This window comes from Acinetobacter sp. ME22 (genome assembly GCF_022012315.1).
Classification (GTDB): Bacteria; Pseudomonadota; Gammaproteobacteria; order Pseudomonadales; family Moraxellaceae; genus Acinetobacter; species Acinetobacter brisouii_A.
In genome coordinates this window covers 1-57,671 of the sequence record NZ_JAKLTL010000002.1, presented here as the reverse complement: position 1 = coordinate 57,671, position 57,671 = coordinate 1, and the positions used below count along the sequence as shown (strand labels likewise).

Here is a 57,671-nt window from a genome sequence, read left to right as displayed (position 1 = left end):
ACTTGAACGCGCTGGTGATTTAGCTGCATTGCTCACCAATCTTGAAGAAGGTGATGTGCTATTTATCGATGAAATCCATCGACTTTCTCCAGTGATTGAGGAAATCCTCTACCCTGCGATGGAAGATTATCAGCTCGACATCATGATTGGTGAAGGCCCTGCTGCCCGCTCAATTAAACTGGATTTACCTCCATTTACATTAGTTGCTGCCACCACTCGTGCAGGTTTATTGACCTCACCACTACGTGACCGCTTCGGCATTGTACAACGCCTTGAGTTTTACTCTGTCGAAGACTTGACCTCGATTGTCAGTCGTTCGGCGCTGTTAATGGATGTTTCAATGACCAGTGAAGGGGCATCTGAAATTGCGCGCCGCTCACGAGGTACACCACGTATTGCCAACCGCTTATTACGCCGTGTTCGCGACTATGCTCAAGTCAAAGGCACTGGTGAAGTGACTCAAGACATGGCTCAACGTGCCCTCGATATGCTTAATGTCGATAAAGCTGGCTTAGACACTTTAGACCGCCGTTACTTAAGCATGTTACTTGAACGCTTTGATGGTGGGCCTGCAGGAATTGAAGCCCTTGCAGCAGCCATGGCAGAAGACAGTGGCACACTTGAAGATGTCATCGAACCCTATTTAATTCAACAAGGTTTTGTCATGCGTACTGCGCGTGGCCGAATTGCGACTAATCAATCCTATATACAATTTGGATTGGTTCCTCCTGAAACCTAATTATGGAAAACATTTATGGCTAATCGTTTTGAGTTCAAAATACGTGTTTACATTGAAGACACCGATGCGGGTGGCATTGTTTATCATGCTAACCACATTCGTTTTATGGAACGCACCCGTACTGAGTGGCTACGTGCTTCTGGTATCGATCATTATTGGCACCAAACCGATTACAACTTTGTTGTCCATAAAATTGATATCAAATACCATCGCCCAATTCTGATGGATAACCTCATTACAGTAACTGCACGTGTTATTTCTTGTAAAACTGCGTCATTTGTATTGCAACAAGAAATTTATCGTGATGAAATCTTGCTAGCTTCTGGTGAAGTTGAGCTGGCATGCTTAAGCAAAGACATGCGCCCACGCCGACTTCCCGATTATCTCCGTCAGTTGATCCTAGAACAGTTGGATCAAGAAAAAGCATAAGTGACCTGTTGTATTATGGCAAATCAAGTAACCGCTACCCTGCATATTTCCGATTTAGTTTTGCAAGCAAGCCCCGTTGTTCAAGCAGTGATGCTGCTGCTGTTTTTGGCTTCGCTATATAGTTGGTACTTGATTGCCAGATTACATTTAGGCTTCAAAAAAGCACAACAACAAGACGAGCACTTTCAAAAGATTTTTTGGTCAGGTGCTGAACTAAGCACGCTCTATAACAATGCCCAGCTCAACTCAAAACGTTATGGTTTAGAAGATATTTTTTACCAAGGTTTTGGAGAGTTTTTAAAACTCAAAAAACGCCATGTTCCTTTGGTTCAAAATCTTGAAGGGACTGAACGTATCTTGCGTGTTGGTCTGAGTCGTGATCAAAGTTATTTAGAATCTGGTTTAAGTGCATTGGCCAGTATTGGTTCAGTTGCACCGTATATTGGTTTATTCGGCACTGTTTGGGGCATCATGAATGCCTTTATTGGACTTGCTGCTGTCGAACAAGTCACGCTTGCAACTGTTGCTCCCGGTATTGCTGAAGCGCTAGTTGCAACTGCAATTGGTCTATTTGCTGCAATTCCCGCAGTCTTGTCATTTAACCATTTTACTGCGAAAAGTGAAGCCGTTTACTCAGATCGTGCACTCTTTGCAGAAGAAATGGTGGCATTACTACAGCGCCAGTCTTTTAGCACCACACAGGATGCTGAATAATGGCCATTCAGCGTTCAGGACGCTTCGAGCGTATTAAAAAACCGCTAAAAAGTGACATGAATGTTGTCCCTTATATTGATGTCATGTTGGTGCTTCTAGTGATTTTCATGGTCACTGCCCCGATGATCACTAGCAGTATCAAGGTTGACTTACCTCAAGCAAATAGCACACCATTTGAGTCAAAAGATACACCTGCGATTGTTTCTTTAAAGGCAGATGGGCAATATTATTTAAATTATGAAGACCAAAAGAATGATAAGGCATTATCACTTGATCAACTTAAAGAAATTTTAAGCCAAGCGCAACAACAGGCTACACAAAACCATACCAAGTTGAATGTATTAGTAAATGGTGATAAATCTCGACCTTATGGCGATGTTGTAACACTCATGGCAAACTTGCAACAAGCTGGGTTAGAACAAGTTGGCTTACTCACTGAGCCTGTGAAATAATTTATGAAACAGATTCAAAAACCTCCTTTCAAGCAAAAAGCCATCGCGATTGGATTTACCATTGGCGTACATGCAATTGCGATTGTGGGATTATTGTATTTGGGTTTAAGTAAACCACCTGAACCACCCAAAAAGCTCAAAACCTATTTGGTTGATCCGAAAACTCTCCCGCAAACAGAACAAACTGAAACAGCAACTGCACCAGAGCAAGATACTGCACAAACGGCTGAACCCACAGAGCAACCCAAACAAACAACACCAGATACACAGCAGCTTGCTGCTTTAGCTGCTGCTACCGCAGCAAAACATCAAGCAGCATTACAAGCTCAAAAACAAGCCGAGGCTGATGCCAAGAAACAAGCCGCTTTAGAAGCTCAAAAGCAAGCTGAGGCTGAGGCACGTACTAAAGCAAATGCAGAAGCAAAACATCAAGCAGCGCTACAAGCCAAAAAGCAAGCCGAGGCTGATGCCAAGAAACAAGCCGCTTTAGAAGCTCAAAAGCAGGCTGCGGCTGAGGCACGTGCTAAAGCAAATGCTGAAGCAAAACATAAAGCAGCACTACAAGCCAAAAAGCAAGCCGAGGCTGATGCCAAGAAACAAGCGACTTTAGAAGCTCAAAAGCAGGCTGCGGCTGAGGCACGTGCCGAAGCAAAACGTCAAGCAGCGCTACAAGCCAAAAAGCAAGCCGAGGCTGATGCTAAGAAACAAGCCGCTTTAGAAGCTCAAAAGCAGGCTGCGGCTGAGGCACGTGCCAAAGCAAATGCTGAAGCAAAACATCAGGCAGCGTTACAAGCCAAAAAGCAAGCCGAGGCTGATGCCAAGAAACAAGCGACTTTAGAAGCTCAAAAGCAGGCTGCGGCTGAGGCACGTGCCAAAGCAAATGCGGAAGCAAAAAAACAGGCAGCGTTACAAGCCAAAAAGCAAGCCGAGGCTGATGCCAAGAAACAAGCGACTTTAGAAGCTCAAAAGCAGGCTGCGGCTGAGGCACGTGCCAAAGCAAATGCGGAAGCAAAAAAACAGGCGGCTGCAGATGCTAAACGTAAAGCCGATGCAGAAGCGAAAAAGGCAGCAGATAAAGCAGCAGCAGATGCCAAGCATAAAGCAGACCTAGAAGCAAAAAAACAGGCAGATGCAAAAGCTGCGGCGGATGCAAAAGCCAAAGCAGAGTCTGATGCAAAAGCACAAGCAGCCAAAGATGCTGCCAATAAAAAAGCAGAAGCCAAACGGATTGCCTCAACGGCAAAACGTGACTTCCAGAATAAAATTAAAAGTGTGTGGGATGTTCCATCTGGCTCTACAGGTAAAACTGCTAGCGTACGTGTAACCCTGACTGCTTCAGGAGGTGTTGCTTCGGTATTGGTCAGCTCAAATGATCCCGATGTTAAGGCAAGTGTTGAAGCTGCTGTTCGCCGTGCTGCACCTTATCCAATGCCAACTGATCCTGATGCACGTCGTGAAGCACAAAGTTTTAGTGCATCATTCACTGCAAAATAATTCAAGATTAAGTATGATTTTTCACAAGAAAATCATACTTAATCTAAAACCATGTTTCATTTTAAATCAGCTCATCACTATCTTTTAATTGGTTTCATTACTTGCTTAAGTCTAAGCGCCTGTTATTCTGTATCCGCACAACAGATAGCATCTATACCGAATCAACTTAAACCAACCAAAATAAAAGCAACACCAGAAGCAAAAAAACAAGCAAATATTGATGCAACATGTCGTCACACACTCCATCTTACAAATAAGCTCGAAACAGATGAGGAATTATCTACCTCTCAGCTCGCTCAACTGTATACATGTAAAATTCATGCAGCTTGGGATGTTCCAAACAATACTGTAGGGCAAACTGCAAAAGCAAAAATCCAACTGGATTTAGACGGAAATGTTTTAAGTATAGACATTCAAAGCAACTCACAAGAAATGCAAGACAGTATTCGTCAAGCCATTTTAAAATCTGCGCCTTACCTAACTCCAAGTGAACTCAAAATTATTTATATAACTTTTACAGCAAAGTAATAGTTTATTTGACCTGCATAGTTTAGATTGTGTAAAACCTTGTCATCCTAAGAACTGCACATAATGATGGAAATGAAACGTCAACATCTCCTTGCATTCGCATTTGTTGCGGCATTTGGCTCAAGCCTATCCACAACCACCTCAGCTCAATTACATCTTGAAATTGCAAAGGCACCCGATCAAGCACCAAAGATTGCAATCGTTCCTTTTAGCAATGATCAGAGTATTTACCCAATTGTTGAAACGGATTTAAACCGTTCTGGGCGTTTTAGTAGCGCATCGCAAAACTTACCAACCAGTGCAGCAATTGATCAAGTCAGTGCAGACAACTGGAAAGCAGCGGGTATTCCATATGTTGTGGTGGGTAAAATCACAGCCATCGATGCCAATAGCGCCCAAGTTCACTATCAGCTTTACGATGTAGACAAACAAAAATACCTGCTGAATGAAGTTTTGACTGTGCCAAATTCACGTATACGCCAAGCAGCGCATATGATGAGTGATGCGATTTATCAAGCCCTCACAGGCATTCAAGGCGATTTTAGCGGTCGGATTGCCTACGTGCTTCGTGACCCGACAAATTCAGATAAACGCTACACGCTACAAATTGCAGATACCGATGGTGAACGACCATTTACTGTATTGTCTTCTCATTATCCAATTCTTTCGCCTGCTTGGACGCCTGATGGCAAACAGATTGCCTATGTTTCTTTTGAAACCAAGCGCCCTGCTATTTATTTGCAAGACTTATCAACAGGACAACGTCAAGTTTTAACCAACTTTAAAGGTCTAAATGGCGCTCCAAGTTTCTCTCCAGATGGCAAGTCGATGTTATTTACATCATCAATGGATGGAAATCCTGATATTTATCGGATGGATATAGCAACACGCCAATACGAACGTATCACCAATGACTCAGCGATTGATACAGAAGCACGCTATGCCCCAGATGGAAAGTCATTTATTTTTACTTCTGACCGTGGCGGTTCACCACAAATTTATCGCTATACCTTTGCTGATGGTTCAACCAAACGCATTACCTTCCGTGGCACATTTAATGCACGCGGTACATTAAATGCAGACGGTCAAAAACTTGCAATGGTACATCGCCCTGTTGGCAGTAGCTTTAAAGTTGCAATTCAAGATCTCAACTCAGGTGTATTAAATGTACTAACACCAACCAATCTTGATGAGTCACCAAGTTTTTCTCCAAACGGGCAAATGGTGGTATATGCCACACATGAAGGCAACAGAGGCTTGTTATCCATTATTTCAACCAATGGACAATTCCGTATGAACTTGCCAAGTGAGCAAGGTGAAGTACGTGAACCTGCATGGGCACCTAAATAATTTTGAGTATTACACGATTGTAATTATGGAGTAATGATTATGAACACCTTAAAACTTTTGATTCTGCCTGTACTGGCATCTACAGTTATTTTTACAGGCTGTGCGAGTCGTAAACCTGCACAAGTTGCACCTGTGACAACCAATCCATCGGGAACAACCAGTGTAGATACCAGTGGTTTAAGTGATGATGCTGCAATCGATGCACGCAACTTAACAGGCGCATCTGCAAAAGGCGTGACAGATGCAAACCGTTCATTCCTTGCACAACGTGTTGTCCATTTTGGTTATGATAGCAGTGACCTATCGCCAACTGATTATCAGACATTACAAGCTCATGCCGACTTCTTAAAAGCCAACTTAAATTCTAAAATCGCATTGACAGGTCATACCGATGAACGCGGTACACGTGAATATAATATGGCATTGGGTGAACGTCGTGCGAAATCTGTATTTAACTATCTCGTTTCGTATGGCGTTAACCCAACTCAGCTTGAAACTGTAAGCTATGGTAAAGAAATGCCAATTAATCCAGGACATGATGAAAGTGCATGGAAAGAAAACCGTCGCGTTGAACTCAACTATGAAGCAGTGCCTCCACTATTAAAATAAGTTCACCAACAAAAAAGCGCTCAAATTTGGAGCGCTTTTTTAATGATCAAGAGATGACTTCATGGTTTCATCAATCGTGACAGATTGCATCGACTCAATCATGTCATGTTTATTAAATTCTTTATATTCAGGTTTTGCTGAATAATCTGCCCAAGCCGACTTCACATTTTCGTCAGTAATTTCAGCAAAATCAATTGCTTCATTTGGTGTTGGCATAGCATCAAACATTTTCGTTGTCATGGCAATATCCTCTTTTCATTTTGTTATGGCTTAAACATAGCATGTTCTGTAAGACTTGCAATATGAAAAATACGGTCAATTGTGTCAAGAAAATTTTTATTTTCTGTGGTTCTCATCTAAAATATGCACAGCCGTTCTAGCCAAGAACACTTTGCGCAAAATTTGGAGCAACTTCATTATGTCAACAGCCACATTATCCCAATATTTAAAACAACAAACGGGAAATCTTACACCAGAATTAGCCAATGTTATTGAAGCGATTATTGATAGCTGCAAAACCATTGACCAAGCATTACAAAAAGGTGCAATTGCAGGTATTTTAGGCAGTGCAGAACATGAAAATGTTCAGGGAGAAACTCAGAAAAAACTGGACGTTATTTCAAATCAAATTTTGATTGATGCATTACAATCTCATCCAAACGTCGGCGGTTTAGCGTCAGAAGAACTTGATACGTTTACTTCTGCTCAAGAAAATGGTCAGTTTTTGGTTTTATTTGATCCACTTGATGGCTCTAGTAACATTGATATCAATATGTGTGTAGGAACAATTTTCTCAATTCTTCCTGCAAAAAATGCCGTAACTCAAGCAGAAGACTTTATGCAAGCAGGTACTGAACAAGTTGCTGCGGGCTATGTCATGTATGGTCCATCAACCATGCTTGCCTTAACTGTCGGTGCTGGCACAGTTTTCTTTACTTACGACATCGACACTCAAGAATTTATCCTCACTAAAACTGATATTAGCATTAACCCAGCAACTCAAGAATACGCCATTAATGCATCTAATCAACGTCACTGGGAAGCGCCTGTACAACGCTATATCAATGAGTTACTTGAAGGTAAAACAGGCGTTCGAGGCAAAGACTTCAATATGCGTTGGGTTGCCTGTATGGTCGGTGATGTCCACCGTATTTTATGTCGTAGCGGTATTTTCATGTATCCGTATGACTTGAAAGACCCGAAAAAAGCAGGTCGTTTACGTCTCATGTACGAAGCAAATCCTATGAGTATGCTGATCGAACAAGCTGGTGGTGCAGCAACAACAGGTCGTGTCCGTATCCTAGATATTCAACCTACTGAGCTTCACCAACGTGTTCCTGTGATTTTGGGTAGTAAGGATGAAGTTGAACTTGTAACCAGCTATCACTAATTCATCTTTTATTGTTTTAAACTTAGATGTAAGCTAAGCCTTACATCTAAGCGGTTATTCCCATGTCCATGACTTTCCTTGCTTCAAAAGATAATGCAAAAATCAAACATTTGCGTTCACTCATTGAGCAAAATCAATATCGTAAAAAACATCAGCAAACAGTTCTTGAAGGGACACATTTATGCCTCGCATGGTTGCAAGCGCATAAAAATCTTGTTTCTCTATTTACAACAGAGTCTGCATTAGAACATCCCGATCTGGAAAAAATCCAAGCGCAATACCAAGGACAAATTTTTATTATCAGTGAAAGCTTATATAAAGATTTAAGTACACTGGGTACATCACTAGCTTGTCTTGCTATTATCGACATCCCAAAGCATTCGCAAACTGTAGATTTTAAAGCAGATACTTTAATTTTGGATGATGTTCAAGATCCAGGTAATGTTGGAACACTATTACGCTCAGCAGCAGCAGCCAATGTAAAACAAGTGATTTGTACCAAAGGCGTTGCAGCATTATGGTCGCCTCGCGTTTTGCGTGCAGGTATGGGCGCACAATTTTCATTAGTCTGCTTTGAAAATGCCGATCTTCGCCTTTTATTATCTGAATTCCAAATCCCTGTCTATGTCACCAGTTCACATCGTCCTGAAAGCCTTTATACACAAGACTTGACCAAAGCAAGTGTTTGGATTTTAGGCAATGAAGGACAAGGTGCTTCTGAATATGCACTGTCGCATGCTAAAGCAGTCACGATTCCTCAACCAGGTGGACAAGAATCACTTAATGTTGCAATTGCAGGTTCAATTTGTTTATTTGAAATGGTTCGTCAACGCCAGTAAATCGTTTAATTTATTTTAATTATCGCCCTTTTGAGTGAAAATTATTTTAAACTGAAAAAAATTACGTAATATTGTCAACCTTCCATAGTGTTTTAACGTTATAGAAATAAATTGTTGAAGCATTATGGTGGGTATCCCATGACAGGATTTTCCATCTCTATGGATCTAACACCAAAAGAGACCAAGTCTGAGCTGAGTCAAGCCCAAACGGCTGAACAACGTCTGAAGATCTTTATGCAGGACGTGACAGGTCGTGCCTTGGTGATGATGGAAAATGCAACTCAAGGTCAACATGGAATTGCAATGGACTTAGTACAAGAAGCATTTATTGCACTGCACAAGTCTTATGCGGACAAGCCAATAAATGAATGGTACCCACTGTTTTACACGATCCTAAATCACAAACTGCAAGACTGGCGTCGCAAAGAAGCCCGAAAAGCACAGCCTTTCTCTTTCTTCAAAAAAGTTAATCTTGATGATGACAATGAAGAAGTTCTTGAGATTGCCGATGAACAACAGCTAAACCCTTTCGATGTTCTTGATCAAGAAGTCACGATTGATGAAATTCAAGCCGCGATCCGCCAACTTCCTGTTCGCCAGCAACAAGCTTTTATGTTACGCGCATGGGAAGGCTTTGATACCCAAACCACTGCTCAGATTATGAATTGTAGCGAAGGAAGTGTAAAAACCCACTATCACCGCGCTATACAAGGTTTAAGAACAGCATTAGCACACCTTAATCCACATGTTGGAGGATCATCACATGAAGAATGATGATTTTGCAAAAAAAATTACAGACCAACTTAATCACCGTGCAAAAAATCATGAAGATAAACATGTTGTTATGTACCAAGTGATTGAAAAGATCCATGCTGAAAAATCCCGTCGTCATTCTGTCTGGAAAATGACTGGCTTTGCACTTGCTGCAACGCTAACAGGCTTTATTGTGCTGCCAAATGCACTCAATATGCCCAATAAAAGTCAACCTCAGCATGCAATTGTCAATAACAATGCCAATAAACTCTCTCCACAAATGGTAGAGGATTTAGAAATGGTCATGGTATTTGGAGAGGATCAAAATACCCATGGCAGTTAAAAAAGTGACACTGGCATTTTGTGCGTTGGCATTTTTACAAACCAGTTTTGCTGGCTTTGAACGCTTTTGGCCTTTTTCAACCAAAAGCACAACAACTGCTCAGGTCGATGACAATTGGAATGACCTAAGTCCTGAACAGCAAAAACAACTGATTCAGCGTTATCAAAATCTTAAAGATATTTCGGCACAACAAAGTAGTACGATTCAGCAACGTATGGATTGGTTTACGCAACTGCCTGAGCAAGAGCAGCAGCGCATGCGCGATGTTTGGCAACAAATGAGTTCACAGCAACGTCAAGAAATGCGTTTACGTATGCAAAAAGCAAAAACAGCACAAGAACGTAACGCGATTCGCCAGCAATATATGCAGAAATATCCTCAAAACAACCACAGCGCGTCAGCACCATCGACTTAATGAGCCGATGGTGTTTGCTGATACTCATCAATCAGGGCATAAATTTGGCGCAGAGTCGCATTTGATAACTTCGTTTTTTCACCTTTAAGTAGTTTTTCTAGACGTTCAACTGCTTGCAGCAATAAAGAAGCCTGATGCGGACCATTTAGTAATAGATAATCAATAATTTGCTGATCAAGGTGCACACCTCGCCGTGCCAACACTGAAAGTACCAATGCCTGCCGATCTGCGAATAAACTACCATTGGGCAACTTGACACTGACTGCTTGAGTCAAACGTGATTGGAGATCAGGCAGTTCAAGCTTTAATTCAATTGGTGCATAGCGTGAAGAAAACACCAATTGTCGCCCCTCCTGATCACTATTATTAATTAAATGAAAGACCGCTTTTTGCCAGTGTTTCACACCACTAATTGCTTCAATATCATCTAAAGCAACGAGATCATATTGTTCTAACGATGTAATTGCCTCAATAGGCGCATCAAGCAGTTGTAATAATGATACCTGTATAGCAGTTTTTCCTGTTTCACAGTACGAATCACAAATCGCTGACAAAAGATGACTTTTACCAGACCCTGCTCCACCATACACATAAAAACGGTTGACTAAGCCCGCATGTAACTGGCGAATTGCATCAATGACATGCCCCCAACTCGGCCCTGAAAAGTCACTAATTCGGGCATCAAGTTGAGGTTCTATGTCGAGTTGTAATTGACGCATAAATGCACATGTACCTAGAGTTTATTCTGGATCAATCTTACTTGATTTTTGGCTATCTTGCTGATTTTTTATTGTTATATCAAGATTAATATTTTCAGCTTCAACATGCATACAATCTGAATCCTCAGGATTAAGTCGTACTTGGGGCGGCTGACCATACCATGTCGTACTTTCATAAAATTCACGCGCATGTTTGAGCAATACCACAATCACTGCAGCAACAGGCAACGCAATCAGCATGCCTAAAATACCACCTAAATGTGCCCCCGCCAAGACAGCAAAAACCACGGCTACAGGCGATAAGCCAATTTTATCTCCCAATAAAAATGGTTGTAACACATAGCCCTCAATCACTTGCCCAACCATAAACACGATTCCGACCAAGAATAATTGCATCCAATCAATTCCAAACTGAAATAAAGTTGCAACTACCGCAGAAATGATACCAACCGCAAAACCTAAATACGGAATAATACTGGCTAGTCCCGCAACCATTCCAATGATTAAACCCACTTCTAAACCAATCAGTTGCAGCCCAACAGCATACACGACTCCCAGTAAAAACATCACAAGGAACTGACCTTTCACAAATGCCCCTAATACCACATGACATTCTCGAACAATACGCATGGTATTCTTTTCATAAGGGCGTGGAATGAGACGATGCATCTGCGTCAGCATACGTTCCCAATCCAATAAAAAATAAAATGCAATAATTGGAACAAGGACAACCGTTCCACCAATCTGGATAAAATTTAAGCCAGATTGAGCAAGTCGTAGTATTAAAGTCTGAATACTATCAACACTATAATTGGTCTGAATATATTGCATGATGGCATTTGACATCTGATCTGTATCAACACGCATCGGCTCTAAATTAAATGTATGTTCTGCCCACGGTAATAAACGATGATTCACCCAATGCACACCTGCAGGGATACTGTCTCGTGCATAAATCACCTGTTTCCAGACCAGAGGAACCACATACCAAAGTGCAAAACTGACCGCAATACTGATGCCAAAAAATACAATACAGGTAGATAACCAACGTGGTAGACCAATACGGGACAAGCGGGCAACCAGTGGACTAAACAAATAAGCGATAAAAAATGCGCCAACAAAAGGAATAACTACTGGTTTAAGTAAATAAATCAGCCACAACAACAGCCCAATACTTACCAAAATGAAGATCCGACGTAGGGGACGATCAGTCATGTGTTTGCCTACTTCAACTTATAAGATTATTTATTAAGGATAATTTAAGCAAAGATAACATTTTCATGCATAAATAACGTAAGAATTTCGTATATTAGGTTATAATCTGCGGCCAAAGCGGAGACTTCTTCATATGAGCAACTCGACTTCTAATCCAAATACTGGCTTAAGCTACAAAGATGCAGGCGTAGACATCGAAGCAGGTGATGCACTTGTTGATCGCATCAAATCTGTCGCAAAACGCACCACTCGTCCTGAAGTAATGGGCGGACTAGGCGGCTTTGGCGCATTATGCAAAATTCCAAAAGGCTATGAAGAGCCTGTTTTGGTTTCAGGCACTGACGGTGTAGGTACAAAATTGCGCCTAGCACTTAACTTAAATCGTCATGACACCATTGGTCAAGATCTTGTTGCAATGTGCGTCAACGATCTTCTCGTGTGTGGTGCTGAACCTCTATTTTTCCTTGACTATTATGCAACTGGTCATTTGAATGTCGATGTTGCTGCCAATGTCGTAACAGGTATTGGTCAAGGGTGTGAACTTGCTGGCTGTGCATTGGTTGGTGGTGAAACTGCTGAAATGCCGGGCATGTATGAAGGTGAAGATTACGACTTGGCTGGTTTCGCTGTGGGCGTGGTTGAGCAAAGTAAAATCATTGATGGCACTAAAGTTAAAGCTGGCGATGTACTCATCGGCGTGGCTTCTAGTGGCGCACACTCAAATGGTTACTCATTACTACGTAAAATTTTAGACGTTAAAAATGTTGACCTGACTCAAATCGTAGATGGTCGTCCTCTTGCTGACACAGCAATGGAACCAACACGCATTTATGTAAAACCAGTGCTTGAACTTTGCAAACAAGTAGATGTTCATGCCATGGCTCATATTACTGGCGGCGGTTTACCTGGTAACCTTCCACGTGTATTGCCTAACGGCGCTCAAGCAGTGATCAATGAAAGCTCTTGGGAATGGTCAGAGTTGTTCCAACTATTACAACGTGAAGGTAATGTTGAACGCTTTGAAATGTACCGTACATTTAACTGTGGCGTCGGTATGGTAATTGCTGTTGATCCAAGCGAAGCAGACAAAACAGTTGAAATCTTGAATGCCCAAGGCGAGAAAGCATGGAAAATTGGTCATATCCAAGAAAATGCTGAATCTGTTGAAGGCGCAGACGAAAAAATTCGCGTGTTATTTGCGTAAGAAACTCGCATGACCAAAATTGCGGTTCTCGTTTCTGGTAGCGGAAGCAACTTACAAGCACTGATTGATGCAAATTTATCAGGAAAAATCGTAGGCGTTTTGTCAAACCGACCCAATGCCTACGCGCTGCAACGTGCTCAACAAGCCAATATTGCAACCTGTGTGATTGAACACAAAACTTTCCCAAGCCGTGAAGCTTTCGATGCAGCCATGCATCAGCAACTTCAAGATTGGGATGTTGATTTAGTCATTCTTGCAGGTTTCATGCGTATTTTGACACCCGCATTTGTAGAGGCATGGGAAGGAAAAATGCTTAACATTCACCCTTCATTATTACCTGCTTACAAAGGAATGCATACGCATCAACGCGTACTGAATACGGGTGATCGTTTGCATGGTTGCACAGTGCATTTTGTTACGGCTGAGCTTGATGCAGGTCAATCTCTTGCTCAAGGCGTATTGACTGTTCCACGACATGACAATGCCGAGCAGCTTGCTGATCGTGTCCATGTCTTAGAGCATCTCATTTACCCTCAAGTTGTAGAGTGGATTTGTTCAGGTCAATTAAATTATGTCTCTTCACAACAAGTGGATTTTCGAGGCAAACCTTTATTAAAGCCGATACAATTTTGCCAGCTCTAAACATAAAAAAGCGCATCATTATGATGCGCTTTTTTTTATCAATTGCTGAACCAACTGAATGGTTTCCACAGGATGCTCAAGTGGAAACATATGCCCACCATGAGTGACTGTAAATGGAATTCCTAATCGCTTCTGTGCCATTTCAGTGAATTTATTCTGATAAAAGGCGCTTGCCTCACCAACGATCATACGCGTCGTAACAGGAGGTTTTTCAGGCCATACACGCCACCAGTTTGATGGATTGGTTCGAAAAATTGCCAACTCATCGACTTTGGGAATCGTTAAAGTATAGCCTCCTGTGATCACATCCTCAGTTAAAGCATACTGAATATAGTCACGGAAGCACTCAGGATCAAAATCATGATAAAACGGTTTTGGTCGGAAAATCTGCGCTGCTTGCTCACGAGAATCCCACTGATCACGGCGGCGCTTTGATAAACCTGCTGGACTAAGTTGATCCACCATCTTTGGATAAAACATCTTTGCCATATCGAAAGCAAAAGAAGCTTTCCCCATAATCAGAGGAGGATCAAGCATGACCACTTGCTGAAATAGTTCAGGACGTTTACGACTTGCCATATAAGTGAGCAATGCACCTAAAGAGTGCCCCAAACCGATGACTGCCTGCCCTTTTGCCTGCTGCACGACACTATCAATGACTTGATTAACTAAGCTATCCCAATGATTATCAATAGGATATCGCTTATCAGGGCCTAATAGCGGTACAAAAATGACTTGATAATGCTCTGAAAGCAAATCAAAAAGTTTTTTATATACCAATGATGGAACACCATTGGCATGCGCAAAATGAATAATCGGTTTAGTTGTCATAATATCCTGTCTATTTTTTTATTCACATTTATTGCAAACTCACCTGTTTTTGACTCTGCAATTGTTGTGTTACAGTTTCGCTAAAACCCTGTCCAAACTCAGCACCCATTTTGCCAAGAACTGACTCAAAAGGACTATGTTGAACGGTATAGTTTACTGTTTTATCAAGTTTTAGCTCTCGTTGTAAGCTCTCCATGCTACCTGTGCGGTCAGCAATACCAATTTTCACAGCCTGTGCACCACTCCAGAATAACCCAGAAAAAATTGCAGGATCATTACTTTTCAAACGATTACCACGTCCTTCTTTAACTGCATCAATAAAATGCTGATGGACGTCATCCAATACTGACTGTACATGTGCACGCTGTACTGGATTGATAGGTTTCGTCATACTCAAAATATCCTTATTCTCACCAGAAGTCATAGTACGATCTTCTACACCCAATTTTTGTGCCAACCCTGCCACACCATAGTTCGGCATAATCACACCAATTGAACCCACAAGACTTGATGGATTCACCCAGATTTCATTCGCAGCAGAAGCAATATAATAAGCCCCTGAAGCTCCCATATCACCAATGACTGCATAAACCTTTTTATCTGGATGTTGCTTCTCTAAGTAACGGATTTCTTGCCATATTTCATCTGATTGAACAGGTGATCCGCCCGGTGAGTTAATATTTAAAGCAATTGCTTTACTGCCACTTGATGCAAATGCCTGACGCAATGCTTTAATGGTATCTTCACTATTCACCGATTTTGAGCCGCCTGACTCAATCGTACCCACAATATCGACAACAGCAAGATGACTGCGACTTGATGATGCACTTGCACCATCATTGTCACTGCCATTGCATGCACGTAACATCATAAAAATAACGATAAATAAATATAAGAAGGTTAAAGCCTTAAAAAAAATGCCCCAACGACGAGCACGGCGCTGTTCATTTACCGATGCCATCACCACTTTTTCAAGAAGTTGCCATTCTTGACCTGAAGGGGGCTGTGTTGAGTTTTGTGGATTTGTATTTTGATTGAATGGTTTTGGTGGCCAATCGGACATAAATCACATCCTAGCGATAAAAAATTGTCCCATTATATACACCTAAAGCCGAGTCACTGTCTAAAAGAGATGTTTTCACTTATAATATTTTTGTGAATGACGATAAATTGTGTGTACGAATCTTCTCTAATGCCGAATTCTAGTTCAAATTCTTTTACCTACCGCGCTTTAAAGTTTGTAAGTAAACTGCCTTTACACTTCTCGCGTGCTTTTGCTCGCGTGTTGGCATCTATTGCAAATGCAATCAAGATTGCTAAAACTGCCAAAGCTGCGGATTTAAATATTCAGATTGCATTGCCTGAGTTAAATACTCAAACACGTCAATATATTGTCAAAGAAGCCATCAAAAATGAAATGACCTCTTATTTTGAATTTTTTAATGTTTGGGGTGCAAGCAATGCCAAAAATATTTCAAGAATTCAACATATTCAAGGCGAGCATTATTTTCATGAAGCTTTAGCACAACAAAAAGGCATTGTATTGATTGTGCCCCATTTTGGCACTTGGGAAGTTATGAACGCATGGTTTGCTCAGCATACTGCCATGACCATTATGTATAAGCCGATAAAAAATGCCGATGCTGACCGTTTTGTACGTGAAGCACGTAGCCGAGAAAATGCGAACTTAGTTCCAACCGATGAATCTGGGGTACGCCAGATTTTTAAAGATTTAAAACGCGGTGGGACAACCGTAATTTTACCAGATCATACCCCTCATATAGGGGGAGCGATGGTTGATTACTTTGGAATTCCACTTGCATCAAGCAACTTATCTGCAAAATTGATTCAAAAAACCAAAGCCCGTGCTTTATTTTTGTATGCTATTCGTAATGATAATGCAGGCTATGACATGTTTATTGAACCTGTATCTGAACAAATTTATACAGGTTCCGATGATGAAGGAACCAAACTGATTCACGAGATGATTGAGAACCTGATTCGTAAATATCCTCAGCACTATCATTGGAGCTATAAGCGCTTTAAAGCTAATCCTGCACTGCATAACGTTTACAACTTGCCTGAAGATGAGGCGCTCACTCAAGTTGCAAGGGTGCGTGCTGAGCGCCAATTGACTAAGGATGCCACCAACGCCGTTCTTGCCGAGCCGCAACATAGTGAAGTTGCTCATTCTTCACCGTAAAATATAAAGCGCCTTGTTCAGCAGTATTCAATAATGGAATATTCAGCGTTTGTAAACGCTGTTTGACTTCATGACTCGGGTGTCCATACCTGTTATGGAAACCTGCCGAAGCGACTGCCAACTTAGGCTTAAATTGAGCTAAAAATGCCGAAGATGAACTGAATCTGCTTCCATGATGACCCAGCACCAGCACATCTACTGCTAAATCAGGGTATTGCTGCATCATCATTTGCTCAGCTTGAGCACCAGCATCCCCCATCACCAAAAAATTCACATGACGTCCAGACGCTGTGAAATAACGAATATAAACCACACAAGAAAGTTCATTTTGCTGTTCAGGTGCATGCACCAAATCTTCTGCCTTAGGAGACAAAACACGCATTTCTATATGCTGCCCTTGCCAGTGCTGTCCAACATGACAATAATCAAAATTTGGAATCACACCTTGAGGTCGTTCATTACTCAATACTTGTTGTATTGTCATTTTTTCAGCCAATCGTGGAAAAGCACCACTATGGTCTTGATCAAGATGGCTCAAAATCACCTGATCGAGTTTGCTTATTCCTTGCCTTGAAAAATAAGGCAATAAAACTCGATCAGCTAAACTAAATTTTTGTTCGTCATATGATCCACCCGTATCTATCAAAATTTGTTTTTTTCCATCACGAATATGAATCGCCTGACCCTGCCCAACATCTAGCACAGTAAATGCAAAAGGCTCTGCATCGTAAACAGGTAAAATTGCAGGACAGCATGCCAAAACGACCCATGCTTTGGGCATTACACCACGAGGTAAAAACAGTAAAAAAATCGCGATGCTCACAGCAATAATTTGCAAAAAGGTGAAATGTAAAATCTGTAAACTGACTGGAATTGCATTTTCCAAAGTGCCTAATCCCGCCAATAAGATCGTAGTCATGAAATCAGCAATATGAAAAAACAGTAAAGCAAAACTTGGTAAACACAACCAAATGCAGGTTGCAATAATATTTAGCGGAACAATGATTGCCCCAATCAATGGAATGGCGATTAAATTTGCCAAAGGTGCCAACCACGACAGTTGTTGGAAAAAAAGCATGACGAATGGCAAGAGTGCTAGAAAAATCTTCCACTGAGATTCAATCAATAATTTCAAATACCAACGTACGTATTGCCAACGATAGCTAAAAACTTGTTGCGGATGCTGCTGTATCGTCTGATATATTCTGAGCAAAATAAAACATGCGCCATAAGACAGCCAAAAACTGACTGAAAGGACACTCAATGGATCAAACAACAATAATAATGCAGCACTTGCCAATAAAAGACGCAATGCAGAAAAACGTTGCCGAGTCCATAAACTAAGAACAATCAGGCTACTCATCAACAAGGTACGCAGCGCAGGAATTTCAAATCCAACAAATGCACAATACAGTAAAATACCGCTCAAAAAAGGGACACTTAAAACATATTGTTTTGGCAACTTTAAATAAAAGCTAGGACAGAAGCGTGCGATGATTCGATGAATGAGCAAACACAATAAACTCGCAAAAACCAATACATGTGGTCCAGAAATTGCCAAGAGATGTTGTATTCCAAGATTTTGAAACTGTTGCTGTGTTTGCTCACCCAATAAACTTTCATCGCCAGTCAGCAAGGCAAGCAATAAACCACGATGTTGTAAAGGTGCATGCATGAACCACGTTCGGATTGCTAGACGCTGTTTTTCAATGGTATTTCGAAATTTCAGCAGCAGCCCTTGCTGTGCATTTACAAATTTTGTAGAGCTTGCAACTAAGGCTTCAGATTGACTCAATGGCTGAACGTTTTTCACCTGTACTGTTGCCATTAGATTTTGCTGCAAAAACCATTTTTCTTGATCAAATGCACCCTCTATAGCATAGCCATGTACTGGACGAACCTGCCCGCTCAAACGGTAGTAATGACCTATCTCTAGCTCAGGCTGTTTACTCGACAATCGTGCTAACCAATTCACAGTGTGCTGATGCGAGGTATCCCACACCTGAATGACTTGTTGGCGTTTCTCAGCCTTCAATTCGCCCATCTTACGCACATAAACAATCACATCTTTAGTTTCGACAACAGTTTGCCTGAGTGCTAGACGTTGCTCTAATTGCGATTGAGCATAGTATGAGGCTAACAAGCTCACCATGACAAACAACATCAATAACTGTGTCACTTTCAAAATAGCTAAATTGGTAAAAAAGCGCTGAGCAATGAATAAACCTATCGTAAGAATCAGGCTAATCATCCAATATATAGAGAAATGCGTCGATAAGGGCTGTATGAAACTGACAGTAAGACTACTGACACCGACAATCCATGCTAAAAAAATAAAATTCCACTTCATTGTTGTTTAATAAACTATTTTTATTTTGTCTAAAATGCATTAAAGCCCACATTGTGAGCTTTAACAAGAAATTTTATTTCATCTTATGGCATTTGCCATAAACCATCTTGCATATGCAAAATTTTATCTGCTGACTGAGCCAATTGCTCATCATGCGTCACAATCAGCATTGCCATATTGAACTCTTGGCGTAAATCATTGAGCAATTCAAAAATAGACATGGCAGTATGACGATCCAAGTTACCTGTTGGTTCATCGGCAAGCATCACTTTTGGATTGGTGACCAAAGCCCGTGCCAAAGCCACACGCTGACGTTCACCACCAGACAACTCACCGGGTTTATGCGTCAGACGATGGGACAACCCTACACGCTCAAGCAAATATTCTGCCTTTTGCTTTACCTCCGCATATTGACTACTTTTCCGCAGCATGAGAGGCATTGCCACATTTTCAAGCGCACTAAACTCAGGCAGTAAGTGGTGAAACTGATAGACAAAACCTAAATACTGATTACGTAAATCACCACGCACTGTTTCACTCAAGGTATCAAAACGATTGCCATTCAATAAAACTTCACCATTGCTTGGGCGATCCAAACCGCCCAAAACATGCAATAAGGTACTTTTGCCTGAGCCACTTGAACCCACAATCGAAATAAACTGACCAGCTTCGACTTGCAGTGACAAGCCTTTTAGTACCGCAACATCAGTCTTCCCGTCAGTAAAGGTCTTGGTGATATTCTTTGCTTCTAAAACCACATTACTCATAGCGCAATGCCTCCGCAGGTTGAATTTTTGCAGCACGCAATGCAGGGTAAATCGTTGCCAAGAAACTCAAAATCAAAGAAACCACAACAATGACAACCACATCTTGCCATCTTAAATAAGATGGTAAATAGTTAATAAAGTAAGCATCAAACAAATGCCAACCTAAACGGGTATTTAACCAGTCAATCACTGTACTGATACTCGATGCCAAAATAATACCAAGTACTGCACCTGTGAAAGTTCCAATCACCCCAATAATTGTCCCCTGTACCATAAAAATACGGGTGATTGTGGCAGGTGATGCACCTAATGTCCGTAAAATGGCAATATCCGCTTTTTTATCGGTCACGACCATGACCAATGAAGACACGATATTAAATGCTGCAACAAGTACGATCAGGAACAATAGTAAGCTCACCATCGACTTTTCCATCTGAATAGCACTAAACAAGTTACCATGTGTATACGTCCAGTCAGAGCTGTAGTAGCCGCTTGGTAGCTGCTTCACAATATCTTGTGCAACTTGCGGTGCAAGGAAAATATTGTCGAGCTTCATACGAATCCCTTGTGCGCCATCAGGTAAACGAAGCAACGTTGCAGCATCATTCAGAGCGATATAACCCATCATCGAATCGACTTCTGCGCCTATGCTAAAAATCCCGACAATTTTGAAGCGTTTAAAACGAGGAACTACACCTGCTGGAGACGGTGTCGCTTCAGGTAGAACCAACGTAACACTATCGTTTAATCCCAAACCTAAGGCATCGGTCATTTGCTTACCTAGCACAATGCCAAAGCTGCCTTTTTTCAGATTATCAATACTGCCTGCAACCATATGATCCTGAATAATGGACACATTTTTTTCATACTGAGGATCAATACCATTGACCATCAGACCAGAGACCTGCCCCTGAGCAGTCAGCATCCCTTGCAGTTGGGTAAATGGAGCAACACCCTTAACATGCTCATGTTTAGAAATTTTTTTAGCTAAATCAGGCCAATTTGTAATGATTTCAGTTGAAGATACACTCGCCTGAGGTATCATACCCAAGACGCGATTTTTTAATTCACGATCAAAACCATTCATCACTGACAACACAGTAATCAGTACAGCAACGCCGAGCGTTAGCCCGATCATGGAGACCAGTGCAATAAAAGAAATAAAATGATTACTGCGACGTGCGCGAGTATATCTCAGACCGATGTACAGCGAGATTGGTTTAAACATACGACCTAAATCCGGGGTATTTTATGGAACAATTACAGCCTCAACACGAACAAACCGAACGACGGGTCATGTCTCGTATGGACGCTGCATTAAGGTTTAACTATCAGGTCATTTCTGAAGAAATGGCTTTAAAAGACCCGTATGATCCTCACTTTGTTTTACCGCGTTATTTTCTACTACTTACGGAACTAGATCAATTTGATCAGGTTCTTCACAACGAATTAAAACAATTAAATGAAAAAGATCAACAAATTGCCAAAATCTTATCCTTATTCAACCAGAAATTAAACCTGATAACAGGCACAATGTACGACTCTATTGTACAAACCATGTTACCAAGTACAGAACAAATCAATCTTTCTGAAGTCGGATTAAGCTTTTTTACAGAACAACCGATTGCCAAAGACAGTTATGTGCATGTTACCTTGAGTCATCCTGATAACTTCTTTCATATCGCTGCAATTGCTCAAGTGGTCTATGAAAAGTTTGATACTGATCATGGTTACAGAATTGGTTGCTATTTTATTTCATTACATCCACATGATCGTGAAAAAATCTCTCAATGTCTGGAGCAAGATGAAACCTAAGCAGCTAGGACATTTTCTTAAAGCGTTGCTGCCACTTCTGTTGAAGCTGCAAATCACGGGCGAAATAGACCAACAGCCCAATGAGCAAAACGGCTGCCCCCAAAACAATTTTCAAGGTTAATGCTTCATGATTCAACAGCGCGCCAATCAATAATGCCAACAGAGGCGTCATGACATTGGTGAGTGACAAGGTAGTCGGTTGAATATTTTGCACTAACTTAAAGTAGCAAAACATCGCCAATAATGATGCCACCACTACGGTATATCCGAGTGCGATCAAGGATTGTATCTGTGGCAAATGTGTCGGAAATTTTGACCAGATGAATGGCAACATACATAGTGCAACAAGACTTGAAATGAGAATTGAACCTGTTGCCTGTGCCATCGGCTCAAGCGGAGCACGAATTTTTTTCACCCAAAAAATAGACAATGCATAATTAAAGACACTAATTAACATCAGAACAATACCCATCGGCTGAATATGCTGCTGTCCTGAAAAACAAATGATGCCAAGCCCTGACAGTGCAATCAACATGCCACACCACTGTAGAACATGTAAATACTGTTTAAACCACGCCCAGCCCATTAATCCCGCCATAATCGGTGTTAATCCAAACATTAAAGCAATAATACCTGAACTCAAATATTGGGTCGCAATATAGGTAAAAATCTGTGAACCGATAAAACTAAACGAACCTGCAAGATAACTATGTAGCGACTGAGCATTGAATGGCAGGCGAATCTTAAAAATCAGTAACAAGCTTAAAGCCAATGGTAATGCTAAAAAGAAACGAAATGCCAGTGCCCAAAATGGATTTAAGTCTTTCACACTCCATACAATCGCCAATGGCGTTGTTGCCCAAATCAGAACCAGCAAAGCATAGGTGACTGCTAAATGCGATTGTATCTTAGGCATAATCAGCTCTGCTTAGTTGCTCGGATTTGACGCTGAATGGTTTGATCTAAAGCACTTGAAAACTCACGTTTATCTCGATCATTTAATGGCTTAGGCCCACCTGTTTGTACGCCTGCTCCACGCAAGGTATCCATATAATCACGTAAATGTAAGCGTGCTTTAATATTGGTTGTGGTAAAAATCTCACCACGTGGGTGAATTGCGACTCCCCCCTTATCAATCACCTGTGCTGCCAAAGGAATATCTTGGGTAATCACAATATCATGAGCCATCATCTGCCTGACAATTTCCTGATCGGCCTGATCAGCGCCACTCATCACCTGTAATGACTTGATTCGTACAGAAGGTGCGATACCCAAAGGCTGATTTGCCACAAATATCACATCTAACAAATAGCGATCTGAAGCTCTAAAAATAATTTCACGCAAAATTTTAGGCAATGCATCAGCATCGACCCAAAGTTTAAAATTTGCCACAGTTATCCATCATTTCACTCATTGATCACTAGTTTAACAAATTCTGCATGACACTGCTGTGATGCTTTGACCTTTTGGTCAAGTACGGTTTTTGTCAGATAAAACAACTGATAAATTGAACATATTGCATAAAATTTACGGTAGATGACTTGAAAAATAAGTAGTTACCCTCGATAAATAGAAATAGATCAACTGCAAGTGTACCGATGAATATGCCAAATAATAAACCTGACATGATTACTGTCGATGACAAAAACTTTGGAAGTCATATTGAACATTGGAATCTGTTGACAGACGACCCGACTCAAATCGTTCCACGATGGTTAGGTCAAGCACTTGATGCACCTGTTATGCCGATGGGGCTTTGTACCAATGAAGATGATATGGATGCCAATACTTGGCTAATTCAAGGGCCTAGTCAAGCGACCATTCAGTTTTCCCAAGTGGTTGCAGTTGAAAACAATAAACCTAAATGTGTTAAAACCGCTTTCCCAATTTTTGAAAGCCCTTATAAAACATCTGCAAAAATCGAACGTATCATTTCTTGCCAATCTAACACTCAAGCGGTGCTACGTTTAAATTTAGGTGGAAATGCTACAGTTTATGCTTTTGATAATTTGTACAGTGTCAATCAAAGTCAGTACCAAAAAGATCAAAGTTACTGTGTTCATCTCAATGCGTGGGCCTATGAACTTGAACAGGTCAATGAACATGAACAAATTATTGTAGATGACCCTGCATCCATTAAACATCACCGTGCACTGAATGCGATTTTGGCGGCAAATAATGGCATTGCACCAAATGACCTACAACAGCAAATCGAAGCATGGCAACCACAAACTGAAGAAGATCGTGCGCCTCTCACTGTCGATTTCTCACATATGGTGGCATATCTTTATGGTGAAACTGTAGGGCAAGAAGATGAAGCATGGTTTCAAGGTAAGATCGTAGGTAAGACGCATACCCAATGTATGCAAGAAGAGTACGTCTTATACGATGTGACTTTATTACTTGAAGATAATGAAGAAGCAACTTTAATTCGTATTGCGAGTCGTAATTCTGCTTATATGAATTTTGAGATCGGGCAATATATTCGAGGGAATATATGGATTCAGGCGAATATTTATGCTAAAAATGGCAAATAATACCCTACCTGCTCAGGTCTATCACTAGGCCCTTTGTCTTATGAAAACTACACAACAACAGACTTCTGACATGCTACAACAACATAGCCAAGCAAAATTGAAAATTGATTTTGGTTCAGCCTGTTTTTTTGTATTGGGAATGTTCCTGCTGGGTTTTGGTTTACATCAAATTTCTTAAATTATATTTTCAGCATATAAAAAAGCCTCATCATCTGATGAGGCTTTTTTTATTTAAACTTATTTTCAATTAACCATGACGTTTAGCAAAGTCGTCCATGAAGTTAACCAATGCTTGTACACCTTCAAGTGGCACAGCATTGTAGATACTTGCACGCATACCGCCCACAGAACGGTGACCTGCCAAGTTTAATAAATGATTTGCTTCAGCTTCTTGCAAGAATAATTTGTCGAGATTACTGTCAGCCAAAGTAAATGGTACGTTCATCAATGAGCGATTCGCGATTGCAATCGGGTTATTGTAGAACTCACTTGAATCGATATAACCATATAACAATTCAGCTTTTTTCAAATTAGTTTGATGCATTGCATCAACGCCGCCATGCTCAAGCAACCATTCAAATACCAAACCAGACAAATACCATGCATACGTTGCTGGGGTATTCACCATTGAATCATTCTTGGCTTGTGCAGAGTACTTCAACAAGCTTGGAATTTCTGGTTTTGCTTGATCCAACAAGTCATCACGAATAATGACCAAAGTTAAACCCGCAGGTCCAATATTTTTCTGTGCGCCTGCATAGATTAGACCAAACTTGGTCACATCAATCGGTGCTGACAAAATGCTTGAAGACAAATCCGCAACTAAAGGCGCTTTAGTTTCTGGAATATGGTCAAACTGTAAACCGCCAATCGTTTCATTTTCACAGTAATGCACATATGCTGCATGGTCAGAGAACTGCCAAGTTTGAGCATCGGTAATGGCTGTTTTACCATCAATTTGTGTGCCCGCTTCAATCACATTGACATTGCCGTAACGCTGAGCTTCTTTGATGGCTTTTTCAGACCAGATACCTGTATGGATATAATCCGCTTGGCTGTTTTTACCCAACAAGTTCAATGGAATTGCTGAAAACTGTAATGTTGCACCGCCTTGTAAAAACAAGACTTTATAATTTTCAGGAATATTCATGAGTTTGCGTAAGTCAGCTTCCGCTTTTTCCGCAACCGCGACATAATCTTGACTACGGTGGCTCATTTCCATGATGGAAACGCCCTTACCACGCCAATCTAGTAACTCACTTTGAGCTTTTTCTAAAACAGCGGTTGGTAATGCTGCAGGACCAGCACAGAAATTGTACGCGCGCATGATTTCTTCCTTCATGAAGTAAATACAATAAAATGTGATGGCATTTAACCACAGAATGCTAAACGATGCAGTAATTTCGTCAGTTAATATTTCTATTTAAAGCAAAAATTCGCTTTAATTTTTCGATGCTTGATCATTTGAATCTAGGCAATTTTTCAATCTTTTAAGCATAAAAAAAGCCATGCAAAAATGCATGGCTTTTTAGAATCTTGGCTCTCCAACCTGGGCTCGAACCAGGGACCTGCGGATTAACAGTCCGTCGCTCTACCGACTGAGCTATTGGAGAATCTGATGCGCATTGTAGATATCTCGTGTGCATCGGTCAAGAAAATCTATTCAAAAATATAGAAAAATCAATTTAATGATTTAAAAAATAAGCAATTTATGACTTTTAGACAAAAAAGTGCCTCTTACGAGGCACAGATTAATTTAGCGAAAGGTTTCCAATAGAAGCTGTTGTGCATTATGTACAGGTTCATCTTGTTGGGGTTGAACCCGAACCCAAGTACCATCACCCTGTAATGCCCATGCCTGTTGGTTATCTTTTAAGTAATTCAATAATCCTAACTGGTAAATGCGTTTACGCAATGCAGGATCTTCAATTGGGAAACAGGCTTCTACACGGTTAAACAAGTTTCGGTTCATCCAGTCGGCACTTGAACAATAAATGCGTGCATTGCCCTGATTGGCAAAATAATAAACGCGTGTATGTTCAAGGAAACGACCAACGATTGAACGAACACGAATATTTTCTGATAAACCCATTAAACCTGGACGTAAACAGCAAATTGAACGAATGATCAGATCAATTTGCACACCCGCTTGAGAAGCTTCATACAGCTTATTAATCAACTGTACTTCAGTTAAGGCATTCACTTTAATAATGATACGCGCTTCTTTACCTGCTTTGGCTGCGGCAATTTCATCATCAATACAATTCACCAAATGACTATGCAAAGTAAATGGCGCATGTAACAGCTTTTTCAGCTTCGCCATTTTCCCCATACCTGTCAATTCTTGAAAAATACGATGAACATCTTCACACAGCTCTTTTTCTGTGGTGAGCAAACCGTAATCGGTATAGATACGGGCATTGCCTGCATGATAGTTCCCCGTGCCCAAGTGTGCATAACGCACAAGCTTATTGTTTTCACGGCGAACCACCAAAATCATTTTGGCATGCGTCTTATAGCCGACAATACCATAGACAACCACTGCACCTGCTTCTTGCAAGACATTGGCCACTTCAATGTTTGACTCCTCATCGAAACGCGCACGTAACTCAATCACTGCGGTGACTTCTTTACCATTGCGTGCAGCTTCAGCTAAAACCTGAACAATCTCAGAATCTGCACCACTACGGTATAAGGTTTGTTTAATCGCCAACACCTGCGGATCGCGTGCTGCTTCGCGCAAGAATGAAATGACAGGTGCGAATGATTCAAATGGATGATGAAGTAAAATATCTTGCTTGCGCATCGCTGCAAAAACATTTTCCGACTTGGTCAATACTTTTGGAATCACGGGCGTAAACGCATCGTATTTTAAATGTGGACGTTTAAAATTTGACAATAATCGCGCTAGATTGACAGGTCCTTCAACTTTATAAAGTTGGTCTTCATCCAGTTCAAATTCGTTAAGCAAATATTCGTAAATCTGTTTTGGACAGTTTTCTGTCACCTCCAAACGCACTGCACGACCAAAACGGCGTGAGCTTAATTCACCTTTGAGGGCTTTGGCTAAATCATCAACATCTTCATTCAGCGCCAAATCAGCATTACGTGTTACACGGAACTGATAGCAACCAGTTGCGGTCATCCCTGGGAACAAATCAGACACATGCTCATGAATAATGGCTGATAACATGACGTGATGTTCTTTCCCATCGGTCAACTCATCAGGTAAACGAACAACGCGCGGTAAGGAACGTGGCGCAGGAACAACTGCTAAATCAATCTGACGACCAAAGGCATCTTTACCTTCTAGCGTCACAATAAAGTTAAGACTTTTGTTGACCAAACGTGGGAATGGATGTGCAGGATCAAGGCTAATGGGTGTCAGGACTGGTGCAACTTGTTCTTGGAAATATTTTTTTACCCAAGCCGTTTGTGCAGGTGTTAACTCACCGCGGCGCAAAAAGCAAATATCTTCCTCACGGAGTCGCGGCAAAATTTCATCATTTAAAATACGGTACTGACGTTCAATTGCAGCATGCGCCGTTTTTGAAATCTGATCTAAAACTTGCTTAGGCGTCAAACCGTCTGGACTATGACTTTCATTACCCAGTGTGGTTAATTGTTCCATGACCCCTGCAACACGAATTTCAAAAAACTCATCGAGGTTACGCGAAAAAATGAGTAAGAAGTTTAAACGTTCTAATAAAGGGTGCAATGGGTCTACAGCCTGTTCAAGCACCCGCAAATGAAAATCTAAAATCGATAATTCACGATTAATATATCGATCGTTATAAGCATAATCTGCGGCTGTCACAGTCTTAGATGCTGTAGAGGTCGTCGCAGGAGATACTTCGGTGTTCATATGTCGTTCCATACGTGTTTTTTCATGTTATTTAAACAGTATGCTGCATATTTATGACAATTTCATAAATTTTGTACACAAACTATGCAAATGAATATGTCTATGTAGGAATTTGACTATAACGAATATATTTAGCAATGAAGCGCTTACGGTATCTGAATTTTTCATCCTGAGGATGTTCTTGATAATAGCGTGGATTCGGCAATAACGCTGCCAAGAAAATTGCCTGTTCTCTAGTCAGATTTTTACTGCTTTTATGAAAATAATGCCGAGAAGCTGCCTCGACGCCATAAATATTGGCACCAAGCTCAACCGAGTTCATATAGACCTCTAAAATCCGCTGTTTAGACCACAAACGTTCCATCATAAAAGTGGCAATCGCTTCTTGCCCTTTACGCACAAAAGAACGCTGATTAAACAAAAATAGATTTTTAGCCAGTTGTTGAGAAATCGTAGAGCCACCTGCCACAATACCATCGGCTTTGGCATTTCGCTGCAAAGCAACCTGCATGCCTTCAAAATCAAAACCATGATGATGTAAAAATTTACCGTCTTCAGCAGCAACCACTGCATGTTTAAATTGATTGCTGATTTGGTCGTAACTACGCCATTTATGCTGTAAGGTTTCATCGGGATATTGGATGGCATCGATACGCATAAACATACTTCGTTCAACAGGATGCGTTCGCCACCAAAGTAAACTTGCGAAAATCCAGAGCTGTATCATTAAAAACAAAGTCATTAAAATCAAAAAAATACGCATGAACAATGTTTTCATGATGTGCAATTACTCCCAATCTCACCCAATATGTTAAGCTGAGTTTTTAAAACCGACACAGCATACCATGTCTGAGATGCAACAACCCACGTTTTATCACAGTAAACTCAATGTTCAACTCTGGTGGGTCACTGCGACCCTGATTGCGATTAATGTGGGACTGTATCTGTGGCAAATTGCAACGGGAGTTGATCCGAGCCAGCCCAGTATTGATACTGCCTTGGCTTGGGGTGCTGACTTTGCACCTTTAACTTTTTTGCAAGAACCTGCTCGTCTATTTACCAGTATGTTCTTTCACTTTGGTTTTTTACACTTGGCACTGAATATGTGGGCGCTGTATATGTTTGGCAGTCTTGCTGAACAAATTTTTGGGCGTTTTTATGTTTTAGGTATTTATCTTTGCTGTGGTCTAGCAGGTAGCTTACTCAGTGGTTGGCTGAGTATCCATGACAGTTTCTTATACCTACAAACAGGTCAAAGCAATTTATTACCAAGCATCAATGCAGGTGCATCTGGGGCAATTATGGGTTTAGGCAGTGCCTTGACGATTTTGTCATTCTTTCCAACACTTCCTCATCAATCATTTATTTTAGTCAAACGTAGCTTGCTCATTATCATGGGACTCAACCTGACCTTAGGCATGCTGATTCCCAATATTAATAATGCAGCACATTTAGGTGGCGCACTCATGGGAATGATTCAAAGTTTAATTTGGTATCGTTGTGCCCTCCATCAGCGCAACCTCCTTGGCAGTTTATTGGGACTCTGCGTAGGGGTTACACTGCTGATTTTCAGCTATTTCTATTGTCAAAATTTGATTCACGCAGGTCTATTACCGCTCTGGGACACTATTCTTAAACAATTCTAACTAGGTTAATGGTCACTCTGATCACGTAAGCTTTTTAAAGGTGAAATTCGTGTCAAATAGACCAAACGATAACGCCCAACCAATGCACACAACAATGCCATCACCATCGGCAATATTAACCATAAACTTAAGTGGAGTTGTATGCTCAATTGTAATTGATGGCTGGCTATCGCACTGATCACTTCTGCAAACAAACAGGCTACTCCACCTGACAATACGCCCATCATGGCAAATTCACGCGTGAGTAATGTTTTGATCTGCGCTTGTGAACTGCCAAATGCCCGCATCAAGGCGACTTCTTTTTTACGCTCATCCATCAACAAATTCAGGCAAGCCAATAACACCAAAATGCCCGATACAGCCACTAAAATTGCCAGTAACGTGACAATTTGCACCATAACCTTCAATAAATTTTTAATCTGATCCAGTATCATTCCAACATCAATAAAAACAGTCGTACTATGCTGCTGAATCAAAGCCAATAATTTACCCTTATCTTGAGGTGGCACATAGAAACTCGACAAGTAACTCCCTGCATTTTCATCGAGTGTTTTTGGCGAAAAAATAAAGAAAAAGTTGGGACTAAAACTTTGCCACTCAACTTGGCGCAGATTGATCACTTTGGCTTGTAACTCACCTTCAGGTAATGCAAAAGTTAAATGATCTCCAAGTTTAATGCCTAAACTCTGTGCGGTTTTTTCTTCAACAGACACATCTCCTGCTTGTTGCAACAACTTTGCCCCTTGAGTAATCACATTATCGGTCGGATAAGTGTTGGACTGTGTCAGATTAAGCTCACGGCGTAAGCTGTTATTTTGAGAGATTTGTTCGGGAGTAAATGCCTTCCCGTTATGGGCAACTAAACGCCCACGAATGTTGGGATAGAGTGGCGTACTTTGCCAACCATAGTGGGCAAGCTGTTGCTCAAAGTTTGCTTTATCCATCGGTGGCAAGCCATAAATAAACTGATTGGGGGTATTTTCAGGTAACTGCTGTTGCCAACGTGACAGCAAATCTGTGCGCAGTATAATTAAGACCGAAATTAAACTCACTCCCAATGCCAAAGCCGTCATTTGTAGCGCTGTTTGTGATGGCACACGGACATATATGGCTAGATTGCTATGACTGCGTTTAATCGCATTTAAAATCAGCCACAAAATCCCATACATCAAGATAGCAACAGCACAGACACTCAGTAGTACCAGCAAAGTCAGTTTTACCGCATGCGTCAACAATAGACTAAATATGATCAGGCTGGCTAAACCTGTAAAAAACGTCCAAATATAGACACGTCCAAATGTCGGTACTTGACGAATCACCCGAATCGGTGGTGTTCGTAACAACTGATAAATATTAGGAAAAATAAAACCAAGTAGAACAATTGCACTGGTCAAAAAGCCAATTGGTAAAGGTTGTAAAATACTGCTCAGCAGTTCAACTTGAATATTCAGGCTCGGTACAAATTGCAGCATGAGCTGCAACAATCCCATACCCAACAGCCCACCCAAGACACTCCCAATGCCTGAAGCAATCACCATTACCATCAACAGTAAAACTGCAATTGCACCCAAAATCTGTCGCTGACTCGCACCCAAACAGCGTAACAAGGCAATCTGATCTTGCGTTTGTTGCACATAACGGCGACTCGATAACGCAATTGCCACACCACATAATAAAATGGTGAGCAGATTGGTCAGCTGCAAAAAGGTGTCTAGATTTTCAATCGGTTTTAGCAGTCGGGTATTGCCCTGTTTGGCTGTTCTTAATTGCAGATTAGTGTCGGCATTACTTGCGTCAGATTGTGAAGCTTTGGCTTTAGGATTTTTCAGATTAAACCAGTGCTGATAGTCTGCTACAGCCTGAGTTTGCCCTGCCAGCAACAAACGATATTCAATTCGACTGCCTGCCTGAATGGCATGCGTTCGTGCAACATCACGCTGATCAATCATCACTGAGGGAGAAAAACCTGAAAAACCCGTTTCCTGATTACTGTCTTGCGTAATCAGTCCTGTAAATTTGAACTCAGCATCCGCAATAAAAACTGAATCCCCCAATTTCACATGCAACAGATCTTGTGCGCGCTGACTCAGCCAAACCTCACCCAATTTAAGCTGTTGGGCAGTTGGGCGAATCTGTAAATTGCCACGCAAAGGAAATGCTCGATCAATCGCCTTGACTGTGACCATCACAAACTGATCGTTGGTATGAGCCATACTACTAAAAGCGGTGACTTGTGATTGCTGTAACTTAAGTTGTTGAGCTTTCTGTGCATAGTCATTGGCAAGAGGCTTGGTATCTGTCACCACCAAATCTCCTCCAAGCAATTGCGCCGCTTGCAATAAAATCGCTTGCTGAATTTGCCCATTACTAAATTTAAGTGCAGTGGTGGCACAAATTGCTAGACTCAATGCCACAATCAGCAGCCACACACCATGACTACGAAAACTTTGCTGTAACAGCGGTTGAACTAAATGCTTCATCATCACCCCTGTTGTTCACACAGTTGACCATCATGCAAAATAAAATGGCGCTGACATTGTGCAGCCAACTCCAGATCATGCGTGACCAATACCAATGTGACTTGCATCTCTCGATTGAGCCGAAACAACAACTGTTCAATCTCATGTGCTGTTTGTTCATCCAGATTGCCTGTAGGTTCATCTGCAAAAATGATTTTAGGTTCAGTGATCAAGGCGCGTGCAATCGCCACACGCTGCTGCTCTCCACCCGATAAAACTTGTGGCGTTTGTTCAATTTGCCGCTCCAAACCCACTTGTTGTAATAATTTTTTGGCTTTAATGACTGCATGAGCATAATTAAAGTGAGGCTGTAAGCGTAAAGGTAGTAGAACATTCTCTAAAGCAGATAAATGATTGAGCAACTGGAAAGACTGAAAAACAAAACCTGTATGTTGTAAGCGCAACTTGGCTCGCTGCTCTTCATTTTGTTGGTGTACAGCTGCACCACATAACCAAAGCTGCCCAGAACTCGCCTGATCCAATGTGGCTAACAAGCCGAGTAATGTCGATTTGCCTGAGCCTGAACGTCCTGTAATTGCGACTTGCTCCCCTGCAAAAATTTCAAGCTGAATATCTTGTAAAATAGGTATCATTTTGTTTTGAAAATGAATGTGCTGACTTAAATGCTGGGCGCAAAGAATAGGTTGTGGCATGATGCAAAACATCCATAAAAAATCATAGGACAAGCCAGATGCAAAACAACAAACACTCAGTTTATGTTGCAATGCTTGTATTAAGTGGCATAGGCATATTGGCTACAGAGACCGCCATGGCAAAAACAGTGATGGTGTATGGCGACAGTATTAGTGCTGGTTATGGTTTAAACCCACAACAAGGTTGGGTTTATTTATTACAAAAACGTCTTGAACAACAGTACCCGAAAAAACATAAAGTGGTCAATGCCAGTGTCAGTGGAGAAACCTCTTCAGGCGGCTTGGCTCGCTTACCTTTAGCTTTAAAAACACATCGCCCTGATATTGTCGTTTTAGAACTTGGAGGCAATGATGGTTTGCGTGGTCAACCACCACAAATGTTGCAGCAAAATTTAGCAAAAATGATTCAATTAAGTCAGCAAACCCATGCCAAAGTGATTTTACTGGGAATCAAAATTCCACCTAACTACGGCACTGCCTATAGCAAAGCCTTTGAGCAAAGTTACCGTGTGATTAGCCAACAGTACAAAGTGCCATTACTGCCATTTTTTATGCAAGGTATTGCAGGCAATAATCAACTCATGCAAAAAGACCTAGTACATCCAAATGCTCAAGCACAACGTATTTTATTAAATAATGCTTATCCACTGATCCAACAAGCACTCAAATAAAAAGGCGCATTTTGCGCCTTTTTATTTGAAACCAGATACAGCTTAGAAATCAAAAAAATTGACTTTACCTGTTTCAAGCGAGTATTCAGCACCCACTACGATCATTTTGCCTTTTGCAATCAAAGTTTCGAGTACAGCAGAACCATGACGTAATTGATTGACCGATGCAAAGACATTTGAACGTACAGCATGTTCTGAAAGTTTGCAAAGATCGTGTTTAAGCTCAGTCTGCATCAAAATTTCAACGGATGGGCGAACACGGTTAACAATTGACATCAAATTGTTTGATGGCGGGTTCTCTGGGTTCATTAACGTATCAATCGTAGCTTGAACTGCACCACAGTGACTATGCCCCAAGACCACCACAACAGCGCAGTCATAGCGTTCTGCTGCAAACTCAACGCTACCCACCTGAGATGGTGCAACGATATTGCCCGCAACACGAATCACAAATAAATCACCCAAGCCTTGATCGAATACGATTTCAGCAGGGACACGTGAATCAGAACAACCCAAAATAATCGCAAACGGATTTTGATCTGCGGTCAATTGTTCACGATGCTCTTGTGAAACGAGGTCAGGAATTGAGGATTTCCCATTTACAAAACGCTCGTTACCTTGTTTTAAACGCTCTAGGGCTTCTTGTGCCGTTAACATGTTATTTCCCATTCGCTTTAAATTGAAAAATCAAAGACATTTTAAGACTGTAGTGGCTCGTTGTCACTGACTAAAATCATCCTCTTTATGGCAAGTTTTTCCAATTTCAATTCAATTTTTAATCTCTATTCAATTCAATTTTTCAGAATTTCACAACGCTATTGCTAGCATCTGTTTTTTTAGACAAGGTATACTGAGGGCTTTCCATGTTGATTTTGACTGTCTATGACCGCCACTGCTGCACATCCTCGTATCGAACAATTAATCGAGGCACACCTTGATTTTTTAGAACGAGAGCTTTCCTCGCCAGACAATCTGCCAAGTGAAGTTCAGGCGTTTTTTCATTGGTTTACAGCACAAAATTTACAAGATTTATGGGACTTCCAAAGTCTGTTTAACTTGCTTGAACAACAGCTTTTAAAAAACCAGTTAAGCACATTTTTCATAGAACAGTGTGTCGAACATATTCGCTTTGCACTGGTTCACGACCTCAATCAACACACCAAAATTGCAGATATCTTCGATGTGATGACCATTGACAAAATTGCTCAATATGTTGCGAGTAAAAATGAACATCGTCACAAGTTAATTCATAGTGTCGTTCATCATCCTGCATTTTCTGCCATGATTTCCCAGCTCATTCAACAAGCTTTAGAAGATTATTTTGAGCACAGCATGGGTAAACGTGTACCGACTGTGGGTCGCTTCATGAAAATGGGAAAAACGGTTTTTGAAAGTGTAACTGACTCACGCTTTGAACAAACAGTTGCCTATTATTTACAAAAGAATATCGTCAAATTGAGTCAACTGAGTGAGCAGGTGCTCAATCAACATTTTGACAATGACAAACTTTATCACTTTCAAGCCAATCTCTGGCACAAAGTCAAAGCCTCACCTTTGAGTGTCTTTAAAAATTATGTTGTGCTTGAGGACTTACCACAAACCGTTGGGCTGGCTCATGACGTCTGGAATCATTTACGCCAAACTGATTATTTAAAACAGCAATTACATGATGGTTTATATACATGGTATATCCGCAATCAGGAACGTAATTTTAGTCAATTACTGCGCGACTTAAATATTGATGAAACATTATTGATGCAGCAACTACAGCCATTGTTTAGTGCCATCATGCAGCAAGCAATTCAGACAGGTTATTTAAGACAACGTGCCCGTGCTTTCTTGGAGCGTTTTTATTATGCTGAATCAACACGTCAAATTTTAGGATTTGATCAGACCTAAGCATCCTTAGGTCTGATTTTAACGCTTAAAAATAACTCACAAAACCAAGACTATAACGACGACCATCTAAGACTGCACCATTGTCTTGGGTGGTGACTTGCTTATCAAATAAATTGTATATCCCAAGCTTTGCTGTCAAATAACGATTAAACTTATAATTTAACCCCATATCATAGAAACCATAGCCCGAAGTCTTTTCTGACATTGAAGTGCGGCTTAAATAAGCCGAAGCCTGACCTTGATAATGATAACGTGTCCAAAGATTTAACTGATCGGTTGGGTTTAGATCCAAACTGAGGTTAAACATATCTTTAGGCATTTTATTAAGCGGCTGCCCTTTAAAGTCACCTGTTTTTTGCTCAGTTTTAGTATATGTATAATTGACTTTAAACGTTGCCCAATCGGTTAGCTGTGCATCAAAAGTGGCTTCAACTCCCTGCATGATCGCTTCATCAACATTAATTCGGTCACTGATAAAGTAAAATGGTAAGCCCCCATCAAAACATGACCATGCTGCAACATTATTACGGTTAGCTGTTCCTGTCGCATCGGTTGAGCAGCTTCGAATTTCAGTAATCTTGTCCTTAAACTGCGTGTGGTAGGCCGTTAAACTTGCCCCCATCTGTTCACCTTTCCAAATCAAGGCAAGCTCTGAGGTCATACTTTTTTCAGGTTTTAAATTCTCATTACCACGAATAATCGCACGTCCATAACTGGTTGGTGAACCACCACCGCCTGTCACCTGATAAAAGCCACTTGAGGATGAGCGTAAATCTGGCTGTTTATAACCTGTAGATACTCCGCCTTTTAGGGTAAAAGCATCATTCAGGTGATAAACACCATATAGTCGTGGGCTAAAATTTGATCCATATTTTTCATCATGATCCAAACGTAGACCACTGGTTAAGTCAAATTGGTCAACAATATTCCATGTATCTTCTAAAAATAGTGCAGCAGACCAACGACTAAACTCTGTCACATTGGCATGTGGGTTGCGGTTTGTACCCTGATCATTCAGCTCTTCATTTTTAAAATAGACGCCACCTGTCAACTTATGTGCACCGAGCGACCAATTCCACTGTGAATTTGCTGTCAAAACTTTCAGATCAATCCCTTTAGTTCCAAGTACAGTATTCTCACGATCAGGATTGGTCGAGTCTTCATATTGCAGATAAGACTGACTTTCTAGATTTGAGCGATAACGCCCATGATGGTTAAAACTAAAAACATTTCGATAAAAGCGTTGCTTACCATCCGTTCCACCTGTAGCAACCGTTTTACCTACCGTATCTTGTCCCACTTGTTTTGAAGTATTGGCTTCAATGGCAATATCATGTTGATCATTGACAACATACGTCCAACGACTATTTAGACGTTCACGTTTAGTTTGTGAGAAGCCATCCACAAACCCATCTTCCTCACGGAAGTAAGAACCTGCACTCAACTGTAATGCCAAAGCCTCTGTTAAAGGCCCTGCAACATAAAGATTAAAATCACGGCTATCCCCTGCTTGGCTATTATCCTGTGCGATGGTTGCAGCTTCAAAAGAACCAGACCATTTTGTAGGGACTTTTTTAGTAATAATATTGACCACACCACCCATAGCATCGGAACCATAAAGGGATGACATTGGGCCACGAATGACCTCAATCCGTTCAATTGATTGCAACGGCGGTAAAATCCCTTTCTCTAAACCATAATCATCACCATTGGGACGTGCGGCACGACTATCTTGCTTCTTACCATCGACCAAAAATAATGTATATGCTGACCCCATTCCACGAATACTGACATCTAGCGTACTCCCAGAACCAGTAATCACCACACCAGGAATATCTCTTAGTACATCTGTGATATCACTATAATTTTTTTGCTCTAATTGTTGACGATCAATCACCGTAATTGATGCTGGTGCATCTGCAATTTTTTGCTCATAGCCTGCAGCTGAAACGACGATGGTTTGTAATTCTACCGTATCATTCTGAGCGTAAGTCATGGAGGTGCATAAACCAAGCAGCGATGCAGAAAGCACCGACAAGCGATGTAGAGTTTTCATACTGACATACCAAAGGTAAAAAAAGAATAAATTATGGATTTTACGTGAGATAGTGTAATTAATATAAAAAATAATACAATATTAAATGATAATTATTTTTATTTTCATATAAGAAAAAACCTCCAAATTGTGTGGAGGTTCATTTCTTTAAAAGAACTTATTTAAAATAAGCACCTTCAGCTTGTGTATGGTCAGTTTGGTCAACCACACGTTGCAATTCTGGAATATGCTGGCGTAATGTTGTTTCAACACCTTGTTTTAAGGTCACATCAATTGCTGAACAACCTTGGCACCCCCCCCCAAATTTCAAGACAGCAGTTAAGCCATGCTCAGCATCTTCTTGCACTTCAACCAAAGAACAGTTACCGCCATGTCCTGACAATCCTGGATTAATTTCTGATTGCAAGATGTAAATAATACGTTCTTCAATCGAAGCATCTGGGCCAACACGTGGTACTTTTGAATTTGGTGCACGGAAAGTCAACTGACCACCAAAGCGATCTTTGTTATAGTCGATTACTGCATCACGCAAATACGGAATCGATGGGCTATCTACAAATGCAGGAAAATCTGGATAATCTTGTTTATAGTCAGCTGGATTTACTTCATCTGGCGCGCTATATGCCATACAACATTCTGCACGTGGCGTTCCTGCGTTTTCTACAAAAACACGAACACCAATGCCTGGAGTATTTTGTTTTTCCAATAAATCACGTAAATACTCTTGAGCAGAAGGAGTAATCAATAAATTTGGAATTTCCTCTGCGTCTGTCACTTTAGTGCTGATGTTCTCAGTCGACATAACGTTTTTCCTCAATATGAAGGCTCTATTTTAACTGAAGATATGGGGGAATTGAGAAAAATCAACTAAAATTGTCGGAATTCTTTTTATCGCTCAGAGTCCCGATGCGAAACCCCATTGAAATAGCGAAAAAATCTTATGTTGAATTTACCTTTTAGCCATACGCTTACCCTAATTATCATTACTGTCGGGATTTCCTTACTAGGTTTCTCCAAACAAGATGTGATGAATCGCCTGATTTTTTGGCCACCTGCCATCCAAAAAGGTCAGTATGATCGTTTTTTTGCTTATGGCTTTGTACATGCTGATGGTATGCATTTGCTCTTTAATATGATTACCCTGTATTTTTTTGGCAATTATATGGAGCAATTTTATCGTCAGTACCTCGACAACATGGGCTTTGTGCTGTTTTATTTTGGTGCCCTGATTTTTAGTATTTTACCTAGCTACCTGAAACATAAAAATGACTATCAATGGGCAAGTTTAGGCGCTTCGGGAGCTGTTTCTGCGGTATTATTTGCCTATATTTTATTCCAACCATGGAGTCGGATTCTAGTTTTCTTTATTCCTATGCCTGCGATTTTATTTGCAGTTTTATATGTGGTTTATAGTATCTGGTCAAGTAAACAACAAGGCAGCCATGTTAACCACAGTGCTCATCTTTGGGGTGCGCTCTATGGTGTGGTCGTGACAATAATCATCAATCCCGCCGTGATTGCTTTTTTCTTCCAGCAAATTCAAAATATTCCTGCATTCTAACATGCTACATTTTTTAGCAAATTTGATGATTTATGCTAAGCCAGTTTCTGCCTTGGCATACATAATGAATGATGACCACCATGACTGAAAATAAGGATAAATCAATGTCAAATGCTCCCGAAGGATTACAGTTTCCTCTTGATCCAGCAAGCCAACGTGCAAGTACATCTCGTACAGGCAAACAAATTCTTTCTGAAGCACTGGCTTTGGTTGACAACAAACTGTCACAACAAGTGCTCAAAGAAAAAAACTGGCGTAAGCGCTATCCTATCTATTTTAAAGCGTTAGTTCATCATGGGATCTTATATCAGGACAACCCTGTAAAAATTGCCAGTCAAGGTCTACATAAGGCTCATCAATTATTTGAATTTTATCGTGATCATCAACGATTTTCTCTCAAAGACTTTATGCGTGTGCCTCACATTCAAAATTTACACAGTGTTGTGGTTCAAGGTCAATCTCAACAAGCACCCGAGTGGTTTGTGCCTTATCAAGGTCAGAAGCTAAACGGGCAAGCATTACTCGATCAGATTGCCCGATGGGAACAGCAAGGAATTATTGAAAGTAGCCATGCTGAAGCATTGCGCGCAGTTCAATCACATCCTGAATGGTTTGATTTATCTGACTCGACCATGGTGCTGTTTGGGGCTGGCTCTGAAGCAGGTCCGCTGACATGGCTAAGCAAGTGGAAAGCCAATATTGTGGCTGTAGATTTACCCAATGAAAAAGTTTGGTCACGCATCTTAAATACGATTCAACATGGCAATGCCAAGCTCATTGCACCTTGCCAAGAAGCAATTGTAGAAGATACACCTCTTGATGTTTTAAGCAGTAAGTTAGGCGCAAATTTACTCACTCAAACCCCAGAAATTGCCGCTTGGCTAGCTCAAATGCCTGAACGCTTAAATCTTGCAGCAATTGCTTATCTGGATGGTGAAAAACATGTCCGTGTTGCTATGGCAATGGATGCGATTATGCAATATGTCAGCGAGCAAAAGCCCAATACCAGCTTAATGTTTATGTGTACCCCTACTGATGTATATGCTGTTCCTAAACAGGTGGTTGATCATTGCAAACAAAAATCGCGTGAACGCTCAACCATTGAAAAGCTCTTAGCAAAAGGTGTTTCTAGTTTAAGTATCCGTCATTTCCTTAAACCTCATTCTCGTCAACTCATCCATTCAAATAATGGTAAAGACTATGCAATTGCTGACTGTCTAGTGATTGAACAAGGTCCAAACTATGCACTTGCAAAACGGATACAACAATGGCGAGCCATTACAGCACGAGAACACGGACAACATGTTTGCATTAATATTGCACCGTCAACAACTACACATTCGGTGACCAAAAACCCGTTACTCAAAGCTGCGTTTAATGGTGCACACTTATTTAATGTTGAAGCATTTGAACCTGAAACAACAAATGCGCTCATGGCTGCAATGTGGATTCATGATTTACGCAATCCTAAAGCGCTAGCCAATCCGAGCAATCAGCTTGATCATCCTCTAGAATTGATTATGCAAGGTGCTAATCATGGTGGCATGTGGAATGCAGCCTATCTGGTTCGTAGTGCCTTACCTTTCGCTGCAATTTATGGTTTGGTTGCGGACAAATTACCACGGAATAAAAAATAAGAAAGCAATGTTGTGAGAGCTTTCTATCATCTATTAAGCAAAGATAAATATGTTTGATAGATTAAAATCAAAAAAGCCTTGCCGAGGCAAAGCTTTTTTGATTGCAGTTTAGTCTTATTTGATAAACTTAAACAAAACGCAAGAACAACCAGTATAAGCCAGCAGATAAACAAATTGTTGCAGGTAAAGTCAGTACCCAAGCAGACAAGATATTACGAATCGTTACCCACTGTAGACCTGATTTATTGGCAACCATTGTTCCTGCAACAGCACTATTTAATACGTGAGTTGTTGATACAGGTAGACCGAAGCCATCAGCTGCAGCAATCGTACTCATTGCCACCAATTCAGCAGACATCCCTTGTGCATAAGTCATATGGTTCTTACCAATACGCTCACCCACAGTCACTACAATACGTTTCCAACCAACCATCGTACCCAAACCTAGTGCCAAAGCAACCGCAACCTTGACCCATGTTGGAATATACTGCAAGAAACCATCTAAGCTTTTTTGATAGGCTTTTACAGTTTTCTTATCTGCATCATTCCACTTTGGCAAAGCATCTGCTTTATCTAAAGTTTTCATGGTTGTTGTACTTAAGTACATTTCATTACGAATTGCAGTCACTTGTTGCTCAGGAATATCTTTCAGTGAAGAATACTGCGCTAACTCCTGACCCAAGTGATGCGTTGTACTGGCTAAAGCAGGTAGAACTTCAGGCGTCACTTTTTTATTTTGAATATATTGTGTCAAAATCAAACGGGCTTTTTCATCTTCAATATGCGCATAATCTGCAGCAATGACAGGCGCTGCTTTTTGAGACAATGTCGTAAATGCTTGAACCTGATCACTGTCCAGATTTTTGTTGAGTGAATATGCCAACGGAACCAAGCCAACCAAGATCAGCATAATCAGCCCCATACCTTTTTGACCATCGTTTGAACCATGCGCAAAACTTACCCCAGTACAGGTAAAAATGAGCAATGCACGGACAATTGGTGGCGGTGGTGTATGACCATTTGGTGCTTCAAACAAACTTAAATGTCGTTTAAACACAAATTTAACTAAAACGAATACAATCGCCGCAAAGGCAAAGCCAATTAAAGGGGAAAATAATAACGCTTTACCCACTTTCAACAGCTGTGCCATATCAATACCGCTACCACCTGTTGATGAGTTCAACAGATGATTCATCAGCCCCACACCCAAAATCGAACCGATTAAAGTATGTGAGCTTGATGCTGGAATCCCAAAGAACCATGTTCCCAAGTTCCAGATAATCGCTGCGATCAACAAAGCAAAGACCATTGCAAAGCCTGCACCGCTGTTGACATTCATAATCAATTCAACAGGTAACAAGGCAATAATGCCATAGGCAACTGCACCGCTCGCGAGCATAACGCCAAGGAAGTTACAAAAACCTGCCCACATTACTGCAACAGGTGCAGGTAAAGCATTGGTATAAATCACGGTTGCAACCGCATTTGCGGTATCGTGAAAACCATTCACAAACTCAAACCCCAAAGCAATGAGCAATGCGGTTGAAAGTAAAATTACTGAATATAAATTTAACGGTGGAACATGTGCCAAATCAGCACTCACCTGAAAACCAATATAAATTAGAGTCGCGATAATGATCGTTAAAAATACAGGCACAAAGAACTTTGGTGTTGGTGCATGTACATTTTTCGATTTGTTTGAATCAAAGTGTACTGACTCTTGTGCAGAAGGAATATTCGAATTCATGCAGTCATGGAAAGAGGATCAAAAAGTCCTCTTATTCTTCATTTAAATTGTGACAATTATATGACATTCTGTTTCACAGAAAAATCAATTTTTGTGTTTTTGATTTATTTTGAGCCAGTTGTTTGACAACTGCACTATTTTAATTCAAGTTTTTTAGAATTATTGAGCAGCAACAAAAATCATCTGCATTAGATTCTCAGATAAATATTGCAAATTGATGAAAATTTCAACGCAACATTCACAATCAAGTCAAAAATCAGACTAACTTGGTCAAGTATTGCTTTCTTTTTTCATCCCTTATAAAAGCCCAATGAATAAAGCTTATAAGAAACCAACATGATTAAAATGGCTATTTCTGCTCAAAAAACATCAATTCTGAGTATAATATCCTGATTTTCTCGCTGTTGCCCTCTGCTATATAAGGCTGTGTATGTCGACACTCAACACTTTAAAACGGATTCTTTCTCAACGTATTATGATGCTCGATGGTGCTATGGGCACGATGATCCAGCAACATAAATTACAGGAACAAGATTATCGAGGTGAGCGCTTTTCCGACTGGGAACATGACTTAAAAGGCAACAACGACTTACTGGTTCTGACTCAGCCGCAGATTATTCAAGGGATTCATGAAGCTTACCTTGAAGCAGGCGCTGACATTATTGAAACCAACAGTTTCAACGGAACACGAGTTTCCATGTCAGACTACCACATGGAAGATTTGGTTCCTGAAATTAACCGAGAAGCTGCACGCCTTGCAAAACTGGCCTGTGAAAAATACTCAACACCTGACAAACCGCGTTTTGTGGCTGGGGTACTGGGGCCAACCTCTCGTACCTGTTCGATTTCTCCAGACGTCAACAACCCTGCTTTTCGTAACATTACCTTCGATGCGCTAAAAGATAATTATATTGAAGCAACACTGGCGTTAATTGAAGGTGGTGCGGACATCATCCTCATTGAAACTGTGTTCGATACCCTAAATTGTAAAGCCGCCATTTTTGCGGTTGAAGAAGCATTCAAGCAGTTAGGTCGTAGTTTACCGATCATGATTTCGGGAACGATTACCGATGCTTCGGGTCGTACACTGACAGGGCAAACCGCAGAAGCATTCTGGAACTCAATTCGTCATGCCAATGTGATTTCAGTGGGCTTTAACTGTGCGCTTGGTGCGGATGCCATGCGCCCACACGTAAAAACCATTAGCGATGTGGCAGACGTGTATATCTCCGCGCATCCAAACGCAGGCTTACCCAATGCCTTTGGTGGTTATGATGAAACCGCAGCAGAAACAGCAGCGTTTATTCGTGAGTTTGCCGAAAGTGGCATCATTAATATTGCGGGTGGTTGCTGTGGTACCACCCCTGCCCATATTCGTGCCATTTATGAAGCAGTAAAAGACTTGCCACCACGACAAGTGCCTGAAACTATTCCTGCATGTCGTTTAAGTGGTTTAGAACCATTTAACATTTATGATGACTCTCTTTTTGTGAATGTCGGTGAACGTACCAACGTCACAGGGTCGAAAAAATTCCTACGCCTGATTCGTGAAGAAAAATTTGCCGAAGCCCTCGAAGTTGCGCAGCAACAGGTGGTTGCAGGTGCGCAAATCATCGACATTAACATGGATGAAGGCATGCTCGATTCAGAAAATGCCATGGTGCATTTCCTGAACCTTGTGGCATCTGAACCTGATATTTCACGTGTGCCGATTATGATTGACTCATCCAAATGGGAAATCATTGAAGCAGGCTTAAAATGCGTTCAGGGTAAACCTGTGGTGAACTCGATTTCCTTAAAAGAAGGTTATGATGAGTTTGTGCATAAGGCTCGCCTATGCCGTCAGTATGGCGCAGCGATTATCGTCATGGCATTTGATGAAGCTGGACAAGCCGATACCGCAGCGCGTAAACGTGAAATCTGTAAGCGCTCTTATGACATTTTGGTCAATGAAGTCGGTTATCCATCTGAAGATATTATCTTTGACCCGAACGTGTTTGCTGTCGCAACAGGGATTGAAGAACACAATAACTATGCCGTGGACTTCATTGAAGCCACAGGCTGGATTAAACAAAACCTGCCAAATGCTATGATTTCAGGTGGTGTGTCTAACGTATCGTTCTCATTCCGTGGTAATGAACCTGTCCGTGAAGCGATTCACTCGGTGTTCTTGTACTATGCCATCAAGCAAGGCATGACCATGGGGATCGTCAACGCAGGTCAAATGGCGATTTACGATGACATTCCCAAAGAACTCAAAGATGCTGTTGAAGATGTCATTCTGAACCGTAATCAGGGTGAAAGCGGTAACGAAGCGACTGAAAAACTGCTTGAAGTCGCTGAGAAATTCCGTGGTCAAGGTGGTGCAGCCAAAGAAGCGGAAAACCTTGAATGGCGCAATGAATCCGTTGAAAAGCGTCTTGAATATGCCCTCGTGAAAGGCATCACGACATATATTGATCAAGATACCGAAGAAGCACGCTTAAAATCCAAACGCCCACTCGATGTGATCGAAGGTCCATTGATGGATGGCATGAACGTCGTTGGCGACCTGTTTGGTTCAGGTAAAATGTTCCTGCCACAGGTGGTCAAATCTGCACGTGTCATGAAACAAGCCGTTGCTTGGCTCAACCCGTATATTGAAGCAGAAAAAGGCGCAGGCGAGTCAAAAGGTAAAGTCCTGATGGCAACCGTAAAAGGTGATGTACACGATATTGGTAAAAATATTGTGGGTGTGGTCTTGGGCTGTAACGGTTACGATATTGTTGACCTTGGCGTGATGGTACCCTGCGAGAAAATTCTGCAAACTGCGATTGATGAAAAATGTGACATCATCGGCTTATCAGGTTTGATTACCCCAAGTCTGGACGAAATGGTGTTTGTTGCCAAAGAAATGCAGCGTAAAGGCTTCAAGATTCCACTGTTGATTGGTGGTGCAACAACTTCGAAAGCACACACAGCAGTGAAGATTGAACCTCAATATCAAAACGATGCGGTGATTTATGTCGCCGATGCTTCTCGTGCGGTGGGTGTTGCAACAACCTTACTGTCGAAAGAAATGCGTGGTAACTTTATTGCGGAACATCGTGCTGAATATGCCAAAGTCCGTGAGCGTTTAGCCAATAAGCAGCCGAAAGCTGCAAAATTAAGTTATGCAGAATCGGTTAAAAATGGCTTTAAAATTGATGACAACTATGTGCCACCCAAGCCAAATACTTTAGGTACACATGTCCTCACCAACTATCCATTAGCAACACTAGTTCAGTATTTTGACTGGACACCATTCTTTATTGCTTGGAGCTTGGCGGGTAAATTCCCGAAAATCTTAGAAGATGAAGTAGTCGGTGAAGCAGCAACCGATTTGTACAATCAAGCCCAAGTCATGCTCAAAGACATTATCGAGAATAATCGTTTCGATGCTCGTGCCGTGTTTGGTTTATACCCTGCTCAGCGCACAGGTGCAGATACTGTGAGCGTGTTTGATGAAGCAGGTCAGAGTGTAACGCATACTTTTGAGCATTTGCGTCAGCAATCGGACAAAGTCACAGGCAAACCAAACTTGTCTTTGGCGGACTATATTAAGCCTACAACAAATCAGCAAGATTATTTGGGTGGCTTTACTGTGTCGATTTTCGGTGCGGAAGAATTGGCAAATGAATACAAAGCCAAAGGTGATGATTACTCTGCGATTTTAGTGCAATCATTGGCTGACCGTTTTGCAGAAGCTTTTGCAGAGCACTTACACGAGCGCATTCGTAAAGAGTTCTGGGGCTATAAAGCCGATGAAACTTTGGGCAATGAAGAATTGATCAAAGAGAAGTATGTCGGGATTCGTCCTGCACCTGGCTATCCTGCTTGTCCTGAGCATTCTGAAAAAGCAGCTTTGTTTGACTGGTTAGGTTCTGAAGCCAAGATTGGTACCAAGTTGACTGAACACTTTGCTATGATGCCACCTTCTTCTGTGAGTGGTTTCTATTACTCACACCCTGAAAGTGAATACTTTAACGTGGGCAAGATTTCTCAAGATCAGCTTGAGGATTATGCGAAACGTAAGGGTTGGTCACTGGATGTAGCGAAGCGTTGGTTAGCACCGAATTTGGATGATTCGATTGTTTAATTAATCCCCCCTAATCCCTATTTAAAAAAGAGGGAGATGTCATGTGCTTAAATGAATTATGTGACAGCTCCTCCCTTTTTCAGAGAGAAATTAATTTTCATCATTAATTTTTGCATTCATTTCAGCGTAACAAGTACTACAAAAATGACCATCGTCATTCCAATCTTTCATCGCTATTCCTCCTGCTTCTTCAAAATCGCAACCACAATAAACACAGTTTTTTTCTTTTTCTAACTCAATCTTTTCTAAAATTTCTCCTTGTCTTTGCTCTAACTTTATAATTGTTTCCTTAACCTGTTTAACCTTGGATATCATACTTTCCAACTGACTTTCATATAGTTTTAATTTTGATACTTCTTGAGTTATTTGTTCTTCATAAGAAAAAGCATCTTTCAAGCTTAATTGATCTATCTTTTCTTGAATGATTTTATCTTTTTGAAAATCTTCTAAATATTTTGAAATTTCATTATATTCACCCCAAGTTTCAATATATTTAATGTGTGTGCCAGAAGTGCCTAGAATGTCTTTAACTCGTTGTCGATCAGATTTAGGACAACAAATAATTTCTATATCTTCAATTTCAAATTCGAAATTATTTTGAGCATATCTCCATTCTCTTTCCCACAAAAAACCTTGTTGTTGATGATCGTGATCCAAGGGTGTCATATAAGGTGCTACTAATTTATAAATTTCTTTTAGCTTATTTTTTACCTCACATGAACCTAAGTTTTCTTTTCCATCAGATTCTGGAACTGACTCAAAATTTTTAATTATTATTTTAGTTTCTGCTATACATTTAATTAAGTCAGATTTATCAACATATAAAGCAGGTCTAACACCTTTTAGTGCTAATTTAAGCTTCGAAAATCCTAAACCAAATCTTAAATCATCACACCACCGTTTATATGATTTATACCTAAAAAAATCTATCGCAAATGTTGGTGACTCTGTAAAACAAACTATTTTTTCATCATACCAATCTGACATAGACTGTGATGGTTTAGTTGCAATTAACAATTTCGAATTTAAAATCTGAAATAATGATTCAGAATTAGTCATATGAATTAAATAAGGTGACATATCAGGTTTTTCAAATGGTCTAAGCTCAAATGTTTTTGTTGTAATACTATATTGTTCCCATTTACTATAAACTTTCCCAATATCTTTAACCGATGGTATCATTCTTAAGCCTTTAATTTTATAAAGTTAATATTAGGGCTTGTCCTCATTTGAGGAAATAGCTCAAAAATGAGTATGTTCATGCCTAAATTTGTTTATTTAATAAACAATATGATTGTTTATTGACTAAAATAAGAGCTAATTTGCCTCATAAAATGAAATGAGGAAACGCCTTAATTATAAAACAATTATAATCTGACTAAATCTATATTTATCAAAAAATTAGTTAAACTCTAATTATTTTAAAATTATAAGCTATAACTCCATCCCCTACCCTTTAAAAAGAAGGGAGCATCACGAATCTAAGATTTACATTCAATTCGCGTAAATTCCCCCTTTATAAAGGTAAGAAACTAAGTTTCGCAAGAGGGGGATTCCAATCTCTGTTTCGCAATCCAATAAATCTGCTCCACCACCGCATCAGTTTCAGTCAAAATCTGCCTGTTACTAAACCTCAGCACCAAAAGCCCTAACTCACTTAAAGTCTGATCTCGAATTTGATCTGCTAGAAGCCCATCTTCCGTGTAGTGCTGTCCACCATCACACTCAATGACGAGGTTTGCAGCAGCACAGTAAAAATCCACAATAAAATTAAGAATTGGCTTTTGTCGATAAAACCGCAATCCTAAAATTTGCTTACGGCGTAACCTTTGCCATAGCAGTTGCTCTGCGTCAGTCATGTTACTGCGTAAATCACGCGATGGAAGTTTTAAATTCTTGTTATATGGCTGCATGAGTACACGCTTAGTATTTATCTTTTATTTCAAATATCTTCGCATAATATCCACCAGATAAAATAGTGCTCTGTTCTTTGTTTTCATTATTATTTTTATAAAAAGAAAGCCCCTACTCAGGAGCTTTCTTCCACATCAAGCAACTCAACAATTACTGCAACTTAATCCATTCAACCACTGCTTGACCAACATCGGTCATCAGCGTCCACTCGCCATCCATAATGTTGAGCTGTAACTGCATGGTACGCTCACATAAAGCCTGAATTGCAGTCGTGGTTTCTTCCGTTAACTGCCAAACTTCTACATTCTTTAAGGTTTTGAGTTTGCTATTGCGCTTATACCATTCATCCACCGAACTGCCATAAGCAACCACGACAACCTGCTGACAACGTGCACTGGCTTTTTTGACTTTATCTTCATCAGGACAACCAACTTCAATCCATTTTTCGAGCAGGCCTGTTAAGTCCTTCTGCCACAAAGCAGGTTCATTCACTTCAAACAAATCTTTAGTAAATTCAAGCTGTTCATCGGCATAGCGAGCAAAAGCCAAAACACGCACCATTAAGCGCTCGATAGTTTCTGAAGGATGCAGCGCCATCGTCAGTTGATAATCACCGTAATTGTGATGATCCATATCTGCAATATTGAGGTCTGCTTTATAAATCGTTGCTTTAAGTGCCATGTGCTACACGTTTTCTAAATAAAAATCCGCGCTTAGGATAACCAATTTTAAATATTGATGTAGAAATTTTTCAGATTGACACTTAAATCGAATTCAGCATGCTTGGTCAGATGATCAACAGCTTAAAAACTTTAAATTTTTTACTTAGGCTACAAATCATCAAAAGCCAAGTAGCCAAGTAGCCAAGTAGCCAAGTAGCCAAGTAGCCAAGTAGCCAAGTAGCCAAGTAGCCAAGTAGCCAACAGATTTTTTATCTAAATTATTTATAACAACAATGACTTGATTAAAATTTCTTGAATTTTAAGATGATGCATCATCTCGCGAATCATCACAAAATAAACAAAAACCTGTTGCTGTCCCTGCTCAACCTGATGCAAATAGTGATTCAAATGATCAACAAAATCATTAAAAGCATGTTCAAGCTGAACTCGATCAATTGCACTCGAATTTTGAAAAAATAACTGACTTAATAACGTCATCATTGGGTCAGAAGTCACAGCCTGACCCTGAACTTGTCTTAGCGCGGGTTCAGATTCTAATAACTCTTCAATCTGATAAATCATGTTTTCAATTGCATACTCTGACCAAATCCCACTAAGTACACTCTGCTGCTGAATGACATTTAAACCATGCTTTAAAATATATGACTCAGAGTCCCACAATAAAATGATTTCATTGGCTTTCAGTGAAAACTCAAGAATAGGCATATATAGCTTCCTTGGACATGTTCGGTTTTGAGCATAACATTTTTTAAATATTTCGGTAAAATCATCTTGAAAAACAATCACTCTCAAGCCATTTTAAACGCATAAAACTTCTTCAAACTATGCTAAATGCCTCTTGCACAACGGTTTAAGTTCTACTATGATGGCGCTCATGCCCGGGTGGTGAAATAGGTAGACACAGGGGATTTAAAATCCCCCGCCCTCAAAGCGTGCCGGTTCGAGTCCGGCCCCGGGCACCATTTTAAAACAGTTAAAATGGTACTCACAAAAATCCAGCGAAAGCTGGTTTTTTTATGCCTATTTATGATGATGCTTGAACTGTTTCACAACAGATTATTGTTTTAATCGTGGATTCATATCTATTTTTCATCTTAAAAACAATTGTTTGAATATTTTTAAGCCAAATATTTCAATCTATTCTTGCCAAGAAAAAGTAGTTGCTCTATGATTGCGCCCATGCCCGGGTGGTGAAATAGGTAGACACAGGGGATTTAAAATCCCCCGCCCTCAAAGCGTGCCGGTTCGAGTCCGGCCCCGGGCACCATTTTAAAACAGTTAAAATGGTACTCACAAAAATCCAGCGAAAGCTGGTTTTTTTATGCCTAAAATCTGCAATTGATTCAGGATGTGGGCAATTTACAGAGTATTAACATAGTTTTTCAGTTTCACTGTATTTTGATAGCAAACATCTTACTTACACCACATTCTTTCTCCTGCATGATCTGAATTTGAGTCTTATTTTGGATCGACTGTCAGGACATGCCATGAAACCATTGTTGATTGCTTGCTTATGTTTGACCCCATGGCTGACGAGTGCCTGTAAGCCCAGCACACAAAATATGCCCCAACAATCCAGTTTAAGTCATAATCAGGCTGTCGATATTCAAAATGATATCAGTCGATTACATAATCTAAGCCAACGACAAAATCAGGAAAGTGCTATTTTTCAACAAGAAGCTTTACCTGCCATTCGCTCAGGCAACAGTCTACAAATTGCACAAATCATTGAGGATATGCAACAACGTGTACATAAATTCAATTCAGAATTAGAAAATTTACTTCTGAGCAGTGCTGAAGTTGACAGCATACGAAAAAAAATGATGCAGAGTAATCAGCTCAGCCTACAGCTCGCTCAACAAGGTGCAGCCAAACGCCCCGACACGCAAAAAATCATCCAGTTACAACAAGAAATTGAGCAAAATCAGCAGCAAATTTCTCATCTAACTCAAAATGCTCAGGCTAAAATTAGTCAGGCAGCCAATATGTCATAAGCCATGCTTTACTCTGCGTATATTTGTCGTAATACTCAAGACTGTGCTTTTATGGGTATGATTGATGAATACTGCTGCTATTGATCTCAAACAACTGCGTCGCGATTTACGCCGCCAACGACGTCAAGTCAATATCTTTCAACAACGCCAAGCAGCGCAAGCCATCTTGAAACATCTCAGACGTAGTCCAATGCTGCATCAATCTCAAAAAGTCGGATTATATCTCGATGCCTTTGGGGAAATTGCAACAAAAAATTTAATCGAATATTGTTTTAAATTGGGCAAACAGGTGTATCTACCTAAAATCTGTAACATGAATCAACATTTACATTGGGTAAAAATTTCAAGACAGCAGTTTTATAGCCGACGTTTTGCATTGCATCGCTTAGGTATGCTCGAACCTCAACAACGTGGCGTTGCTGTACAGCATTTAGATATGTTATGTATGCCTTTACTGGCTTGTGATGTCACAGGTATGCGTCTGGGTATGGGTGGTGGTTTTTATGACCGAACGCTCGCCAAAGCAAAACAGCGCCCTTATCGTTTAGGTCTGGCACATCAGTTTCAAAAATTAGCGTGCGTTCTGCCACATCAGGCATGGGATCAACCCTTGCATGCACTCTGTACACCTGAATCTTATCAATGCTTTAAGACCTAATTTACTGTATTTATTTTAACCAAAACCATTGTTTTTTAATTTTTTCACAAAACTTACCCTTGTAATTTAAAAAAAACACATCACTATAAAAATCATGGCAACACTGTTGTCACTCACTAGGAGTGCCCATGACTGAACAAATTTTGAATCATGAAAGTTCTGAAGAACTGACAATTCCAAACGTATTACCATTATTGGCATTACGTGATGTAGTGGTTTATCCACACATGCAGATCGCGCTTTTTGTTGGTCGTGAAAAATCTATAAAAGCTGTTGATGCGGCGCGTAGCAGTGACAATTTGGTCTTTGTAGTTGCACAAAAAGACTCTCTTACCGAAGAAATTGATCAGGAAAATCTGTACCAATACGGAACTGTTGCGAAAATTGTGCAAGTGGTTAACCACGAAAACGATGAAAACTGCATTAAAGTGCTGATTGAAGGTTTACATCGTGCAAAACTAGAACAGATTATTGATCAGACAGAATATTTTACGGCTGAACATGCTTTAAGCCCAATGAGTGTAAAACTAGAGCAAGACACTCAAGATGAACGTCTACAAGAATTGAAAGCTTTATTTGCACAATACGCAGAAGCGAAATTGCGCAATGCACGTGAGCTGATTACCGCTGCAAACAAAATCGAAGATTTACTGCAATTACTGTTCTTTGTTGCGACTCGTGTTCCTTTAAATATAGAAGTGAAACAAAACTTCTTGGAACATGACGAATTTGAAGCGCACCTAAAAGAGTTAATGACGTATTTGTTGCAACAATCTGAAGAGCAACAAATTGAGCAAACACTGCATGATAGTGTTAAACGCCAAATGGAAAAAAATCAGCGCGAATACTTTCTCAATGAAAAGATGAAGGTGATTCAGCGTGAACTTTCTGACATGAATGGCGGTGCTGAGGACGATGTTGCTGAACTTGAAAAACGTCTTGCAGAGGCAGATTTGCCAGAGCATGTACGTAAAAAAGCAGAAGCAGAATTTCGTAAACTCAAATCCATGCAACCTGCTTCAAGCGAAGCGGCTGTGGTACGCAACTATCTTGATGTCATCTTAGATACACCATGGAATAAAGCCAGCAAAGTTAGCATTAACTTGCAAAAAGCGCAGGAAATTCTAGATGCAGATCATTACGGCTTAGATGATGTGAAAGACCGTATTGTGGAATATCTTGCAGTACAGTCTCGCGTAAAAAAACTCAAAGGCCCGATTCTTTGTTTAGTTGGACCTCCGGGTGTCGGTAAAACTTCACTTGGTGAATCTGTTGCAAAAGCAACTGGGCGTGAGTTTGTCCGTATGGCTTTAGGTGGTGTGCGTGATGAAGCGGAAATCCGTGGTCATCGCCGTACTTACATTGGTGCGATGCCAGGTAAAATCGTACAGTCATTGACTAAAGTTGGGGTAAAAAACCCACTGTTCTTGCTTGATGAAATCGACAAGATGGCTCAGGATTATCGTGGTGATCCTGCATCAGCATTGCTTGAAGTACTTGATCCTTCTCAGAATAGTAAGTTTAACGACCACTATTTAGATTTGGATCTCGACCTTTCAGAAGTCATGTTTATTTGTACTGCCAACAGCATGAATATTCCTGAAGCTTTGTTAGATCGTATGGAAGTTATTCGTCTACCGGGTTATACCGAAGATGAGAAAATTAAGATTGCTGAACGCTATTTAGTTCCTAAAGCCATTAAGAACAATGGTTTACGTGCTAAAGAATTGACTGTTCATGAAGAAGCGATTCGTGACATTGTGCAACGTTATACACGTGAAGCAGGTGTGCGTAGTCTTGAACGTGAAGTTTCAAAAATTGCACGCAAAGTCGTCAAAGAAGCCGTGAGCAAAAAGGCGAAGAACCTTCAAATTGAAGTGACTTCAACTAATTTACCAGACTACCTTGGCCCACATAAGTTTGACTTTGGGATGGCTGAAGACGAAGCACAAATCGGTCGTGTCAATGGTTTAGCTTGGACATCTGTTGGTGGTGAATTACTCACCATTGAAGTTGCGGCAGTGAAAGGTAAAGGTAAATTTATTACCACAGGTTCACTCGGCGATGTCATGAAAGAGTCGATCACTACTGCAATGACTGTGGTTCGTACTCGTGCAGATGAATTAGGTATCGAAGCAGCGCGTTTTGATGAAACTGATATTCACGTGCACTTGCCTGAAGGTGCAACACCAAAAGATGGCCCTTCAGCAGGTTTAGCACTCACAACTGCATTGGTTTCTGCTTTTACAGGTATTCCAATTCGTGCAGACATTGCCATGACAGGTGAAACAACGCTTGGTGGTCGTGCGCTACGTATTGGTGGTTTAAAAGAAAAGTTACTTGCTGCACACCGTGGTGGCATTAAACTGGTCTTTATTCCTCAAGACAATGTGCGTGATTTGGCTGAAATTCCAGACAATGTCAAAGAAGGTCTAGAAATCAAAGCCGTGAAAAGCGTTGATGAGATCTTGCCGATTGCATTGACTGAACAACCTAAACCACTGCCAAAAACTCCGATTGTTAAGGCAGTGGCAGAAAGTCAAAGTGCTCGTCACTAAACATAAAAACATCAATAAAAAACCACTTCTTCGGAAGTGGTTTTTTATTGGGCTTCGCTTATGACTTAACGAAAATGTGACCCTAGCAGAATTTGCGTGATTACACTTGATGCAACCGCAACCAAAACAAAATCACCATCAATCCTCATCCAACGATGCCCATGAGGCGGTGGTGGCAAATGCGCTTCATGCCAATCTACAGCATAACGATCATCCATATAATCCCGTGGGATATATTCGCCTTCATGCCAGTAACGAACTGGGTGATCACGCCAATAATGAGGCGGTGGCGGTGGTGGCTCATCCCAGCCATGATCATGCTCATAATATACTGGTGGAGGTGGTCGATCATCATGATTCCACCAAGGATCTGCCAAGGTTAGACTAGAAGCGAGACTAGTACTCACAGCCAATGCTGCTGCTATCCATTTTGTACGCATTTTCTCTCCTTCGATTTTATCAGTCGACACTGTAAAATCATTGCTAGGCTTTTATAAAGATCACAACTTGTTGGCTAATGTATGCAAAAACTGCAGATAAACCGTGTAGATCAATGCAGAGTTCTGCAAAACTTTGTCTGTTTTACTCATAGATTTACTGAGATTTTTTAATATTTAAGCTATGGTTAATTTTTCATTTTATTCACTATATTCAAATTTTCTTTTATGGCTTAGGCGCTACTCAAAAGCACCCAATAAATTGTCAGCATCACAATAATGCTTCCCCCAAATAAAAAACTGCCTCAAAAGAGGCAGCCTGTGTGTCAAATACAGTTTTTTGTTTAACGGGCGAAAATTGCCTGAGCAATCACCCCAGATGCAATCGCAATCAATAAGTAGTCGCCATTGACTCGTACCCAACGGTGTCCACGTGGTGGATGTGGCAAATGATGCGAACGCCAATCTACGTTGTAACCACGATAGCGTGATGGTAAGCGGTCACCACGCCCCCAGTGTCCACGGCGATCATCCCAGCGTGGGCCATCATGACGGTTATTCCAAGCAGGCCCACCACGATGGTCATGTCCACGATCACGCTGATCATAACCGTGACGGTCTGGACCTCCTCGGTCATGTCCAGGCTCTGCCATTGCTAAACTACTGGTGGCTACTGTCGAAACCACTAACACAGTGGTCAAAATTTTCTTCAACATGGCTGTTCCCTCTTTTTTCATCCTCAAGCCGAAGCTTGATTGAGATCTTAAGGATTTACACCGATTCAGTTTTAAAAATAAATAAACGCTGAAGATGCATCCTGCTTGAGATCTAATATATTCATTCAATATCGTTTGATGATGTAGAAAGCGGTTTGCTTATGTAATAAGCCTTACATATTCTATTTCAAATTAATCTATTTTTTTAAAAGGTTCAGTTTTTTGTGTGGCTTATGTAATTTTTAAGGTCATTTTTAACACATTCTCTCTAATTCAGGTTGAATTAAATACCTTTAAAATCTGTATTCGCCGCTATTTTTGGCGATTTAATCAACAAACATTCCAGTATTTCTTAATTCAATTTCATCTTTCCACACATTTTTACCAGAGATAGTACAGCTCACATTCTTAAAAAGCTTTAATTGCTTCTGAAGAAAAAACCTTGCTTTGTTTATCTTCTTAGCACTCAAGCATAGCTTTCGCCTTCTTGCGAAGCTTTAGCCGCTTCTCAAGACAAAGCCTTGCTTTGTTTATCTTCTTAGCACTCAAGCACAGCTTTCGCCTTCTTGCGAAGCTTTAGCCGCTTCTCAAGACAAAGCCTTGCTTTGTTTATCTTCTTACCACTCAAGCATAGCTTTCGTCTTGCGCTCAGACAAAGCCTTGCTTTGTTTATCTTCGCTCAGGTTATAATTGTTTTTTTCGCAAAGATTGCCACGATGAAAATTCGCATTTTAACAATTGGACAGAAAATGCCTGCTTGGGTGTTAACTGGAGTCGATGACTATTTAAAACGGATTCAGCCATTCGTTCAGACTCAATTTGTTGAATTACCAATGGCAAAACGCGGTAAGAATGATTCAGATGCCGATATTCTGAAATATTGCCAAACTGAAGGTGAAAGTATTCTCGCTGCACTCAAGTCCAATGAAACCTTAATTGCACTGGAAGTGGGTGGTCGTGAACTCAGTACTGAAAAACTGGCAGACACCATGCAACAATGGATGCTCGATGGTCAAGATATTGCATTAGCAATTGGTGGGCCAGACGGTTTAAGTGATGCTGTGCATCAGGCAGCCAAATGGCATTGGTCTTTGTCAAAACTTACGCTTCCACATCCTTTAGTGCGTGTCATGCTGATTGAACAGTTATATCGGGCAATGAGCATTAACCATAATCATCCGTATCATCGTGCTTAATGGTGATTCGCAAACAATTCAGGTGAACCTTTATGCATCTTCAAACTTTACCTGGGTTATTTATTTCTCATGGTTCTCCCTTATTAGCGCTTGACCCTGAACAGGTTGGCCCTGCACTACAACGCTTAGGCTTAAACTTGCCTCGTCCTCAAGCCATCGTTGTTATGTCCGCACACTGGGAAAGTCAGACACTTGAAGTCAGTACGGCGACTCGTCCTGATACATGGCATGATTTTCGTGGTTTTCCCAAAGCTCTCTATCAAATTCGTTATCCTGCTGCGGGCGAACCAGAACTTGCCGAACAGATTCTACATTTATTGGCAGAAGCTGAACTTCCAGCACATGCGAATAGTACACGTCCACGTGATCACGGTGTATGGATGCCACTATTGCATTTATACCCTGAAGCCGATATCCCTGTGGTCGAAATCTCGCTACCCATGAGTTACAGTGCTGAAGAAATTTTTAAAATTGGGCAAACACTCAAAGAATTACGTCAGCAACAAATTTTGTTGATTGGCTCAGGCAGCATTACCCATAACTTGGCAGAATTGTCTTGGCACAATAGCCAAGCCGATGTGCCTATTTGGGCATCGGAATTTCGTAATTACGTGGTACAAAAGCTCAATCATCAAGATTATGAAGCAGTTTTGGATTGGCAAACGATTCCGTACATTGAGCAAAATCATCCAAGTCTTGAGCATCTTGCCCCGTTGTTTTTTGCAATGGGTTTAGGTCATCGCTTTACTATTGTGCATAGTAGCTTTTCAATGGGTGCTTTAGGCATGGATATTTATCGTTTTGAT

The 57,671-nt window shown here is 40.7% G+C and carries 55 protein-coding genes and 3 tRNA genes (1 of these 58 running past the window's edge); 32 read left to right on the top strand and 26 right to left on the bottom strand.

Translation table 11 applies throughout. From position 1 onward, the window contains the following. The 8 genes from ruvB to pal all read left to right on the top strand — a co-directional run. Positions 1-739, top strand: the 3' portion of a protein-coding gene (ruvB, locus tag LVY74_RS02945) for a Holliday junction branch migration DNA helicase RuvB (protein WP_237813775.1). The gene continues 260 nt to the left of window position 1, outside the view; only the last 739 of its 999 coding nucleotides appear in the window; its start codon lies off the left edge, out of view; its stop codon occupies positions 737-739. 15 nt (positions 740-754) lie between these two features. Then, positions 755-1,168, top strand: coding sequence for a tol-pal system-associated acyl-CoA thioesterase (gene ybgC, locus LVY74_RS02940; RefSeq protein ID WP_151709731.1), 414 nt, complete (start codon positions 755-757; stop codon positions 1,166-1,168). A 15-nt stretch (positions 1,169-1,183) separates the two neighbouring features. Continuing rightward, positions 1,184-1,882: a protein TolQ gene (gene tolQ, locus LVY74_RS02935; protein WP_151709732.1), complete on the top strand. Its 699-nt coding sequence runs from the start codon at positions 1,184-1,186 to the stop codon at positions 1,880-1,882. After that, a complete protein-coding gene (gene tolR, locus LVY74_RS02930) occupies positions 1,882-2,334 on the top strand; it encodes a protein TolR (RefSeq protein ID WP_151709733.1) in 453 nt (150 codons plus the stop codon). The genes tolQ and tolR overlap by 1 nt, the downstream gene beginning before the upstream one ends. 3 nt (positions 2,335-2,337) lie before the next feature. Beyond that, the gene (gene tolA / locus LVY74_RS02925; RefSeq protein ID WP_237813774.1) at positions 2,338-3,828 is read left to right on the top strand and encodes a cell envelope integrity protein TolA; all 1,491 of its coding nucleotides are present in this window, start codon (positions 2,338-2,340) and stop codon (positions 3,826-3,828) included. Positions 3,829-3,879: 51 nt separating this feature from the next. Further along, a complete protein-coding gene (locus LVY74_RS02920) occupies positions 3,880-4,356 on the top strand; it encodes a TonB C-terminal domain-containing protein (protein WP_237813773.1) in 477 nt (158 codons plus the stop codon). A 66-nt stretch (positions 4,357-4,422) separates the two neighbouring features. Next, positions 4,423-5,706 (top strand): Tol-Pal system beta propeller repeat protein TolB, encoded by a 1,284-nt coding sequence (gene tolB, locus LVY74_RS02915; protein WP_151776903.1) that lies wholly within the window; start codon positions 4,423-4,425, stop codon positions 5,704-5,706. A 39-nt stretch (positions 5,707-5,745) separates the two neighbouring features. Beyond that, on the top strand, positions 5,746-6,315 hold the full coding sequence (gene pal, locus LVY74_RS02910; RefSeq protein WP_237813772.1) for a peptidoglycan-associated lipoprotein Pal: 570 nt from the start codon (positions 5,746-5,748) through the stop codon (positions 6,313-6,315). Between the two features lie 39 nt (positions 6,316-6,354). Here the strand turns inward: pal and LVY74_RS02905 are convergent, their stop codons facing one another. Continuing rightward, complete coding sequence (locus LVY74_RS02905) at positions 6,355-6,555, bottom strand: NF038105 family protein (RefSeq protein WP_151776852.1); 201 nt, start codon at positions 6,553-6,555, stop codon at positions 6,355-6,357. Positions 6,556-6,733: 178 nt separating this feature from the next. Between LVY74_RS02905 and LVY74_RS02900 the strand changes: the two genes are divergently transcribed. From LVY74_RS02900 to LVY74_RS02880, 5 genes are all read left to right on the top strand, one after another. Further along, positions 6,734-7,705 carry a class 1 fructose-bisphosphatase gene (locus LVY74_RS02900; protein WP_237813771.1) on the top strand — a complete coding sequence of 324 codons (972 nt, stop codon included), beginning with the start codon at positions 6,734-6,736 and terminating at the stop codon, positions 7,703-7,705. Positions 7,706-7,767: 62 nt separating this feature from the next. Beyond that, positions 7,768-8,544, top strand: coding sequence for a TrmH family RNA methyltransferase (locus LVY74_RS02895; protein ID WP_151709738.1), 777 nt, complete (start codon positions 7,768-7,770; stop codon positions 8,542-8,544). Between the two features lie 159 nt (positions 8,545-8,703). Continuing rightward, on the top strand, positions 8,704-9,318 hold the full coding sequence (locus LVY74_RS02890; RefSeq protein WP_237814093.1) for an RNA polymerase sigma factor: 615 nt from the start codon (positions 8,704-8,706) through the stop codon (positions 9,316-9,318). Then, entirely contained in the window at positions 9,308-9,640 is a 333-nt protein-coding gene (locus tag LVY74_RS02885) for a hypothetical protein (RefSeq protein WP_151709739.1), read from the top strand. Before LVY74_RS02890 ends, LVY74_RS02885 begins: the two co-directional genes overlap by 11 nt. Then, positions 9,630-10,055: a DUF3106 domain-containing protein gene (locus LVY74_RS02880; RefSeq protein ID WP_151709740.1), complete on the top strand. Its 426-nt coding sequence runs from the start codon at positions 9,630-9,632 to the stop codon at positions 10,053-10,055. Before LVY74_RS02885 ends, LVY74_RS02880 begins: the two co-directional genes overlap by 11 nt. Here the strand turns inward: LVY74_RS02880 and hda are convergent. Both hda and cxpE read right to left on the bottom strand, forming a co-directional pair. Then, positions 10,052-10,774 carry a DnaA regulatory inactivator Hda gene (hda, locus tag LVY74_RS02875; protein ID WP_151709741.1) on the bottom strand — a complete coding sequence of 241 codons (723 nt, stop codon included), beginning with the start codon at positions 10,772-10,774 and terminating at the stop codon, positions 10,052-10,054. The two genes, LVY74_RS02880 and hda, sit on opposite strands and share 4 nt — an antisense overlap. A gap of 21 nt (positions 10,775-10,795) precedes the next feature. Further along, positions 10,796-11,989 carry a chloramphenicol efflux transporter CxpE gene (gene cxpE, locus LVY74_RS02870; protein ID WP_237813770.1) on the bottom strand — a complete coding sequence of 398 codons (1,194 nt, stop codon included), beginning with the start codon at positions 11,987-11,989 and terminating at the stop codon, positions 10,796-10,798. Between the two features lie 133 nt (positions 11,990-12,122). On the opposite strand from cxpE, the gene purM reads away from it, so the two are divergent. Both purM and purN read left to right on the top strand, forming a co-directional pair. After that, complete coding sequence (gene purM / locus LVY74_RS02865; RefSeq protein ID WP_237813769.1) at positions 12,123-13,193, top strand: phosphoribosylformylglycinamidine cyclo-ligase; 1,071 nt, start codon at positions 12,123-12,125, stop codon at positions 13,191-13,193. Between the two features lie 9 nt (positions 13,194-13,202). Then, positions 13,203-13,835, top strand: coding sequence for a phosphoribosylglycinamide formyltransferase (gene purN / locus LVY74_RS02860; protein ID WP_151709744.1), 633 nt, complete (start codon positions 13,203-13,205; stop codon positions 13,833-13,835). A gap of 18 nt (positions 13,836-13,853) precedes the next feature. On the opposite strand, the gene LVY74_RS02855 is transcribed toward purN, so the two are convergent. Both LVY74_RS02855 and sppA read right to left on the bottom strand, forming a co-directional pair. After that, the gene (locus tag LVY74_RS02855; RefSeq protein ID WP_237813768.1) at positions 13,854-14,666 is read right to left on the bottom strand and encodes an alpha/beta fold hydrolase; all 813 of its coding nucleotides are present in this window, start codon (positions 14,664-14,666) and stop codon (positions 13,854-13,856) included. A gap of 28 nt (positions 14,667-14,694) precedes the next feature. Further along, positions 14,695-15,729, bottom strand: a complete 1,035-nt coding sequence (gene sppA, locus LVY74_RS02850) for a signal peptide peptidase SppA (protein WP_237813767.1) — start codon at positions 15,727-15,729, stop codon at positions 14,695-14,697. 129 nt (positions 15,730-15,858) lie between these two features. On the opposite strand from sppA, the gene LVY74_RS02845 reads away from it, so the two are divergent. Then, complete coding sequence (locus LVY74_RS02845; protein ID WP_237813766.1) at positions 15,859-16,869, top strand: lysophospholipid acyltransferase family protein; 1,011 nt, start codon at positions 15,859-15,861, stop codon at positions 16,867-16,869. Here the strand turns inward: LVY74_RS02845 and LVY74_RS02840 are convergent. The 3 genes from LVY74_RS02840 to LVY74_RS02830 all read right to left on the bottom strand — a co-directional run bounded on the left by LVY74_RS02840 (position 16,802) and on the right by LVY74_RS02830 (position 21,214). Continuing rightward, a complete protein-coding gene (locus tag LVY74_RS02840; protein WP_237813765.1) occupies positions 16,802-19,219 on the bottom strand; it encodes a DNA internalization-related competence protein ComEC/Rec2 in 2,418 nt (805 codons plus the stop codon). The two genes, LVY74_RS02845 and LVY74_RS02840, sit on opposite strands and share 68 nt — an antisense overlap. 83 nt (positions 19,220-19,302) lie before the next feature. Then, positions 19,303-19,986: a lipoprotein-releasing ABC transporter ATP-binding protein LolD gene (gene lolD, locus LVY74_RS02835; RefSeq protein ID WP_151709884.1), complete on the bottom strand. Its 684-nt coding sequence runs from the start codon at positions 19,984-19,986 to the stop codon at positions 19,303-19,305. Further along, complete coding sequence (locus LVY74_RS02830) at positions 19,979-21,214, bottom strand: lipoprotein-releasing ABC transporter permease subunit (RefSeq protein ID WP_151709883.1); 1,236 nt, start codon at positions 21,212-21,214, stop codon at positions 19,979-19,981. Before LVY74_RS02830 ends, lolD begins: the two co-directional genes overlap by 8 nt. Before the next feature lie 23 nt (positions 21,215-21,237). On the opposite strand from LVY74_RS02830, the gene LVY74_RS02825 reads away from it, so the two are divergent. Continuing rightward, complete coding sequence (locus LVY74_RS02825; protein ID WP_237813764.1) at positions 21,238-21,801, top strand: PilZ domain-containing protein; 564 nt, start codon at positions 21,238-21,240, stop codon at positions 21,799-21,801. Between the two features lie 4 nt (positions 21,802-21,805). Here LVY74_RS02825 and LVY74_RS02820 read toward each other — a convergent pair whose 3' ends face one another. Then, positions 21,806-22,717 carry a DMT family transporter gene (locus tag LVY74_RS02820; RefSeq protein ID WP_237813763.1) on the bottom strand — a complete coding sequence of 304 codons (912 nt, stop codon included), beginning with the start codon at positions 22,715-22,717 and terminating at the stop codon, positions 21,806-21,808. A gap of 2 nt (positions 22,718-22,719) precedes the next feature. Continuing rightward, entirely contained in the window at positions 22,720-23,193 is a 474-nt protein-coding gene (locus LVY74_RS02815) for a YaiI/YqxD family protein (protein ID WP_237813762.1), read from the bottom strand. Between the two features lie 212 nt (positions 23,194-23,405). On the opposite strand from LVY74_RS02815, the gene LVY74_RS02810 reads away from it, so the two are divergent. Next, positions 23,406-24,338 (top strand): hypothetical protein, encoded by a 933-nt coding sequence (locus LVY74_RS02810; RefSeq protein WP_237814092.1) that lies wholly within the window; start codon positions 23,406-23,408, stop codon positions 24,336-24,338. A 40-nt stretch (positions 24,339-24,378) separates the two neighbouring features. Further along, a complete protein-coding gene (locus tag LVY74_RS02805; protein WP_237813761.1) occupies positions 24,379-24,516 on the top strand; it encodes a hypothetical protein in 138 nt (45 codons plus the stop codon). Positions 24,517-24,585: 69 nt separating this feature from the next. On the opposite strand, the gene serC is transcribed toward LVY74_RS02805, so the two are convergent. The 4 genes from serC to mtgA all read right to left on the bottom strand — a co-directional run bounded on the left by serC (position 24,586) and on the right by mtgA (position 28,981). Beyond that, entirely contained in the window at positions 24,586-25,665 is a 1,080-nt protein-coding gene (gene serC / locus LVY74_RS02800; protein WP_237813760.1) for a 3-phosphoserine/phosphohydroxythreonine transaminase, read from the bottom strand. A 210-nt stretch (positions 25,666-25,875) separates the two neighbouring features. Next, positions 25,876-25,951: transfer RNA gene (locus tag LVY74_RS02795), tRNA-Asn, on the bottom strand. A 143-nt stretch (positions 25,952-26,094) separates the two neighbouring features. Next, a complete protein-coding gene (ppk1, locus tag LVY74_RS02790) occupies positions 26,095-28,203 on the bottom strand; it encodes a polyphosphate kinase 1 (RefSeq protein WP_237813759.1) in 2,109 nt (702 codons plus the stop codon). 100 nt (positions 28,204-28,303) lie between these two features. Then, a complete protein-coding gene (mtgA, locus tag LVY74_RS02785) occupies positions 28,304-28,981 on the bottom strand; it encodes a monofunctional biosynthetic peptidoglycan transglycosylase (RefSeq protein WP_237813758.1) in 678 nt (225 codons plus the stop codon). Positions 28,982-29,048: 67 nt separating this feature from the next. On the opposite strand from mtgA, the gene LVY74_RS02780 reads away from it, so the two are divergent. Then, positions 29,049-29,849: a rhomboid family intramembrane serine protease gene (locus tag LVY74_RS02780; RefSeq protein ID WP_237813757.1), complete on the top strand. Its 801-nt coding sequence runs from the start codon at positions 29,049-29,051 to the stop codon at positions 29,847-29,849. Positions 29,850-29,854: 5 nt separating this feature from the next. On the opposite strand, the gene LVY74_RS02775 is transcribed toward LVY74_RS02780, so the two are convergent. Both LVY74_RS02775 and LVY74_RS02770 read right to left on the bottom strand, forming a co-directional pair. Continuing rightward, positions 29,855-32,329 (bottom strand): ABC transporter permease, encoded by a 2,475-nt coding sequence (locus tag LVY74_RS02775; RefSeq protein WP_237813756.1) that lies wholly within the window; start codon positions 32,327-32,329, stop codon positions 29,855-29,857. 2 nt (positions 32,330-32,331) lie between these two features. Continuing rightward, complete coding sequence (locus LVY74_RS02770) at positions 32,332-33,021, bottom strand: ABC transporter ATP-binding protein (RefSeq protein ID WP_237813755.1); 690 nt, start codon at positions 33,019-33,021, stop codon at positions 32,332-32,334. Between the two features lie 71 nt (positions 33,022-33,092). Between LVY74_RS02770 and LVY74_RS02765 the strand changes: the two genes are divergently transcribed. Further along, a complete protein-coding gene (locus tag LVY74_RS02765) occupies positions 33,093-33,692 on the top strand; it encodes an arylesterase (RefSeq protein ID WP_237814091.1) in 600 nt (199 codons plus the stop codon). 42 nt (positions 33,693-33,734) lie between these two features. Here LVY74_RS02765 and LVY74_RS02760 read toward each other — a convergent pair whose 3' ends face one another. Then, complete coding sequence (locus LVY74_RS02760; RefSeq protein ID WP_237813754.1) at positions 33,735-34,349, bottom strand: carbonic anhydrase; 615 nt, start codon at positions 34,347-34,349, stop codon at positions 33,735-33,737. Between the two features lie 225 nt (positions 34,350-34,574). On the opposite strand from LVY74_RS02760, the gene LVY74_RS02755 reads away from it, so the two are divergent. Beyond that, positions 34,575-35,591: a hypothetical protein gene (locus LVY74_RS02755; protein WP_237813753.1), complete on the top strand. Its 1,017-nt coding sequence runs from the start codon at positions 34,575-34,577 to the stop codon at positions 35,589-35,591. A 25-nt stretch (positions 35,592-35,616) separates the two neighbouring features. Here the strand turns inward: LVY74_RS02755 and LVY74_RS02750 are convergent, their stop codons facing one another. Together LVY74_RS02750 and nfuA are read right to left on the bottom strand one after the other, a co-directional pair. Next, positions 35,617-37,647, bottom strand: coding sequence for a TonB-dependent receptor domain-containing protein (locus LVY74_RS02750; RefSeq protein ID WP_237813752.1), 2,031 nt, complete (start codon positions 37,645-37,647; stop codon positions 35,617-35,619). 157 nt (positions 37,648-37,804) lie between these two features. Continuing rightward, a complete protein-coding gene (gene nfuA / locus LVY74_RS02745) occupies positions 37,805-38,449 on the bottom strand; it encodes a Fe-S biogenesis protein NfuA (RefSeq protein ID WP_151709870.1) in 645 nt (214 codons plus the stop codon). Between the two features lie 138 nt (positions 38,450-38,587). Between nfuA and LVY74_RS02740 the strand changes: the two genes are divergently transcribed. Both LVY74_RS02740 and LVY74_RS02735 read left to right on the top strand, forming a co-directional pair. Continuing rightward, the gene (locus tag LVY74_RS02740) at positions 38,588-39,208 is read left to right on the top strand and encodes a rhomboid family intramembrane serine protease (RefSeq protein WP_151709869.1); all 621 of its coding nucleotides are present in this window, start codon (positions 38,588-38,590) and stop codon (positions 39,206-39,208) included. Positions 39,209-39,312: 104 nt separating this feature from the next. Beyond that, on the top strand, positions 39,313-40,845 hold the full coding sequence (locus LVY74_RS02735; protein WP_237813751.1) for a hypothetical protein: 1,533 nt from the start codon (positions 39,313-39,315) through the stop codon (positions 40,843-40,845). A gap of 127 nt (positions 40,846-40,972) precedes the next feature. Here LVY74_RS02735 and LVY74_RS02730 read toward each other — a convergent pair whose 3' ends face one another. After that, positions 40,973-42,592 (bottom strand): inorganic phosphate transporter, encoded by a 1,620-nt coding sequence (locus LVY74_RS02730; RefSeq protein ID WP_237813750.1) that lies wholly within the window; start codon positions 42,590-42,592, stop codon positions 40,973-40,975. Positions 42,593-43,022: 430 nt separating this feature from the next. Between LVY74_RS02730 and metH the strand changes: the two genes are divergently transcribed. Continuing rightward, complete coding sequence (metH, locus tag LVY74_RS02725; protein WP_237813749.1) at positions 43,023-46,709, top strand: methionine synthase; 3,687 nt, start codon at positions 43,023-43,025, stop codon at positions 46,707-46,709. Between the two features lie 90 nt (positions 46,710-46,799). On the opposite strand, the gene LVY74_RS02720 is transcribed toward metH, so the two are convergent. The 4 genes from LVY74_RS02720 to LVY74_RS02705 all read right to left on the bottom strand — a co-directional run bounded on the left by LVY74_RS02720 (position 46,800) and on the right by LVY74_RS02705 (position 50,011). Continuing rightward, on the bottom strand, positions 46,800-47,891 hold the full coding sequence (locus LVY74_RS02720) for a hypothetical protein (protein ID WP_237813748.1): 1,092 nt from the start codon (positions 47,889-47,891) through the stop codon (positions 46,800-46,802). Positions 47,892-48,241: 350 nt separating this feature from the next. Further along, entirely contained in the window at positions 48,242-48,622 is a 381-nt protein-coding gene (locus tag LVY74_RS02715) for an endonuclease domain-containing protein (RefSeq protein WP_237813747.1), read from the bottom strand. Positions 48,623-48,773: 151 nt separating this feature from the next. Continuing rightward, positions 48,774-49,304, bottom strand: a complete 531-nt coding sequence (locus tag LVY74_RS02710) for a YaeQ family protein (RefSeq protein ID WP_237813746.1) — start codon at positions 49,302-49,304, stop codon at positions 48,774-48,776. A 263-nt stretch (positions 49,305-49,567) separates the two neighbouring features. Continuing rightward, positions 49,568-50,011 (bottom strand): hypothetical protein, encoded by a 444-nt coding sequence (locus LVY74_RS02705; RefSeq protein WP_237813745.1) that lies wholly within the window; start codon positions 50,009-50,011, stop codon positions 49,568-49,570. 171 nt (positions 50,012-50,182) lie between these two features. On the opposite strand from LVY74_RS02705, the gene LVY74_RS02700 reads away from it, so the two are divergent. The 5 genes from LVY74_RS02700 to lon all read left to right on the top strand — a co-directional run bounded on the left by LVY74_RS02700 (position 50,183) and on the right by lon (position 54,516). Further along, positions 50,183-50,268: transfer RNA gene (locus LVY74_RS02700), tRNA-Leu, on the top strand. Positions 50,269-50,487: 219 nt separating this feature from the next. After that, positions 50,488-50,573: transfer RNA gene (locus LVY74_RS02695), tRNA-Leu, on the top strand. A gap of 220 nt (positions 50,574-50,793) precedes the next feature. Further along, positions 50,794-51,300: a hypothetical protein gene (locus tag LVY74_RS02690; protein ID WP_237813744.1), complete on the top strand. Its 507-nt coding sequence runs from the start codon at positions 50,794-50,796 to the stop codon at positions 51,298-51,300. Positions 51,301-51,364: 64 nt separating this feature from the next. Beyond that, positions 51,365-51,958, top strand: coding sequence for a 5-formyltetrahydrofolate cyclo-ligase (locus LVY74_RS02685; protein ID WP_237813743.1), 594 nt, complete (start codon positions 51,365-51,367; stop codon positions 51,956-51,958). 128 nt (positions 51,959-52,086) lie between these two features. Then, positions 52,087-54,516 (top strand): endopeptidase La, encoded by a 2,430-nt coding sequence (lon, locus tag LVY74_RS02680; RefSeq protein ID WP_237813742.1) that lies wholly within the window; start codon positions 52,087-52,089, stop codon positions 54,514-54,516. Between the two features lie 65 nt (positions 54,517-54,581). On the opposite strand, the gene LVY74_RS02675 is transcribed toward lon, so the two are convergent. Further along, positions 54,582-54,956 carry an RcnB family protein gene (locus LVY74_RS02675; protein ID WP_237813741.1) on the bottom strand — a complete coding sequence of 125 codons (375 nt, stop codon included), beginning with the start codon at positions 54,954-54,956 and terminating at the stop codon, positions 54,582-54,584. Between the two features lie 341 nt (positions 54,957-55,297). Continuing rightward, positions 55,298-55,669 carry an RcnB family protein gene (locus LVY74_RS02670; RefSeq protein ID WP_237813740.1) on the bottom strand — a complete coding sequence of 124 codons (372 nt, stop codon included), beginning with the start codon at positions 55,667-55,669 and terminating at the stop codon, positions 55,298-55,300. A gap of 716 nt (positions 55,670-56,385) precedes the next feature. Here LVY74_RS02670 and rlmH point away from each other — a divergent pair. Both rlmH and LVY74_RS02660 read left to right on the top strand, forming a co-directional pair. Then, positions 56,386-56,865 (top strand): 23S rRNA (pseudouridine(1915)-N(3))-methyltransferase RlmH, encoded by a 480-nt coding sequence (rlmH, locus tag LVY74_RS02665; RefSeq protein WP_237813739.1) that lies wholly within the window; start codon positions 56,386-56,388, stop codon positions 56,863-56,865. A 32-nt stretch (positions 56,866-56,897) separates the two neighbouring features. Then, the coding region (locus tag LVY74_RS02660) for a dioxygenase family protein (RefSeq protein WP_237813738.1) at positions 56,898-57,671 on the top strand (774 nt) is incomplete at its 3' end.

What these genes read in the sequence shown, in the direction of transcription:
- LVY74_RS02685 (WP_237813743.1), top strand. Translation starts at nt 51,365, where the DNA reads ATGAATACTGCTGCTATTGATCTCAAACAACTGCGTCGCGATTTACGC.
- nfuA (WP_151709870.1), bottom strand. Translation starts at nt 38,449, where the DNA reads ATGTCGACTGAGAACATCAGCACTAAAGTGACAGACGCAGAGGAAATT.
- hda (WP_151709741.1), bottom strand. Translation starts at nt 10,774, where the DNA reads ATGCGTCAATTACAACTCGACATAGAACCTCAACTTGATGCCCGAATT.
- LVY74_RS02775 (WP_237813756.1), bottom strand. Translation starts at nt 32,329, where the DNA reads ATGAAGCATTTAGTTCAACCGCTGTTACAGCAAAGTTTTCGTAGTCAT.
- LVY74_RS02820 (WP_237813763.1), bottom strand. Translation starts at nt 22,717, where the DNA reads ATGCCTAAGATACAATCGCATTTAGCAGTCACCTATGCTTTGCTGGTT.
- LVY74_RS02905 (WP_151776852.1), bottom strand. Translation starts at nt 6,555, where the DNA reads ATGACAACGAAAATGTTTGATGCTATGCCAACACCAAATGAAGCAATT.
- purN (WP_151709744.1), top strand. Translation starts at nt 13,203, where the DNA reads ATGACCAAAATTGCGGTTCTCGTTTCTGGTAGCGGAAGCAACTTACAA.
- LVY74_RS02885 (WP_151709739.1), top strand. Translation starts at nt 9,308, where the DNA reads ATGAAGAATGATGATTTTGCAAAAAAAATTACAGACCAACTTAATCAC.
- tolA (WP_237813774.1), top strand. Translation starts at nt 2,338, where the DNA reads ATGAAACAGATTCAAAAACCTCCTTTCAAGCAAAAAGCCATCGCGATT.
- purM (WP_237813769.1), top strand. Translation starts at nt 12,123, where the DNA reads ATGAGCAACTCGACTTCTAATCCAAATACTGGCTTAAGCTACAAAGAT.
- LVY74_RS02805 (WP_237813761.1), top strand. Translation starts at nt 24,379, where the DNA reads ATGAAAACTACACAACAACAGACTTCTGACATGCTACAACAACATAGC.
- LVY74_RS02720 (WP_237813748.1), bottom strand. Translation starts at nt 47,891, where the DNA reads ATGATACCATCGGTTAAAGATATTGGGAAAGTTTATAGTAAATGGGAA.
- tolR (WP_151709733.1), top strand. Translation starts at nt 1,882, where the DNA reads ATGGCCATTCAGCGTTCAGGACGCTTCGAGCGTATTAAAAAACCGCTA.
- LVY74_RS02705 (WP_237813745.1), bottom strand. Translation starts at nt 50,011, where the DNA reads ATGCCTATTCTTGAGTTTTCACTGAAAGCCAATGAAATCATTTTATTG.
- LVY74_RS02675 (WP_237813741.1), bottom strand. Translation starts at nt 54,956, where the DNA reads ATGCGTACAAAATGGATAGCAGCAGCATTGGCTGTGAGTACTAGTCTC.
- serC (WP_237813760.1), bottom strand. Translation starts at nt 25,665, where the DNA reads ATGCGCGCGTACAATTTCTGTGCTGGTCCTGCAGCATTACCAACCGCT.
- LVY74_RS02855 (WP_237813768.1), bottom strand. Translation starts at nt 14,666, where the DNA reads ATGACAACTAAACCGATTATTCATTTTGCGCATGCCAATGGTGTTCCA.
- LVY74_RS02690 (WP_237813744.1), top strand. Translation starts at nt 50,794, where the DNA reads ATGAAACCATTGTTGATTGCTTGCTTATGTTTGACCCCATGGCTGACG.
- LVY74_RS02895 (WP_151709738.1), top strand. Translation starts at nt 7,768, where the DNA reads ATGTCCATGACTTTCCTTGCTTCAAAAGATAATGCAAAAATCAAACAT.
- LVY74_RS02755 (WP_237813753.1), top strand. Translation starts at nt 34,575, where the DNA reads ATGACCGCCACTGCTGCACATCCTCGTATCGAACAATTAATCGAGGCA.
- LVY74_RS02825 (WP_237813764.1), top strand. Translation starts at nt 21,238, where the DNA reads ATGGAACAATTACAGCCTCAACACGAACAAACCGAACGACGGGTCATG.
- LVY74_RS02750 (WP_237813752.1), bottom strand. Translation starts at nt 37,647, where the DNA reads ATGAAAACTCTACATCGCTTGTCGGTGCTTTCTGCATCGCTGCTTGGT.
- LVY74_RS02735 (WP_237813751.1), top strand. Translation starts at nt 39,313, where the DNA reads ATGTCAAATGCTCCCGAAGGATTACAGTTTCCTCTTGATCCAGCAAGC.
- LVY74_RS02715 (WP_237813747.1), bottom strand. Translation starts at nt 48,622, where the DNA reads ATGCAGCCATATAACAAGAATTTAAAACTTCCATCGCGTGATTTACGC.
- metH (WP_237813749.1), top strand. Translation starts at nt 43,023, where the DNA reads ATGTCGACACTCAACACTTTAAAACGGATTCTTTCTCAACGTATTATG.
- LVY74_RS02765 (WP_237814091.1), top strand. Translation starts at nt 33,093, where the DNA reads ATGCTTGTATTAAGTGGCATAGGCATATTGGCTACAGAGACCGCCATG.
- lon (WP_237813742.1), top strand. Translation starts at nt 52,087, where the DNA reads ATGACTGAACAAATTTTGAATCATGAAAGTTCTGAAGAACTGACAATT.
- pal (WP_237813772.1), top strand. Translation starts at nt 5,746, where the DNA reads ATGAACACCTTAAAACTTTTGATTCTGCCTGTACTGGCATCTACAGTT.
- LVY74_RS02710 (WP_237813746.1), bottom strand. Translation starts at nt 49,304, where the DNA reads ATGGCACTTAAAGCAACGATTTATAAAGCAGACCTCAATATTGCAGAT.
- ybgC (WP_151709731.1), top strand. Translation starts at nt 755, where the DNA reads ATGGCTAATCGTTTTGAGTTCAAAATACGTGTTTACATTGAAGACACC.
- LVY74_RS02760 (WP_237813754.1), bottom strand. Translation starts at nt 34,349, where the DNA reads ATGTTAACGGCACAAGAAGCCCTAGAGCGTTTAAAACAAGGTAACGAG.
- mtgA (WP_237813758.1), bottom strand. Translation starts at nt 28,981, where the DNA reads ATGAAAACATTGTTCATGCGTATTTTTTTGATTTTAATGACTTTGTTT.
- cxpE (WP_237813770.1), bottom strand. Translation starts at nt 11,989, where the DNA reads ATGACTGATCGTCCCCTACGTCGGATCTTCATTTTGGTAAGTATTGGG.
- tolB (WP_151776903.1), top strand. Translation starts at nt 4,423, where the DNA reads ATGGAAATGAAACGTCAACATCTCCTTGCATTCGCATTTGTTGCGGCA.
- LVY74_RS02670 (WP_237813740.1), bottom strand. Translation starts at nt 55,669, where the DNA reads ATGTTGAAGAAAATTTTGACCACTGTGTTAGTGGTTTCGACAGTAGCC.
- rlmH (WP_237813739.1), top strand. Translation starts at nt 56,386, where the DNA reads ATGAAAATTCGCATTTTAACAATTGGACAGAAAATGCCTGCTTGGGTG.
- LVY74_RS02740 (WP_151709869.1), top strand. Translation starts at nt 38,588, where the DNA reads ATGTTGAATTTACCTTTTAGCCATACGCTTACCCTAATTATCATTACT.
- LVY74_RS02845 (WP_237813766.1), top strand. Translation starts at nt 15,859, where the DNA reads ATGCCGAATTCTAGTTCAAATTCTTTTACCTACCGCGCTTTAAAGTTT.
- LVY74_RS02770 (WP_237813755.1), bottom strand. Translation starts at nt 33,021, where the DNA reads ATGCCACAACCTATTCTTTGCGCCCAGCATTTAAGTCAGCACATTCAT.
- LVY74_RS02890 (WP_237814093.1), top strand. Translation starts at nt 8,704, where the DNA reads ATGGATCTAACACCAAAAGAGACCAAGTCTGAGCTGAGTCAAGCCCAA.
- sppA (WP_237813767.1), bottom strand. Translation starts at nt 15,729, where the DNA reads ATGTCCGATTGGCCACCAAAACCATTCAATCAAAATACAAATCCACAA.
- tolQ (WP_151709732.1), top strand. Translation starts at nt 1,184, where the DNA reads ATGGCAAATCAAGTAACCGCTACCCTGCATATTTCCGATTTAGTTTTG.
- LVY74_RS02840 (WP_237813765.1), bottom strand. Translation starts at nt 19,219, where the DNA reads ATGAAGTGGAATTTTATTTTTTTAGCATGGATTGTCGGTGTCAGTAGT.
- lolD (WP_151709884.1), bottom strand. Translation starts at nt 19,986, where the DNA reads ATGAGTAATGTGGTTTTAGAAGCAAAGAATATCACCAAGACCTTTACT.
- LVY74_RS02810 (WP_237814092.1), top strand. Translation starts at nt 23,406, where the DNA reads ATGCCAAATAATAAACCTGACATGATTACTGTCGATGACAAAAACTTT.
- LVY74_RS02730 (WP_237813750.1), bottom strand. Translation starts at nt 42,592, where the DNA reads ATGAATTCGAATATTCCTTCTGCACAAGAGTCAGTACACTTTGATTCA.
- LVY74_RS02780 (WP_237813757.1), top strand. Translation starts at nt 29,049, where the DNA reads ATGTCTGAGATGCAACAACCCACGTTTTATCACAGTAAACTCAATGTT.
- ppk1 (WP_237813759.1), bottom strand. Translation starts at nt 28,203, where the DNA reads ATGAACACCGAAGTATCTCCTGCGACGACCTCTACAGCATCTAAGACT.
- LVY74_RS02900 (WP_237813771.1), top strand. Translation starts at nt 6,734, where the DNA reads ATGTCAACAGCCACATTATCCCAATATTTAAAACAACAAACGGGAAAT.
- LVY74_RS02920 (WP_237813773.1), top strand. Translation starts at nt 3,880, where the DNA reads ATGTTTCATTTTAAATCAGCTCATCACTATCTTTTAATTGGTTTCATT.
- LVY74_RS02830 (WP_151709883.1), bottom strand. Translation starts at nt 21,214, where the DNA reads ATGTTTAAACCAATCTCGCTGTACATCGGTCTGAGATATACTCGCGCA.
- LVY74_RS02880 (WP_151709740.1), top strand. Translation starts at nt 9,630, where the DNA reads ATGGCAGTTAAAAAAGTGACACTGGCATTTTGTGCGTTGGCATTTTTA.